The 55,844-nt window shown below is 68.2% G+C and carries 54 protein-coding genes; 15 read left to right on the top strand and 39 right to left on the bottom strand.

Features of this window, described 5'->3' with window-relative positions; genetic code table 11:
- Window positions 1-354 precede the first annotated feature (354 nt).
- The 8 genes from rpoH to BTH_RS14480 all read left to right on the top strand — a co-directional run bounded on the left by rpoH (window position 355) and on the right by BTH_RS14480 (window position 8,444).
- Window positions 355-1,290: an RNA polymerase sigma factor RpoH gene (gene rpoH / locus BTH_RS14510; RefSeq protein ID WP_009893111.1), complete on the top strand. Its 936-nt coding sequence runs from the start codon at window positions 355-357 to the stop codon at window positions 1,288-1,290.
- Window positions 1,291-1,625: 335 nt separating this feature from the next.
- Complete coding sequence (gene cydP, locus BTH_RS14505) at window positions 1,626-1,910, top strand: cytochrome oxidase putative small subunit CydP (RefSeq protein ID WP_009893112.1); 285 nt, start codon at window positions 1,626-1,628, stop codon at window positions 1,908-1,910.
- Entirely contained in the window at window positions 1,900-3,495 is a 1,596-nt protein-coding gene (locus tag BTH_RS14500; RefSeq protein ID WP_009893113.1) for a cytochrome ubiquinol oxidase subunit I, read from the top strand. The genes cydP and BTH_RS14500 overlap by 11 nt, the downstream gene beginning before the upstream one ends.
- Window positions 3,496-3,532: 37 nt before the next feature.
- Window positions 3,533-4,669, top strand: coding sequence for a cytochrome d ubiquinol oxidase subunit II (gene cydB, locus BTH_RS14495; protein WP_009893114.1), 1,137 nt, complete (start codon window positions 3,533-3,535; stop codon window positions 4,667-4,669).
- Window positions 4,670-4,749: 80 nt separating this feature from the next.
- Window positions 4,750-4,848, top strand: a complete 99-nt coding sequence (gene cydX, locus BTH_RS14490) for a cytochrome bd-I oxidase subunit CydX (RefSeq protein WP_009893115.1) — start codon at window positions 4,750-4,752, stop codon at window positions 4,846-4,848.
- A 60-nt stretch (window positions 4,849-4,908) separates the two neighbouring features.
- Window positions 4,909-5,355, top strand: coding sequence for a hypothetical protein (locus BTH_RS34505; RefSeq protein WP_154660011.1), 447 nt, complete (start codon window positions 4,909-4,911; stop codon window positions 5,353-5,355).
- Between the two features lie 84 nt (window positions 5,356-5,439).
- On the top strand, window positions 5,440-5,847 hold the full coding sequence (locus BTH_RS33595; RefSeq protein WP_127446428.1) for a hypothetical protein: 408 nt from the start codon (window positions 5,440-5,442) through the stop codon (window positions 5,845-5,847).
- Window positions 5,848-5,933: 86 nt separating this feature from the next.
- Window positions 5,934-8,444 carry a family 20 glycosylhydrolase gene (locus tag BTH_RS14480; RefSeq protein WP_011401775.1) on the top strand — a complete coding sequence of 837 codons (2,511 nt, stop codon included), beginning with the start codon at window positions 5,934-5,936 and terminating at the stop codon, window positions 8,442-8,444.
- A 355-nt stretch (window positions 8,445-8,799) separates the two neighbouring features.
- Here BTH_RS14480 and nagE read toward each other — a convergent pair whose 3' ends face one another.
- From nagE to BTH_RS14410, 14 genes are all read right to left on the bottom strand, one after another.
- Window positions 8,800-10,569, bottom strand: a complete 1,770-nt coding sequence (gene nagE, locus BTH_RS14470) for an N-acetylglucosamine-specific PTS transporter subunit IIBC (RefSeq protein WP_009908429.1) — start codon at window positions 10,567-10,569, stop codon at window positions 8,800-8,802.
- Between the two features lie 105 nt (window positions 10,570-10,674).
- Entirely contained in the window at window positions 10,675-13,251 is a 2,577-nt protein-coding gene (gene ptsP, locus BTH_RS14465; RefSeq protein WP_025369618.1) for a phosphoenolpyruvate--protein phosphotransferase, read from the bottom strand.
- A gap of 57 nt (window positions 13,252-13,308) precedes the next feature.
- Complete coding sequence (locus BTH_RS14460; protein ID WP_009893119.1) at window positions 13,309-14,316, bottom strand: SIS domain-containing protein; 1,008 nt, start codon at window positions 14,314-14,316, stop codon at window positions 13,309-13,311.
- Window positions 14,309-15,412, bottom strand: coding sequence for an N-acetylglucosamine-6-phosphate deacetylase (nagA, locus tag BTH_RS14455; RefSeq protein ID WP_009893121.1), 1,104 nt, complete (start codon window positions 15,410-15,412; stop codon window positions 14,309-14,311). Before nagA ends, BTH_RS14460 begins: the two co-directional genes overlap by 8 nt.
- A gap of 99 nt (window positions 15,413-15,511) precedes the next feature.
- Window positions 15,512-16,246 carry a GntR family transcriptional regulator gene (locus tag BTH_RS14450; RefSeq protein ID WP_009893122.1) on the bottom strand — a complete coding sequence of 245 codons (735 nt, stop codon included), beginning with the start codon at window positions 16,244-16,246 and terminating at the stop codon, window positions 15,512-15,514.
- A 295-nt stretch (window positions 16,247-16,541) separates the two neighbouring features.
- Entirely contained in the window at window positions 16,542-19,760 is a 3,219-nt protein-coding gene (locus BTH_RS14445) for an error-prone DNA polymerase (RefSeq protein ID WP_009893124.1), read from the bottom strand.
- 5 nt (window positions 19,761-19,765) lie between these two features.
- Window positions 19,766-21,241 carry a Y-family DNA polymerase gene (locus BTH_RS14440; RefSeq protein WP_009893125.1) on the bottom strand — a complete coding sequence of 492 codons (1,476 nt, stop codon included), beginning with the start codon at window positions 21,239-21,241 and terminating at the stop codon, window positions 19,766-19,768.
- On the bottom strand, window positions 21,174-21,884 hold the full coding sequence (imuA, locus tag BTH_RS14435) for a translesion DNA synthesis-associated protein ImuA (RefSeq protein WP_009893127.1): 711 nt from the start codon (window positions 21,882-21,884) through the stop codon (window positions 21,174-21,176). Before imuA ends, BTH_RS14440 begins: the two co-directional genes overlap by 68 nt.
- Before the next feature lie 254 nt (window positions 21,885-22,138).
- Window positions 22,139-22,933, bottom strand: coding sequence for an ABC transporter ATP-binding protein (locus BTH_RS14430; RefSeq protein ID WP_009893128.1), 795 nt, complete (start codon window positions 22,931-22,933; stop codon window positions 22,139-22,141).
- Window positions 22,934-23,830, bottom strand: coding sequence for an ABC transporter permease (locus BTH_RS14425; RefSeq protein WP_009893130.1), 897 nt, complete (start codon window positions 23,828-23,830; stop codon window positions 22,934-22,936). It abuts the gene before it with no gap.
- 258 nt (window positions 23,831-24,088) lie between these two features.
- The gene (locus BTH_RS14420) at window positions 24,089-25,060 is read right to left on the bottom strand and encodes an ABC transporter substrate-binding protein (protein ID WP_009893131.1); all 972 of its coding nucleotides are present in this window, start codon (window positions 25,058-25,060) and stop codon (window positions 24,089-24,091) included.
- A 249-nt stretch (window positions 25,061-25,309) separates the two neighbouring features.
- The gene (locus BTH_RS14415; protein ID WP_009893132.1) at window positions 25,310-26,128 is read right to left on the bottom strand and encodes a MetQ/NlpA family ABC transporter substrate-binding protein; all 819 of its coding nucleotides are present in this window, start codon (window positions 26,126-26,128) and stop codon (window positions 25,310-25,312) included.
- Window positions 26,129-26,281 (bottom strand): hypothetical protein, encoded by a 153-nt coding sequence (locus BTH_RS30995; protein ID WP_009902676.1) that lies wholly within the window; start codon window positions 26,279-26,281, stop codon window positions 26,129-26,131.
- Window positions 26,278-27,921, bottom strand: a complete 1,644-nt coding sequence (locus BTH_RS14410; RefSeq protein ID WP_025404064.1) for a methyl-accepting chemotaxis protein — start codon at window positions 27,919-27,921, stop codon at window positions 26,278-26,280. Before BTH_RS14410 ends, BTH_RS30995 begins: the two co-directional genes overlap by 4 nt.
- Window positions 27,922-28,109: 188 nt before the next feature.
- Between BTH_RS14410 and BTH_RS14405 the strand changes: the two genes are divergently transcribed.
- Complete coding sequence (locus BTH_RS14405; RefSeq protein WP_009893137.1) at window positions 28,110-28,400, top strand: YciI family protein; 291 nt, start codon at window positions 28,110-28,112, stop codon at window positions 28,398-28,400.
- Window positions 28,401-28,481: 81 nt separating this feature from the next.
- On the opposite strand, the gene BTH_RS14400 is transcribed toward BTH_RS14405, so the two are convergent.
- The 5 genes from BTH_RS14400 to BTH_RS14380 all read right to left on the bottom strand — a co-directional run bounded on the left by BTH_RS14400 (window position 28,482) and on the right by BTH_RS14380 (window position 32,606).
- The gene (locus tag BTH_RS14400; RefSeq protein ID WP_009893139.1) at window positions 28,482-29,099 is read right to left on the bottom strand and encodes an SCO family protein; all 618 of its coding nucleotides are present in this window, start codon (window positions 29,097-29,099) and stop codon (window positions 28,482-28,484) included.
- A gap of 19 nt (window positions 29,100-29,118) precedes the next feature.
- Window positions 29,119-30,021 carry a heme o synthase gene (gene cyoE / locus BTH_RS14395; protein WP_009893141.1) on the bottom strand — a complete coding sequence of 301 codons (903 nt, stop codon included), beginning with the start codon at window positions 30,019-30,021 and terminating at the stop codon, window positions 29,119-29,121.
- Window positions 30,022-30,033: 12 nt separating this feature from the next.
- The gene (locus BTH_RS14390; RefSeq protein ID WP_009893143.1) at window positions 30,034-31,143 is read right to left on the bottom strand and encodes a COX15/CtaA family protein; all 1,110 of its coding nucleotides are present in this window, start codon (window positions 31,141-31,143) and stop codon (window positions 30,034-30,036) included.
- A gap of 43 nt (window positions 31,144-31,186) precedes the next feature.
- Window positions 31,187-31,828, bottom strand: a complete 642-nt coding sequence (locus BTH_RS14385; RefSeq protein WP_025369622.1) for an SCO family protein — start codon at window positions 31,826-31,828, stop codon at window positions 31,187-31,189.
- A gap of 64 nt (window positions 31,829-31,892) precedes the next feature.
- Window positions 31,893-32,606: an SURF1 family protein gene (locus BTH_RS14380; protein WP_009893146.1), complete on the bottom strand. Its 714-nt coding sequence runs from the start codon at window positions 32,604-32,606 to the stop codon at window positions 31,893-31,895.
- Between the two features lie 87 nt (window positions 32,607-32,693).
- Here BTH_RS14380 and BTH_RS14375 point away from each other — a divergent pair, with 87 nt between their 5' ends.
- A complete protein-coding gene (locus tag BTH_RS14375) occupies window positions 32,694-32,903 on the top strand; it encodes a twin transmembrane helix small protein (protein WP_004200193.1) in 210 nt (69 codons plus the stop codon).
- Window positions 32,904-33,064: 161 nt separating this feature from the next.
- Here BTH_RS14375 and BTH_RS14370 read toward each other — a convergent pair whose 3' ends face one another.
- The 8 genes from BTH_RS14370 to BTH_RS14335 form a co-directional block, all read right to left on the bottom strand.
- On the bottom strand, window positions 33,065-33,922 hold the full coding sequence (locus BTH_RS14370) for a cytochrome c oxidase subunit 3 (protein ID WP_009893148.1): 858 nt from the start codon (window positions 33,920-33,922) through the stop codon (window positions 33,065-33,067).
- Between the two features lie 133 nt (window positions 33,923-34,055).
- Complete coding sequence (locus tag BTH_RS14365) at window positions 34,056-34,259, bottom strand: DUF2970 domain-containing protein (protein WP_009893150.1); 204 nt, start codon at window positions 34,257-34,259, stop codon at window positions 34,056-34,058.
- Between the two features lie 16 nt (window positions 34,260-34,275).
- On the bottom strand, window positions 34,276-34,881 hold the full coding sequence (locus BTH_RS14360; protein WP_009893152.1) for a cytochrome c oxidase assembly protein: 606 nt from the start codon (window positions 34,879-34,881) through the stop codon (window positions 34,276-34,278).
- A 21-nt stretch (window positions 34,882-34,902) separates the two neighbouring features.
- Window positions 34,903-35,043 carry a cytochrome oxidase small assembly protein gene (locus BTH_RS14355; RefSeq protein WP_009908417.1) on the bottom strand — a complete coding sequence of 47 codons (141 nt, stop codon included), beginning with the start codon at window positions 35,041-35,043 and terminating at the stop codon, window positions 34,903-34,905.
- Between the two features lie 68 nt (window positions 35,044-35,111).
- Window positions 35,112-36,719 (bottom strand): cytochrome c oxidase subunit I, encoded by a 1,608-nt coding sequence (gene ctaD, locus BTH_RS14350; protein ID WP_009893155.1) that lies wholly within the window; start codon window positions 36,717-36,719, stop codon window positions 35,112-35,114.
- 43 nt (window positions 36,720-36,762) lie between these two features.
- A complete protein-coding gene (gene coxB / locus BTH_RS14345) occupies window positions 36,763-38,340 on the bottom strand; it encodes a cytochrome c oxidase subunit II (protein ID WP_011401767.1) in 1,578 nt (525 codons plus the stop codon).
- A 49-nt stretch (window positions 38,341-38,389) separates the two neighbouring features.
- On the bottom strand, window positions 38,390-38,866 hold the full coding sequence (locus BTH_RS14340) for a DUF2244 domain-containing protein (protein ID WP_009893159.1): 477 nt from the start codon (window positions 38,864-38,866) through the stop codon (window positions 38,390-38,392).
- 235 nt (window positions 38,867-39,101) lie between these two features.
- Complete coding sequence (locus BTH_RS14335; RefSeq protein ID WP_025988551.1) at window positions 39,102-40,067, bottom strand: methyltransferase domain-containing protein; 966 nt, start codon at window positions 40,065-40,067, stop codon at window positions 39,102-39,104.
- Between the two features lie 83 nt (window positions 40,068-40,150).
- Between BTH_RS14335 and BTH_RS14330 the strand changes: the two genes are divergently transcribed.
- Together BTH_RS14330 and trmL are read left to right on the top strand one after the other, a co-directional pair.
- The gene (locus BTH_RS14330) at window positions 40,151-40,918 is read left to right on the top strand and encodes a ComF family protein (RefSeq protein ID WP_009893161.1); all 768 of its coding nucleotides are present in this window, start codon (window positions 40,151-40,153) and stop codon (window positions 40,916-40,918) included.
- Window positions 40,919-40,969: 51 nt separating this feature from the next.
- Window positions 40,970-41,440 (top strand): tRNA (uridine(34)/cytosine(34)/5-carboxymethylaminomethyluridine(34)-2'-O)-methyltransferase TrmL, encoded by a 471-nt coding sequence (gene trmL / locus BTH_RS14325; RefSeq protein ID WP_009893162.1) that lies wholly within the window; start codon window positions 40,970-40,972, stop codon window positions 41,438-41,440.
- Between the two features lie 12 nt (window positions 41,441-41,452).
- Here trmL and BTH_RS14320 read toward each other — a convergent pair whose 3' ends face one another.
- The 5 genes from BTH_RS14320 to BTH_RS14300 form a co-directional block, all read right to left on the bottom strand.
- A complete protein-coding gene (locus BTH_RS14320) occupies window positions 41,453-41,986 on the bottom strand; it encodes an O-acetyl-ADP-ribose deacetylase (RefSeq protein ID WP_011401764.1) in 534 nt (177 codons plus the stop codon).
- 143 nt (window positions 41,987-42,129) lie between these two features.
- On the bottom strand, window positions 42,130-43,128 hold the full coding sequence (locus BTH_RS14315) for an NAD(P)H-dependent glycerol-3-phosphate dehydrogenase (protein ID WP_009893164.1): 999 nt from the start codon (window positions 43,126-43,128) through the stop codon (window positions 42,130-42,132).
- Between the two features lie 25 nt (window positions 43,129-43,153).
- Window positions 43,154-43,627: a protein-export chaperone SecB gene (gene secB / locus BTH_RS14310; protein WP_009893165.1), complete on the bottom strand. Its 474-nt coding sequence runs from the start codon at window positions 43,625-43,627 to the stop codon at window positions 43,154-43,156.
- 117 nt (window positions 43,628-43,744) lie between these two features.
- The gene (gene grxC / locus BTH_RS14305) at window positions 43,745-44,005 is read right to left on the bottom strand and encodes a glutaredoxin 3 (protein ID WP_009893167.1); all 261 of its coding nucleotides are present in this window, start codon (window positions 44,003-44,005) and stop codon (window positions 43,745-43,747) included.
- Between the two features lie 11 nt (window positions 44,006-44,016).
- Window positions 44,017-44,424 carry a rhodanese-like domain-containing protein gene (locus BTH_RS14300; RefSeq protein WP_006024417.1) on the bottom strand — a complete coding sequence of 136 codons (408 nt, stop codon included), beginning with the start codon at window positions 44,422-44,424 and terminating at the stop codon, window positions 44,017-44,019.
- Between the two features lie 133 nt (window positions 44,425-44,557).
- Between BTH_RS14300 and gpmA the strand changes: the two genes are divergently transcribed.
- The 3 genes from gpmA (at window position 44,558) to BTH_RS14285 (ending at window position 47,924) form a co-directional block, all read left to right on the top strand.
- Window positions 44,558-45,310, top strand: coding sequence for a 2,3-diphosphoglycerate-dependent phosphoglycerate mutase (gene gpmA / locus BTH_RS14295; RefSeq protein WP_009893170.1), 753 nt, complete (start codon window positions 44,558-44,560; stop codon window positions 45,308-45,310).
- Window positions 45,311-45,491: 181 nt separating this feature from the next.
- Window positions 45,492-47,057, top strand: a complete 1,566-nt coding sequence (locus BTH_RS14290) for a S41 family peptidase (RefSeq protein ID WP_011401761.1) — start codon at window positions 45,492-45,494, stop codon at window positions 47,055-47,057.
- 108 nt (window positions 47,058-47,165) lie between these two features.
- Entirely contained in the window at window positions 47,166-47,924 is a 759-nt protein-coding gene (locus tag BTH_RS14285; RefSeq protein ID WP_009893172.1) for a HesA/MoeB/ThiF family protein, read from the top strand.
- Window positions 47,925-48,074: 150 nt separating this feature from the next.
- Here BTH_RS14285 and ptsP (BTH_RS14280) read toward each other — a convergent pair whose 3' ends face one another.
- From ptsP (BTH_RS14280) to BTH_RS14250, 7 genes are all read right to left on the bottom strand, one after another.
- Entirely contained in the window at window positions 48,075-49,865 is a 1,791-nt protein-coding gene (gene ptsP, locus BTH_RS14280) for a phosphoenolpyruvate--protein phosphotransferase (protein WP_009893174.1), read from the bottom strand.
- A 178-nt stretch (window positions 49,866-50,043) separates the two neighbouring features.
- The gene (locus BTH_RS14275) at window positions 50,044-50,313 is read right to left on the bottom strand and encodes an HPr family phosphocarrier protein (RefSeq protein ID WP_009893175.1); all 270 of its coding nucleotides are present in this window, start codon (window positions 50,311-50,313) and stop codon (window positions 50,044-50,046) included.
- A gap of 76 nt (window positions 50,314-50,389) precedes the next feature.
- Complete coding sequence (locus BTH_RS14270; protein ID WP_009893176.1) at window positions 50,390-50,863, bottom strand: PTS sugar transporter subunit IIA; 474 nt, start codon at window positions 50,861-50,863, stop codon at window positions 50,390-50,392.
- A 169-nt stretch (window positions 50,864-51,032) separates the two neighbouring features.
- Window positions 51,033-51,989 (bottom strand): glutathione synthase, encoded by a 957-nt coding sequence (gene gshB / locus BTH_RS14265; protein ID WP_009893178.1) that lies wholly within the window; start codon window positions 51,987-51,989, stop codon window positions 51,033-51,035.
- Window positions 51,990-52,016: 27 nt separating this feature from the next.
- On the bottom strand, window positions 52,017-53,306 hold the full coding sequence (gene gshA / locus BTH_RS14260) for a glutamate--cysteine ligase (RefSeq protein ID WP_009893179.1): 1,290 nt from the start codon (window positions 53,304-53,306) through the stop codon (window positions 52,017-52,019).
- A 329-nt stretch (window positions 53,307-53,635) separates the two neighbouring features.
- Window positions 53,636-55,111, bottom strand: coding sequence for an ammonium transporter (locus tag BTH_RS14255; RefSeq protein WP_009893180.1), 1,476 nt, complete (start codon window positions 55,109-55,111; stop codon window positions 53,636-53,638).
- Between the two features lie 32 nt (window positions 55,112-55,143).
- Complete coding sequence (locus BTH_RS14250) at window positions 55,144-55,482, bottom strand: P-II family nitrogen regulator (protein ID WP_004198020.1); 339 nt, start codon at window positions 55,480-55,482, stop codon at window positions 55,144-55,146.
- Window positions 55,483-55,844 lie beyond the last annotated feature (362 nt).

Raw genomic sequence — 55,844 nt, 5'->3', positions numbered from 1 at the left:
CAACTTCTCTGGTTGAATAGAGCCTCGGCGCAATCGACACGCCGAGCTCGAGCGAACAGCATCTTATGGTAAAGGACTTTTCCGATCGGCATCGTTCGACGAAATGGTTTTCTTCCGAATTGACAAGAATCAGTATCCTTTACCCGAAATGTCCGTAAAACAAGCACTTACGGAGCCGCAGCCGAAAATGGGGCGCACTGATGGCTATCGAATGCCAAAAATCGATAGCAAGATGGGAACTCCCGTGCCCCTGTTCCTTCTAAGGATTAGCACTCCAGTAGACGGAGTGCTAAGATTCATCGAGGAATCGCCCCGGCAAAGGGGCTCGTCCCTGGTTCCAAAGGAGTTTTCTACGTGAGCAACGCATTGACCCTTCCGAACACGCTGCGCCCGGCGTCCGCTAAGGCCGCATCGGCAGGCTCGCTGGCGCTCGCATCCCACTCGATGCTGCCGGGCCAGTTGGGCAACATCGACGCCTATATCCAGGCCGTCAACCGGATTCCGCTGCTGACGGCGGAGGAAGAGCGTCAATACGCGACCGAATACCGCGAGCAAAACAGTCTCGACGCCGCACGCCGGCTCGTGCTGTCGCACCTGCGGCTCGTGGTGTCGATCGCACGCAACTATCTCGGCTACGGCCTGCCGCACGGCGACCTGATCCAGGAAGGCAATATCGGCCTGATGAAGGCGGTCAAGCGTTTCGATCCCGCTCAGAACGTGCGCCTCGTGTCGTACGCGATCCACTGGATCAAGGCCGAGATTCACGAGTACATCCTGCGCAACTGGCGCATGGTCAAGGTGGCGACGACGAAGGCGCAGCGCAAGCTGTTCTTCAACCTGCGCAGCCACAAGAAGGGCACGCAGGCGTTCACGCCGGAGGAAATCGACGGCCTCGCGCAGGAACTGAACGTCAAGCGCGAGGAAGTGGCCGAGATGGAAACCCGTCTGTCGGGCGGCGACATCGCGCTCGAAGGCCAGATCGACGATGGCGAGGAGTCGTATGCGCCGATCGCGTATCTCGCCGATTCGCACAACGAGCCGACCGCGGTGCTCGCCGCGCGGCAGCGCGACATGTTGCAGACGGACGGCATCGCGCGCGCGCTCGACTCGCTCGACGCGCGCAGCCGCCGGATCATCGAAGCGCGCTGGCTGAACGTCGACGACGACGGCTCGGGCGGCTCGACGCTGCACGATCTCGCGGCCGAGTTCGGCGTGTCGGCGGAGCGCATCCGCCAAATCGAGGCAAGCGCGATGAAGAAGATGCGCACGGCGCTCGCCGCGTACGCATAACGCTCGAACGGACGGCCCGTCCGGGCCGCGCCGAGGCGAAACAGCCCGCTGTCGCAAGACAGCGGGCTTTTTTTCGCCCCGCACGGCCGCGCACACCGCTCGCATGCTTGATCAACGTTATGAAAAATTTCATCCGACGTATCGCGAATCACGCAGGTCTTGAGCAAACGCAAGGTTTCGCGATCGCTTCGCGACGGTGTGCCGCAGCGCAGCACTAAGGGTTTTTCCGGGAGGCCTCCTACAATTGGGAGGACCGGCCAGCACATGCCGCACGCATGCGAGCGAGCGACGAGGCCGGCGCCCAGTTTTGCGCCCATCGCGTTATCCCGGACATCATGGCTTTGACTTTCATCAACAAGAAGGCGTCGCCCGACGGCACGCCGCCCGCCCGTCCGGCGGGCTGGCGCGATCGGGTCGCCGCCTGGGCTCGCGGCCCCACTCTCGCGCGCGACATCTCGATCGTGCTGGCGTTCAAGCTCGTGCTGCTCGTCGCGCTCAAATACGCATTCTTCAACCATCCGCAGGCGGAGCACATGTCGTTGCCGCCTGCCGTCGTCGCCGCGCAGCTGCTGTCGACGACGCCATCCGCACCCACTCAGGGAGACCGCCATGATAAGTAGCGAAGTCGTCGATCTGTCGCGTCTGCAGTTCGGCATCACAGCGCTCTACCATTTCCTGTTTGTTCCGCTCACGCTCGGCATGTCCTGGCTGCTCGTCATCATGGAAGCCGTCTACGTGATGACGGGCAAGCAGGTCTACAAGGACATGACCCAGTTCTGGGGCAAGCTCTTCGGAATCAACTTCGCGATGGGCGTGACGACGGGCATCACGCTCGAATTCCAGTTCGGCACGAACTGGTCGTACTACTCGCACTACGTCGGCGACATCTTCGGCGTGCCGCTCGCCGTCGAGGGGCTGATGGCGTTCTTCCTGGAATCGACGTTCGTCGGCCTGTTCTTCTTCGGCTGGAACCGTCTGACGAAGGTGCAGCACTTGATCGTCACGTTCCTCGTCGCGCTCGGCTCGAACCTGTCCGCGCTGTGGATCCTCGTCGCGAACGGCTGGATGAACAATCCGGTCGGCGCCGAGTTCAACTACCAGACGATGCGCATGGAGCTCTCGAACCTGTTCGACGTGCTCTTCAACCCGGTCGCTCAGGTGAAGTTCGTGCACACGGTGTCGGCGGGCTACGTGACGGCGTCGATGTTCGTGCTCGGCGTGTCCGCATGGTACCTGCTGAAAAAGCGCGACACCGACTTCGCGCTGCGCTCGTTCGCGGTCGCCGCGGGCTTCGGCCTCGCGTCGACGCTCTGCGTGATCGTGCTCGGCGACGAATCGGGCTACACGACGGGCGAGGTGCAGAAGATGAAGCTCGCCGCGATCGAATCCGAATGGGAAACGCAGCCCGCGCCCGCGTCGTTCACGCTGATCGGCCTGCCGAACCAGGCCGAGGAACGCACCGATTACGCGATCAAGATCCCGTACGCGCTCGGCCTCATCGCGACGCGCTCGATCAGCGAGCCGGTGATCGGCCTGCGTGAGCTCGCGAAGCGCAGCGAAGCGCACATCCAGAGCGGGATGATCGCGTACGGCGCGCTGCAGAAGCTGAAGGCGGGCGACACGAGCGCCGAGACGAAGGCAACGTTCGATCAGCACAAGCAGTATCTCGGCTACGGCCTGATGCTCAAGCAGTTCACGCAGAACGTGACCGACGCGACGCCGGATCAGATCAAGGCCGCGGCGAAGCAGACGATCCCGCCTGTCGCGCCCGTGTTCTTCTCGTTCCGGATCATGGTGTTCCTCGGCTTCCTGTTCCTCGCGACCTTCATCGCCGCGTTCTGGTTGTGCGCGCGCCGTCAGTTGCTGCAGGACAACCGCCGCTGGTTCCTGCGCTACGCGGTGTGGGCGATTCCGCTGCCGTGGCTCGCCGCCGAGTTCGGCTGGGTCGTCGCCGAAGTGGGCCGCCAGCCGTGGACGATCGCGGGCATCCTGCCGACGCACCTGTCCGCGTCGAGCCTCACGGCGACCGATCTGTACCTGAGCCTCGCGGGCTTCATCGTGTTCTACACGGCGCTGTTCATCATCGAGATCACGCTGATGTTCAAGTACGCGCGGCTCGGCCCGTCGTCGCTGCACACCGGCCGCTATCACCACGAACAGGCGGGGAGGCCGCTCGAGAAGACCGTCGCCGGCACCGTCGCGTGACGCCCCCGGCACCCTCGAATTCGCACAAGGAATCGCCATGGACTATGCAACTCTGAAAGTGATCTGGTGGCTGCTCGTCGGGATACTGCTCATCGGCTTCGCGCTGACGGACGGCTTCGACATGGGCGCGGCCGCGCTCCTGCCGTTCCTCGGCAAGACCGACGACGAGCGCCGCATCATCGTCAACACGGTCGGCGCGACCTGGGAGGGCAACCAGGTCTGGCTCATCACCGCGGGCGGCGCGATGTTCGCCGCGTGGCCGCTCGTTTATGCGGCGTCGTTTTCGGGCTTCTACTTCGCGATGCTGCTCGTGCTGTTCGCGCTGTTCTTCCGGCCCGTCGGCTTCGACTACCGCAGCAAGCGCGACGATCCGCGCTGGCGCACGAGCTGGGACTGGGCGCTCTTCGTCGGCGGCTTCGTGCCCGCGCTCGTGTTCGGCGTCGCATTCGGCAACCTGCTGCAGGGCGTGCCGTTCGCGTTCGACACCGACCTGCGCGTCACCTATCACGGCAGCTTCTGGGCGCTGCTCAATCCGTTCGCGCTGCTCTGCGGGCTCGTGAGCCTCACGATGCTCGTCGCGCACGGCGCCGCATTCGTCAAGATGAAGACCGACGGTGCGATCGCGAAGCGCGCGTCGATCGCGCTGCGCGTGTCGTCGCTCGTCGCCGTTGTGCTGTTCGTGCTCGCGGGCGCGCTGATCGCGTCGTTCGTCGGCGGCTTCCAGATCACGCAGGCGGCCCCCGTCGACACCGTCGCGAATCCGCTCCTCAAGCAGGTCTCCGCCGCGCCGGGCCTCTGGCTCGTGAACTACGGGCTGTATCCGTGGATGATCGCCGCGCCCGCCGTCGGCATCGCGGGCGGCGTGCTCGCGATGCTGCTCGCCGGCTCGAAGCGCGAGAAGACCGCGTTCATCTGCACGGGCCTGATGATCATCGGCGTGATCCTGACGGCGGGCTTCTCGATGTTCCCGTTCATCATGCCTTCGTCGCTCGATCCGAAGAGCAGCCTGACGGTCTGGGATTCGACATCGAGCCGGTTGACGCTCGAGGTGATGCTCGTCGCGGTGATCGTGTTCCTGCCGATCATCCTGCTCTACACGAGCTGGGTGTATCGCGTGCTGCGCGGCAAGGTAACGCCGAGCGTGCTGGAGGAAAACCGGCACTCGATGTACTGATGTCCGGCCGGCCCCCGCGTGCGACACACCGCGCGGCCGGCCTTTCGCAAGATTCTCGCAAGTTTCGAAGGAGTCGGATCATGTGGTACTTCAGCTGGGTTCTCGGCATCGGCGTCGCGCTCGCGTTCGGCATCATCAATGCGATGTGGCTCGAGGCGCGGCAAAAGCGAGACGCGTAGCCGCCGCGCATCGTGTGTCGCGCGCCGTGCCGGGACGACTCGGCGGCGCACGGCGCACGAATGCGCGCACTCGCCGCCCGTTCGCCCCGGACGCGGCGCGCGCGAAGCGATGCCGCCCGCTACGGCCCCCGCCGCTTCGCGGGGGCTTTTGTTTTTCCGACGCGCGCCGCGCGCGCCGCCGCGCCGTTGCCCGCCGTCATCGGCGGTGCGCTCCGGCAAACGGCCGTCTCTCCCCCGCATGACGATCGCGTCGGCACGATTCGGCAGAATCAGCGTAAGTCGCTCACGACGGCTTTTCCCATCGATCCGACACGCGCCGCCTCCCGCGACGGCGGCGGCTTCCATCCGCCGCCGCCGTCGCGCGCCGCGCATCGTGCGCGACATCGCGGCTTCGCCTGCGCCGGCTCCGTCCGGCCGCCGCGTCCGCACCTTCGCCGCGCCCCTGCTCGCCACGCGGCTCAACCCAGCCTTGTTGAACGCTCAAATGCCAATTCGATTCCAGATTGATACCACTTGAACACCAATCGAAGGTTTCATAAGATCTTTCACACACGGCCGCACCAAGGCCGAATCCACATCGGTGGAGGAGACATGAACGCCCCGCGTTTGGCTTGCCCGGCCGGCCTCGTCGCTTCCGCTTCAGTCGGCGCGCGCCGCGTCCGCTCGCGTCGCGCGGTAACGCTCGGCGCCGGATGCCCGAGCACGGCCGGCTCCTCGCGCTCGACGCGCCACGCGGTGCCGCTCGCCGTTTCGGCCGCCACCCCGCTCGATATCCCGACCGACATCCCGCTCGATGCGTTGCACGATGTCCCGCCCGAAGCGGCCGGCGTCGTCGGCGCCAACCCCACTGCGCTGGCGTGGCTGCACGGCGCTCATGAACATATCCGCGCCCGCGCGACGCCGCCCCGACCGGCACGATCGCCCGGAACCCGACCCGTGACGCGCCATCGCGCGGGCGGCCCCGCTTCACCCCTCCTTTTCCGCGCGCGCGGCCTCTGAGCCTTCCCCGCAGCTTCCTTGAAAGACCCGATCGCAGCGACGTATTTCCACGGCGTCGTATCGCCGTTTTTTTACCAAGGAATCCCATGAACCGAATCTCGCATTCCCTGTGCGCCGCGCTATTGGCCGCCGCGGCGCTGTTGCCCGCGACTTCGCGCGCGCAACCGCCCGCGCGCGCCACGGCCGGCCCGGCCGCGCCCGCGACAGCCGTCCCCGTTCGGCCCGCTTCCGCGCCCGCCACGCCCACCGAGCTTGCCGCGCTGCTCGCCAACGGCCTCGCGGTGCGCGTCGCCGTCGACAACAATCACGCGGCGTCGGCCGGCGTGCCGTGCGCCGATCTCGGCGCGGACTGGGCGAGTTGCGCGACGGGCCGCCTGATCCTGCAGAACCGCGGCCACCCGACCCTCACCGACGGCGGCTGGAAGCTCTATCTGCACAGCATCCGCCGGCTGCTCAGGATCGACCGCCCCGGCTTCACGCTGCGTCATCTGACAGGCGATCTGTACGAGCTGACGCCGCAACCCGGCACGGTGAGGCTCGCGCAGGGCGAGCGGATCGAGCTGCCGTTCGTCGCCGAATACTGGCTGCGCCGATACAGTGACGTGATTCCGCGCCCGTACGTCGTCGTCGACGGCGCGGCGCCCGCGGTGCTGCGCTACGACGATACCGACGACGAGCTGCGCTACGTCGAAAAGCTGCCCGCCGACGCGCAGAACAATTCGCCCGGCAATGCGCCGCCCGCCGCCGCGCAGCCGGTCGCGAACCGCGCGCTGCCGAGCGTGAAGCGGCAGCGCGCGCTGTCCGGCGCGCTCGATCTGCGCGGCGTCGAGCTGACGCTGCCGGAGTTGTCGTTCGCACAGGTCGCCGCGCTGCGCGAACGGGCGAGCGCGCTCGGACTCGACGGCGCGCGCACGCCCGTGTGGGGCATCGTCGCGCCGCGCCGGCTGCCCGCCGACATCGCGGTGCCGGGCGGCTACCGGCTCGCGATCGGCCCGCGCGGCGCGTTCGTCGAGGGCTACGATCGCGCGGGCCTCTATTACGGCGTGCAGACGCTCTTCTCGCTCGTGCCGGCGGGCGGCGCCACGGTGCCCGCGATGCTGATCGAAGACGCGCCGCGCTTCGCGCATCGCGGCATGCACGTCGACCTCGCGCGCAACTTCAAGCCGCCGGCGACGCTGCGCCGCCTGATCGACCAGATGAGCGCGTACAAGCTCAACCGGCTGCATCTGCACCTGTCCGACGACGAAGGCTGGCGCATCGAGATTCCCGGCCTGCCGGAGCTGACCGACGTCGGCGCGCGCCGCTGCCACGATCCGAGCGAGACGCGCTGCCTGCTGCCGCAGCTCGGCTCGGGGCCCGACAATCGCTCGGGCGGCGGCTACCTGACGCGCGACGATTACGTCGCGCTGCTGCGCTACGCGGCCGATCGCTTCGTCGAAGTGATCCCCGAGATCGACATGCCCGCGCACTCGCGCGCGGCGGTCGTATCGATGGAGGCGCGCTATCGCCGCCTGCACGCGGCGGGGCGCGAGCGCGAAGCGAACGCGTATCGGCTGCTCGATCCGCAGGACACCTCGAATCTGCTGACCGTGCAGTTCTACGACCGGCGCAGCGATCTGAACCCGTGCATGCCGGGCGCGCTGAACTTCGCGTCGAAGGTGATCCGCGAGATCGCCGCGATGCATGCGGACGCGCAGGCGCCGCTGCGGATCTGGCATTTCGGCGGCGACGAGGCGAAGAACATCCTGCTCGGCGCGGGTTTCCAGCCGCTCGACGGCGCCGATCCCGGCAAGGGCCGCGTCGATCTCGCCGCGCAGGACAAGCCGTGGGCGCGCTCGCCCGCCTGTACGGCGCTGCTTCGGCGCGGCGAGATCAAATCGATCGACGAGTTGCCGACGCGCTTCGCGAAGCAGGTCAGCGCCGTCGTCAACGCGAACGGGATCGGCACGATGGCCGCGTGGCAGGACGGCATCAAGCACGCGAGCGGGCCGCAGGAGTTCAGCACGCGGCACGTGATGGTGTCGCTGTGGGACACGATCTTCTGGGGCGCATCCGACAGCGCGCGCGACCTGAGCGCGAAGGGTTACCGGACGGTGCTTGCGTTGCCCGACTACCTGTACTTCGATTTCCCGTACACGCGCAACCCGCGCGAGCGCGGCTACTACTGGGGATCGCAGGCGACGGACGAGTACAAGGTGTTTTCGCTCGCGCCGGAAAACCTGCCGCAAAACGCCGAGGTGTTCGGCGACCGCGACGGCAATCCGTTCGAGGTGGCGAGCGCCGGCGCGGCTCCGCGCATCGAGGGCATTCAGGGCCAGGCGTGGGGCGAAGTGATGCGCAACGGGCAACTGCTCGAATACATGGTGTATCCGCGCCTGCTCGCGCTCGCCGAACGCGCGTGGCACAAGGCCGATTGGGAGCTGCCGTACGCGGCGGGCGTGCGCTACAAGCTCGGCGACACGCACCATGTCGATATGGCCGCGCTCGAGCGCGACTGGGCGGGCTTCGCGACGGTGCTCAAGCAGCGCGAGCTGCCGAAGCTCGAGCGCGCGGGCATCGGCTATCGCCAGCCGACGTTCACGCTGACGGGCGAATGACGGGCAGCCGGACGATGCGCGGCTTGCGCGTCGCCCGGCTCGCCGGTTGGCTGCGGCTTGCATGGCTGCGTCGAACCGCATGTCGCGAAACCGCGCTCTCGCGACGCGCGAACTGCGTTCGGCGTGGCCGCGTTTCATGGTCACGCACGGGTTCGAATGCGGGAGCGCGCGACGGCTCGCGCCGGGAGTTTTCTTCACCGTTCGCCGTTCGCCGTTCGATATTCGACGCACAAGCACAGCACGCGCCCATCGCCGCGCCCAAGAAAAAACGGCTTGCGATATTCGCAAGCCGTTTTCCATGCCGGCCGATCGAAGCCGAGCCCGCATCGCGGATTCGGCCGGCCGCGTCGCCGCGTCAGGCGGGCTGAGCCGCCGCGCCGCCGTCCGGCGAAGGCAGGCGCGCCGCGAGCTGCTGCGCATAGCGCGGCGCCGACGGACCGCAAACGATGTGGAACGTATCGCCCGCGACCCACGCGACGTCGAGCGTCGCGAGGCGCTGGCGATCAACCGCCGACGGATCGCGCACGACGACGCGCAGACGCGTCGCCGCGACCGCGTCGAGCGACGCGACGTTCGTCGCGCCGCCGAACACCGCGAGCCAGCGCGTCGGTTCCGGATCGAGCGGGCCCGCCTGCGCGCCCGCGGCCGTTGCCGTCGCGGCAACCGGCGCGGCAGGCGCAGCCGTCGCCGAGGATGACGCCGCGCCGCTGCCGAGCGTCGCGCGAATCTCGTCGGCGATGAGGTCCGCCTCCGGCCCGATGATCACCTGCACGCTGCTGCCGCCGCGCTTGAGCACGCCGCGCGCGCCGATCGTGCGCAGATCCGCTTCGGACACCTTCTCGGGATCGACGACGGAAAGACGCAGCCGCGTCGTGCACGCGTCCACCACCGACAGGTTCGCCGCGCCGCCGAGCGCCGCGATGTAGCGCTGCGCGCGCGGCACCGATGCGCCCGCCGTCGGCGCGACGAAGCCGCCCGATGCGAACGACTGCGCCTGCGCGTCCGCGCCCGCGGGCTCGCGGCCCGGCGTCGCCATGTTGAACTTGCGGATGAAGAAGCGGAACAGGCCGTAGTAGGCGAGACCGTACGCGAGGCCGAGCGGGATCGCGATCCAGCCCTTCGTCGAAAGCCCGTAGTTCAGCACGTAGTCGATCGCGCCCGCCGAGAACGTGAAGCCGAGCTTCACGCCGAGCAGTTGGCAGATCGCGAGCGAGAGGCCCGTGAGCACCGCGTGGATCACGTAGAGCAGCGGCGCGAGGAACATGAAGCTGAACTCGATCGGCTCGGTCACGCCCGTCAGGAACGACGTGAGCGCCATCGAGAACAGCAGGCCGCCGACGATCGCGCGGCGCTCCTTGGGCGCCTCGTGAAACATCGCGAGACACGCGGCCGGCAGGCCGAACATCATGATCGGGAAGAAGCCCGCCATGAAGCTGCCCGCGCTCGGATCGCCCGCGAAGAAGCGATGCAGATCGCCCGTCACCGCCGCGCCGCCCGCCGCCGGCGTGAACGTGCCGAACACGAACCAGACGAGCGAGTTGATGATGTGGTGCAGCCCGGTGACGAGCAGCAGACGGTTCAGGAACCCGTAGACGAACGTGCCGATCGCGCCCGCCGTCAGCAGCCACTGGCCGACCGCGTCGATCGCGTGCTGCACCGGCTGCCATACGTAGCCGAACACGATCCCGAGCACGACGCACGCGAGCCCCGTGATGATCGGCACGAAGCGCTTGCCGCCGAAGAACGCGAGGTAGTCGGGCAGCTTGATGTCCTTGTAGCGGTTGTACAGCAGCCCCGCGACGACGCCCGCGATGATCCCGGACAGCACGCCCATGTTCAGCTTCGGATCGATGTCCTTCATGATCGCGACTTCGATCAGATAGCCGATCGCGCCCGCGAGCGCCGCCACGCCGTTGTTGTCCTTCGCGAAGCCCACCGCGACGCCGATCGCGAACAGCAGCGGCAGGTTGTCGAAGATCGCGCCGCCCGCGTCGGCGATCATCTTGATGTTGAGCACGTCCTGCTGACCGAGGCGCAGCAGGATGCCCGCCACCGGCAGCACCGCGATCGGCAGCATCAGCGCCCTGCCGAGGCTCTGTATTTTCAGAAACGGATTCCCGTCCATTCGATCCTCCAGTCCTTTATCGTGTCTCGTCGTTGAATAATTGATCAGCTCTGTTGATTGAAACGCGTCTGAAACGCGCGCGATTCGCCGGACGGCGGACGTGCGTCAGTCCGCCGGCCAGATCTCGCGGCTTGCTGCCCTCACCGCCTGCGCCGATTCGAGCGCGAGCAGGTCTTGCGCGCGCTGGCGGCACAGCTGGTAATCGAGACGGCGCACCTGCGCCTTGATGCCCGGCACCGACACCGGGTCCACCGACAATTCCGTCACGCCGAGGCCGACGAGCACCGGCACCGCAACCGGATCGCCGCCGAGCGCGCCGCACACGCCCACCCACTTGCCGTGCTTCTCGGCGCCGCGCACGGTCGCGTCGACGAGCCGCAGCACGGCCGGATGCAGGCCGTCCGCCTGTGCGGCGAGATCGGCCTGGCAGCGGTCCATCGCGAGCGTGTACTGCGTGAGGTCGTTCGTGCCGATCGACAGGAAATCCGCGTGCTTCGCGAGCTGATCCGCGAGGAGCGCGGCCGACGGCACCTCGATCATCACGCCGACTTCGATCGGATCGGCGCGGCCGAGCGCGCGCGCGAAGGCGTCGATGCGCTCGCGGATGCGCACGAGCTCGCCGACGTCCGTCACCATCGGCAGCAGGATTCGCACCGAGCCGTACGGCTTCACCGAAAGGAGGCCCTGCAACTGATCGTCGAGCAGGTCCGGGCGCACCTGCGCGAGACGGATCCCGCGCAGGCCGAGCGCGGGGTTCGGCTCGGGCGGCAGCGTCAGGTAATCGACTTCCTTGTCCGCGCCGACGTCGAGCGTGCGGATGATCGCGGTGCGGCCTTGCAGCGCGTCGACGATCGATTGATAGCTCTGCTGATGCTCGGACGTCGTCGGCGCCGCCTGCCGGTGGATGAACATCAGCTCGGTGCGCAGCAGGCCGACCGCGTCGGCGCCGTTGTCGACCGCGACGCGCGCGTCGTCGAGCGTCGCGATGTTCGCGGCGACCTCGATCTTGTGGCCGTCGCGCGTGACCGCCGCTTCGCCCGACATCCGCCGGTTCGCCTCGCGCACGCCGGCAAGGCGCTGCCGCTCGTGGCGCGCGCGCTCGACGTCGAGCGCGGTCGGCGCGTATTCGAGGCGGCCCGCGCTCGCGTCGACGACGACCTGCGTGCGCTGCGGAATCGCATACAGCGCATCGCCCACCGCGACGAGCGACGGAATGCCGAGCTGGCGCGCGATGATCGCCGCATGCGAAGTCGCGCCGCCGCGCGCCATCACGAGCGCCGTCACGCGCTCGCGATCGAGCGACGCGAGATCGGACGGCGTGAACTCCTCCGCCGCGAGCACCGCTTCGGCCGGCAGCTCCCGCGCAGTCGCGCTCGCATAGCCGAGCGCGCGCAGCACGCGCTTGTCGATGTCGCGCAGATCGGCCGCGCGCTCGGCGAGCAGCGCGTCGTCGACGCCGGCGAGCACGGCCGTCTGCGCACGGATCGTCTCGCGCCACGCGTAGCCCGCGCTCTTGCCGAGGCTGATCAGGTCGCGCGCGGCGTCGACGAGCGACGGGTCCTCGAGCAGCACGCGGTGCACGGCGAAGATGCCCGCTTCGCCGATCGCGCCGCGCTGCGACGCTTCGCGCACCGTCGTCTCGAGCTCCGCGTCGACCGCGGCGAGCGCGCGGTCGAGCAGCCGGCTCTCGGCGGCGGGCGTGCCGCTCGCGAGCTCGGGCGGCGCGATGTCCGTCTCGTCCCAGCGCACGAGCGCGCCTACGGCGATGCCGGGCGCCGCACACACGCCCGCGAGCGTGTTCGGATCGAGCGGCGCGCGCCCGACGGCGGCGGCGACGGGCGCGGGCGACACGACGCGCGCCGGCTTCTCCTCGGCTTCGCCGTGCGCTTCGCGCAGCAGTTCGTGCGCGACGAGCTCGACCGCCTTCGCGGCGTCGCGGCCCGTCGCGACGATCTCGATCGTCGCGTGCTCGCCCGCGCCGAGGCCGAGCAGCCCGACGACGCTTTGCAGCGCCGCCTTGCGCCCTCCGAAATGCACGTCGACGTGCGCGTCGAGCCCGCGCGCCGCCTCGCGCGCGCGCGCGGCCGGTCGCGCGTGCAGGCCGCCCGGCTGCGTGAGCGTGATCGACTTGCGCGCTTCGGCGCCCGCGTCTGCGCGGCCCGCCGCCGAACCCGCGCTTGCCGCCGCGCCCGCCGCCGCCCCGCGCGCGCGCAGCGTGAGCAGCGGCGTCTCGCCCGCCTTCGCGACGCCCGCGCCCGCGCGCTCGACGACTTCGAACGCATCCGAATTCGCGATCGCGATCACCGATACGAGGCTGTGCGCGGCGCGCGCGATCGTGTCCTGATCGAACTCGATCAGCAGATCGCCCGGCGCCACGCGCGCGCCTTCGGCGATCTTCGCCGAGAAGCCGAGCCCGTTCAGCTCGACCGTGTCGATGCCGATGTGCAGCAGGATCTCGGCGCCGCCGTCGGCCGCGATCGTCACCGCGTGGCCCGTGCGCGCGACGTGCGACACGACGCCCCCGCACGGCGCGAGAAGCCGGCCCTCGAGCGGATCGATGCCGATGCCGTCGCCGAACATGCCGCCCGAGAACACGGGATCGGGCACGTCGGCGAGCGGCACGACGGGCCCCGTCAGCGGAGCGACCAGCACGATCTGGTCGTGGGATGCTTGTTGCTTCAACTGTGACTCCTCGGCACGTCTCATGGCTGTCTCGTCTCGTCGGTGATCGTCAGATCGTCAGTGTGTTTCGGTGACTTTGTGCAGATGGCGCGGCGCATCGGGATCGCGGCCGCGCGCGCGCGCGAGCCCGGCCGCCATCACGTAGAACGACAGGATCGCGGCAATCGGATCGAGCGCCGCGTGCGCGGTGCGCGCGAGCGGCAGCGTCGCATCGGGCGTGCCCGCCGGCGCGGCGAGCAGCACGCGCGCGCCGCGCGCGCGCATGTCGCGCGCGAGCTGCAGCAGGCCTTCCTGTTCCGGCCCGGGCGGCGCGAACACGAGGAGCGGATAGTCGCGGTCGATGAGCTCCATCGGGCCGTGCCGCACTTCGGCGCTCGAGAACGCCTCGGCCTGGATGCCCGACGTCTCCTTCAGCTTGAGCGCCGCTTCCTGCGCGATCGCGAGGCCGAGCCCGCGGCCGATCACGATCATCCGTTCGACGCCGCGCAGCTCGTCAACCGCGCTCGACCAGTCGAACCGGCCTGCCTGCTCGAGCGCGTCGGGCAGGCTGCGCAGCGCGGACACGAGCGCGGCGTCGCGCTGCCAGAACGCGACGAGCTGCGCGGCGAGCGACAGCATCGCGATATAGCTCTTCGTCGCGGCGACCGACAACTCGGGGCCGGCGAGCAGCGGCAGTTGATGCTCGCACGCGTCGGCGAGCGGCGACGGCAGCACGTTGACGGCGGCGACCGTCAGCGCCCCCGCTTCGCGCAGCGCGGCCATCGTGTTGACGAGATCCGGGCTCTTGCCCGACTGCGAGAACGCGAGCGCGAGCTGGCCCTGCACTTTGAGAGGCGCCTGCTGCAGCGTCGCGACCGACATCGGCAGCGACGCGACGGGCACGCCGAGGCGGCTCATCGTCAGGCTCGCGAAGTAGCTCGCCGCGTGATCGGAGCTGCCGCGCGCGACGGTCAGCGCGACCTGCGGCGCGTGCTCGGCGAGATGGCGCGCGAGCGCCTCGACGCGGCGCGTGTCCGCGAGCTGCGCGGCGACGACGCGCGCCGACTCGCGCGCCTCGTTAAGCATATTCGACAATCGATTCTCCTTCGACGAAGGTTGCGGTCAGATTCAGTTCGCGGTCGAACACGGCGAGATCGGCCCACGCGCCGCGCGCGATGCGCCCGCGATCGGCGAGCCCGAGGTAATCGGCCGCGTAGCGCGACATCCGGTTCGACACGTCGGCGATCGGCAGGCCGAGCGACACGAGATTGCGCAGCGCCTGATCCATCGTCAGCGTGCTGCCGGCGAGCGTGCCGTCGGCGAGCCGCACGCCGCCCAGGCACTTCGTCACGCGCTGGCTGCCGAGCCGGTATTCGCCGTCGGGCATGCCGGTGGCCGACGTGCTGTCGGTCACGACGTACAGGCGAGGGATCGCGCGCAGCGCGGCGCGGATCGCGCCTGGATGCACGTGCAGCAGGTCGGGGATGATCTCCGCGTACTCGGCGTGCGCGAGCGCCGCGCCGACGATGCCGGGATTGCGGTGATGCAGCGGCGACATCGCATTGAACAGGTGCGTGAAGCCGCATGCGCCGTGCTTGAGCGCGGCGACCGCGTCGTCGTAAGTGCCGAGCGAATGGCCGAGCTGCACGCGCACGCCGCGCGCGGCCATCTCGGAGATGATCTCGATGTGTCCGGAAATCTCCGGCGCGAGCGTGACGACGCGGATCGGCGCGATCGACAGGTACTTCAGCACCTCGTCGAGCACCGCGGACACCGCCGCGTCCGGCTGCGCGCCGAGCTTGCCGGGATTGATGTACGGGCCTTCGAGATGCACGCCGAGCACGCGCGAGCCGCCCGGCGTGCGCGTGCGCGCGACGCCGCCCAGATCCGAGACGACGCGCATCAGCTCGTCGCGCGGCGCGGTCATCGTCGTCGCGAGCAGGCTCGTCGTGCCGTAGCGCGCGTGCGTGCGCGCGATCGTCTCGATCGCGTCGCCGCCTTCCATCACGTCCGCGCCGCCCGCGCCATGCACGTGCAGATCGATGAAGCCGGGCAGGATGTAGGGCGCGTCGTTCTTCGACGGGTCCGTCGCGTCGCCCGACAGCGCCGTGATCCGGCCGTTCTCGAATTCGAGCGTGCCGTGAATCCAGCCGTCGGCGGTCAGTATGTTTCCGGTCAGCATGACGTTCTCTGATATCTGGTGATGCGTATGGGGTCGGTACTGCTTGCTGCTTGCGAGAGGGCTTGCAGTCGCCCGGGCTGCCGCGGACAGTCTGTCGTGTCAGCGTTTCAGCTCGGCGACGAAATCGTAGTAATCGTCGCGGCAATACGTTTCGGTCGCTTCGATCGCCCGCCGATCGGCGCCGTAACCGATCCGCGTGATGACGAGGAGCGCCGCACCCGGCGCGAGGCCGAGCCACTGTGCGACATCGGCCGACGCGCGCGTCGCGCGAAAGCGCTGCGACGCGCGCACCACGTCGAGACCGCGCGACTGCAGGTAGCTGTACAGCGACCCTTCTAGCGCCTGCGGCTCGGGCACGCAGGTCGCGGGCAGCGTCGAGCGCTCGTACGCCATCACGACGCCGTCCGCGCGCCGCAGCCGTTCGAGGCGCGCGACCGTCGCGCCGGGCGACAGGCTAAAGCGCGCGAGCTCGTCGCGGCTCGCCGCGCGCAGGCTGCGCGCGAGCCACACCGAATCGGGCGCGAAGCCGCGCTGGCGCATCTTCGCGGTGAACCCGACGAGCCGCGACAGCGGGTCGGCCACGCGCGGCGTGATGAAGCTGCCCGCGCCGCGCACGCGCCGGATGAGCCCCTGCTCGACGAGGAGCGCGAGCGCGCGGCGCGCGGTGATGCGCGACACGCCCGCCGCCGCCGACAAGCCGCGCTCGGACGGCAGCGCTTCGCCGGCGCGCCAGGCGCCGCCGTGAATCGCGCCCGCGAGATTGCGTGCGAGCTGCAGGTAGAGCGGGGTGTCGCTGCGCGCATCGGGCGCCAGCGCCGACCAGCCGATGTCCATAGGTCTCCGGGGGCGAAAACGGGAGGGCGTCGTCCGAAAAGCGAGGCCATTATATAACCAAAATAATACCAGTCAATTTGATCGAAATCGGAATGCCGGATCGCCGAAAAGTGTTGTCGGCCAAGGGATTCGGCGAATCAAAGCCCTTTATTTACAGCATGTTGCGAGATAGGTATTTACCCGCACGCAGAAGGTCGGCCAATGGGCGCGAGTATTGGAGCGCGCCGGATTCCGGCTGAACAGATACCGAAATAGAACCAGTGTTGCGCACTGGTATGCATCGATTCGCGGCGGCTCAATGGAATTCGCGGCTCTCGGTCCGCAAGCCCGCGATCAGCGGCGTCAGATCCTCGAGATATTGCGCGACGAGATGCCGGACGTCGCTCTCGCACTGCCAGACGCCCGACACCGCGAGCAGCCGCGAATCGAGCGTCTCGCGCCGCTGCCGCTCGAGCAGCTCCGGCCGGACGATCACGTTCACGCAACCCGTCTCGTCCTCGAGCGTGACGAACAGCACGCCCTTCGCCGTGCCGGGCATCTGCCGCGCGGTCACGAGGCCGCACGCGCGCGCAAGCTGGCCGTTGCGGCGATCGCGCAGCGCCGCGGCGGACGACAGCCGCCGCGCGTCGAGCGCGGGCCGCAGCAGCGCGACCGGATGCCGGTTCAGCGTGAGGCCGATCGTGTGATAGTCGGCGAACACATCGTCGGCCTCGGTGGGCGCGCCGAGCGCCGGCTTCACCGCTTCGTCGATCGGTGCGCCAGCGAGCAGATCGCGCTGCGGCACGGCGGCGACCGCCTGCCACAGCGCGTCGCGGCGGTTGCCGGCAAGCGTCGCGAACGCGTTCGCGGCGGCGAGCGCCTCGAGATCGCGGCGTTCGAGGCGCGCGCGGCGCGCGAGTTCGTCGACGCTCGCGAACGGCCCCGCCGCGCGCGCGGCCTCGATGCGCCGCGCGGCCTCCTCGCTCATCCCGCGCACGAGCGACAGGCCGAGCCGCACCGCCGGCCGGCCGTCGGGCGGCGCCTCGCCGGGCCGCGCTTCGAGCGACGCTTCCCAGTCGCTCTTCGTCGCATCGATCGGCAGCACCGTCACGCCGTGGCGCTTCGCGTCCTGCACGAGTTGCGCGGGCGGATAGAAGCCCATCGGCTGGCTGTTCAGAAGCGCGGCGAGAAAGATCGCCGGCTCGTGGCACTTGAGCCAGCTGCTCGCATAAGCGAGCTTCGCGAAGCTCGCCGCATGGCTTTCCGGGAAACCATACTCGCCGAAGCCCTTGATCTGCTCGAAGATCTGCTCGGCGAATTCGCGCGAATAGCCGCGCTCGAGCATCCCGTCGACGATCCGCCGGTGATATTTGCCGAGATCGCCCTTGCGTTTCCACGCGGCCATGGCCCGGCGCAGCGCATCGGCCTCCCCGGGCGTGAAACCCGCCGCGACGATTGCGATCTGCATCACCTGCTCCTGGAAGATCGGAATCCCGAGCGTGCGCTCGAGCACGCGCTCGAGCGCCTCGCTCGGATAGGTGATCTCGCCCTCCACCTCGCCGGCGGCGATCCGGCGCCGCTCCAGGTACGGATGCACCGCGCCGCCCTGGATCGGTCCTGGCCGGACGATCGACACCTGGACCACCAGATCGTAGTAGCCGCGCGGCCGCAGACGCGGCAGCATCGACATCTGCGCGCGCGACTCGATCTGGAACACGCCGACCGTATCCGCGCGGCAGATCATGTCGTAGGTCGCCTTGTCGTCCTGCGGAATGTGCTCCAGCCGGAACGGCCTGCCGTCCGGCAGCGGCGGGCCGCGCCACGCGGTGATCATGTCGAACGCGCGATGCAGCGCGGACAGCATGCCGAGCGCGAGCACGTCGACCTTCATCAACCCGAGCGCTTCCAGATCGTCCTTGTCCCACTGGATCACGCGCCGCCCTTCCATCGCCGCGTTCTCGACCGGCACGAGCCGCGTGAGCTTGCCGCGGCTCACCACGAAGCCGCCCGAATGCTGCGACAGGTGGCGCGGAAAGTTCAGCAGCCGCGCGGCGAGCTTGGCCCAGGTCCGGATCAGCGGAACATCCGGATCGAGCCCGACCGACGCGAAGCGCGCGAGCAGAGCGCGGCTGCCGTCGAACCAGCGATGCTCCTTCGCGACCCGCTCGACGAGCATCGGATCGACGCCGAGCGCCTTGCCGGTCTCGCGCAGCGCGCCGCGCGGGCGATAGGTCGACACGGCCGCCGCGAGCGCCGCGCGGTCGTGGCCGTACTTGCCGTAGAGATACTGGATGACCTCCTCGCGCCGCTGGTGCTCGAAGTCGACGTCGATGTCGGGCGGCTCGCCGCGCTCGCGGCTGATGAAACGCTCGAACAGCAGCGTGCTCTGCTGCGGATTCACCTCCGTGACGCCGAGGCAATAGCAGACGACCGAGTTCGCCGCCGAGCCGCGCCCCTGGCACAGGATGTCCTTGCTGCGCGCGTATTCGACGATGTCGTAGACCGTCAGGAAATACGGCTCGTATTTCAGGTCGGCGATCAGCGCGAGCTCGAACCCGATTCTTTGCCTCACCGCTTCCGGCACGCCGTCGGGATAGCGCCTGCGCGCGCCCGCCCACGTTTCCTGCGCCAGATAGCTGGTCGGCGTATGTCCTGCGGGGACGATTTCATGCGGATATTCGTAACGTAGTTCGTCGAGCGAGAAATGGCACGCGTCGAGCATCCGGCACGTCTGCGCGAGCGCATCGGCCGGGAACAACTGCGCGATCCGCTGTCGCGTGCGCAAGTGCTGCTCCGCGTTCGGCGCGAGCGCATGGCCGCATTCGCCGATCGGCATCCCGAGCCTGATCGCCGTCATCGTGTCCTGCAACGGCTTGCACGAACGAGTGTGCATCGTCACGTCGCCGAGCGCGACGATGCGCATCCCGCGCCGCTCGCCCGCCGCCCGAACCTGCTCGCGATGCGCGCCGTCGAGCGCGCGCTGCAACTGCACGAGCCCGAGCCGCGCGCGCTCGCCGAACAGCGCGCCGAACCACGCGAGCTGCGCGTCGAGCACGTCGGCGCGCGCCGGATACGTCGGCACGAGGATCGCGAAGCAGTCGGGCACGCCGCGCAGATGGATGAATTCCGGCGGCGGCGCGGCAAGCATGCGCGGCGTGAGCCGGTAGGTGCCTTTGGGCGCGTTCATTCGCCGCCACGAGATCAGCTCGGACAGGTTCCCGTAGCCCTCGCGGTTCTGCGCGAGCAGCACGAGGCCGAACGCGCCGGGGCCCGGATCGTGGCCCGGCGCGACGTCGTCCGGCGTCACGTCGAAGTACGCGCCGACGACGAGCGGCAGTTCGTGCCCCTTCGCCGCGACGTGCATGCGCGGCGCACCGGCGAGCGAGCATTCGTCGGTGATCGCGATGCCGCGATAGCCGTGTTTCTTCGCACGTTCGACAAGCTCTTCCGCCGACGACGCGCCGTGCAGGAACGAGAAATTCGACCGGCAGAACAGCTCCGCGTAGTCGGGCAGGATTCCGGATGCCGCGTCCATGCCGCTCACCCGAACAGGCCGTGCAGGAACCAGCATCGCCCCGCCGCGCGGCTGCCGCGCTCCTGGTAGACCCAGTAGCACGCGCCGTCGTCGTCCTGCGCGATGCGATAGTCGCGCTCGACGAACTGGCCGTCGAACCAGCCGGCCTCGATCCGCTCGATCGACGACACGAACCTGAGCGGCGTGCGGTAGAACGGCCGGTTTTCGCGCATCGCGAGCGGCTGCGGCTCCTCGAGGAGCCACGCGGGACGCGGCGGCGCCGCGCCCGGCGCGGGCGGCTTGCCCGCCGGCGCGTCGAACGGCAGCCAGCGGTTCGCCGCCTCGGGCCGGTGATCGGCGACGGGCGCCGCGCGCAGCACGTTGTCCGCGCCGAGCCGCGCGCTCAGGAGTTCGACGAGCCGCGCGCGCGCCTCACGAGTGCCGCCCGGCTCGGGAAACAGGTCGTCGGCAGGCGGCGCGACCGATTCGACGCGCGTCGCCGTCAGGCGCACCGCGATCACCGCGGCGGGCAGCGCGACGCGCGCGAGCCGTTCGCCGAGAACGCGCATGAAGTGCGTCTCGTCGCGCGCGGGCTCGGCGAACGCGAGTTCGAGCGGCGTCGGCGGCACCGCCTGGCGCCCCCGCTCGTGCTCGAACGCGAACGTCATCGCCGACAGCGACAACTGCCGCGCGGCGAGCCAGCCGCACAGCTGCACGACGAGCCGCCGCGCGACGAACAGCACGGCTTGCGCATATTCGACGCGCTCCGGCAATTCGAGCCGCGCGTCGAACACGGGCGGCACCGGCATCCAGGCGAGCGGCTCCACGGCGTCCCCGTATGCGCGGTCGAGCGCGGCGACGAGCGCGGGACCGCAGCGGCGCGTGAGCCCCGCGCGCGGCAGGCGGCGCAGATCGGCGAGCGTGCGGCAGCCGAGGCCGTCGAACCAGCCGGCGTACGGGCGCGCGTCGGGCAGCAGCTCGCACGGCAGCGCATCAAGCACGCGCGCGAGCGACGCCGCCTGCACGATCCGCCGCCGCGCGCCCGGCCCGCCCGGCGCGCGCGCGAGCAGCCACGAACCGCGCCCCGTCGGCGCGGCGGCAACGCGCGCCGCATAGCCGAGCGCGACGAGCGTCGCCCGCACCTGCCGGCACAGCGACGGCAGGCCGCCGAACAGCCGCAGGCTCGCGCCGACATCGATGACGAGCGTCGCTTCGTCGTCGAGCGCGACGCACGGCGAGAAGCGCAGCAGCGCGAGCGCGACCGCGCGCAGCGCGTCGGCCTCGCGAGCCGGATCGCGCTCGACGAGCCGCGTGCCGGGCGCGAGCGTCAGCACGCCGCCGCGCTTCATGCCGGCGCGCACGCCGCACGCGCGCGCGGCCGAATCGGCGATCAGCACGACGCCCTGCTCGAGCACCGCGCAGCCGTTGCCGCCGTCAGGCGACGGCGGCGCGCACACGTCGAGCGGCAGGCGCGGCAAATGGATGCCGAGCAAGACGCGCATAGCGGCTCTCCACGATGGGCGACGGCAATTCGAGCGAAAGCGGCTCGCCGCGCGCCGGCCCGCGGCGCTTGACGATCTCGACCGACACGCCGCCCGGCGACGGATGCAGCGCGAGGCGCAGCACCGCGGGCGACGGCTGCTGCGCGGCGGCGAGCGGCCTGAACATCACGAACAGCGTGTCGCCCGCGCGGGCGGCGGCGAGATGCAGGCGGCGCAGCGCGTCGGCGCGCGCGCTCTGATGCCACAGCAGGAGCGCGCCGCAGCAGCCGGTCTTGAGCGCCTGCTCGGCCGCCCACAGCGCGTTCGCGTCGCTGCCCGCGCGCAGCCACAGCAGCGCGTCGAGCGGCACGCCAAGGCCGGCGAGCGCGCACGCGTGCGGCGGCTGCGGCGGCGCGACGAACGCGAGCGGCCGCCGCGCGCTGCCCGCCGCCGCGAGCGCGGGCGCGAGCACGCGCATCTCGCCGCAGCCCGCGTGCGGCACGAGCAGCTCGACGAGCCCGCCGACCGGCCAGCCGCCCCCCGGCAACTCGACCGACAGCGCCGCATAGCCGGTATCGACCGTGCGCGGGCCGCCGCGCGCGAGCTGCGAGCCTCGCCAGAGCGACGGGTGCAGCGACTCGAGGGAAAGAGAGGAAGCGGACATCGCATTGCCGATAACTGTACGTTTATACAGTATATGGCAACGCGTCCGCCGCGCACAGCAGCCGATGTGAAACCGGCTTTTCGGCAGAGGATAGGCAGAAAACGGATCGGAACCCGGGATGGATCGGCGGCAATGCGTTCTCGGCCGCATCGCTTCCTCGGCCATCGCAGAGCGTCTCCGGGCGGTCACCGAAAACCGCCCATGCCGGCGGGTCGCGGCGGCCGATCATGCGCAGCCGCCGCCGGAATCGCCCGTCAGCCGAGCAGCAGCGCGTCGTCGTCGAGCTTCTCGTGCCGCGTCTTCTCGAACAGTTGCAGCAGATCGGGCACGTCGAGCCCGCGACGCTCGTCGCCGGACACGTCGAGCACCACCTGCCCCTGATGCAGCATCACCGTGCGGTCGCCGTAATCGAGCGCCTGCCGCATGCTGTGCGTGACCATCATCGTCGTCAGCTTGCCTTCATCGACGATCCGCGCGGTCAGCTCCAGCACGAACGCGGCCGTCTTCGGATCGAGCGCGGCCGTGTGCTCGTCGAGCAGCAGAATGCGCGACGGCCGCAGCGACGCCATCAGCAGGCTCACCGCCTGCCGCTGGCCGCCCGACAGCAGGCCGATTCGATCGGCGAGCCGGTTCTCGAGCCCGAGATTCAGGAGCCGCAGCTTGTCGCGGAACAGCTCGCGCGACGCGCGGTTCAGCGCGGGCAGAAAGCCGCGCCGCGCGCCGCGCGCCATCGCGAGCGACATGTTCTCCTCGATCGTCAGCGCTTCGCAGGTGCCCGCCATCGGGTCCTGGAACACGCGCGCGACGAGCGGCGCGCGATCCCACGCCGGCTTGCGCGTGACGTCGACGCCGTCGATCGCGATCCGCCCCGAATCGACCGGCTGATCGCCGCTCACCGAGTTCAGGAACGTCGATTTCCCGGCGCCGTTCGAGCCGATCACCGTGACGAACTGGCCGTCCGGAATGTCGAGCGACAGCCCGCGCAGCGCACGCGTCTCGATCGGCGTGCCGGGATTGAACGTGAGCTTCAGGTCTTGTGCAGAGAGCATTTACGCGCCTCCCGTCTTGCGGCCGAACAGCTTCTTGCGCGTCGCGGGCAGCACGAGCGCGACCGTGACGAGCACGGCCGTCACGAGGTTCAAGTCCTGCGCCTTCAGGCCGATGAAGTCGCTGTTGAGCGCGAGCGCGATGAAGAAACGATAGAGAATCGCGCCGAGCACGACGGCGAGCGTCGTGAGGAAGAGCCGCCGCGCGGGCAGCAGCGTCTCGCCGATGATCACGGCGGCGAGCCCGATCACGATCGTGCCGATCCCCATCGAGATGTCCGAGCCGCCCTGCGTCTGCGCAAAGAGCGCGCCCGCGAGCGCGACGAGCGCATTCGACAGCGCCATCCCGGCGAGCGTCGCTCGGCCGGTCGCGATGCCCTGCGCGCGCGCCATTCGCGGATTCGCGCCCGTCGCGCGCATCGCGAGTCCGAGCTGCGACGAGAAGAACCAGTCGAGGCCGAGCTTCGCGATCACGACGACGACCGCAAGCAGCGCCGGCCGCAGCACGTAATCGGGCATCCAGTCGGGCTGCAGCACCGTGAAGAGCGTCGGCTCGGTGATGAGCGGCACGTTCGGCCGGCCCATGATCCGCAGGTTGACCGAATAGAGCGCGATCATCATCAGGATGCTCGCGAGCAGATCCATGATTTTCAGCCGCACGTTCAGCCAGCCTGTGACGAAGCCCGCGCACGCGCCCGCGGCGATCGCGGCGAGCGTCGACGTGAACGGATCGTAGCCCGCGGCGATCAGCGTCGCGGCGACGGCGCCGCCGAGCGGAAAGCTGCCGTCGACGGTCAGGTCCGGAAAATTGAGGATGCGAAACGAGATCAGCACCCCGAGGGCGACGAGGCTGAAGATGAGGCCGATCTCCAGCGCGCCGAGAAGAGAAAAAAGGGACATGGTTGGGGAAGTCCTGTTGCAGCGTACCGCGCGTGGCACAGAGGCGAGAGGCGTCGCGCGGCGGGCGCGGCGGCCGGGCCGGGCTTGACTCGCCCCGGGCGCGCGCGGCGCCTGTCGCGCCACGCGTCGCGGAGCGCCGAAGCCAAACACGGCCAAGCGTGTCGGCGCCCGGCCTACCGGCGCCCGGCGCCCGGCGAGACCGGCCCGCGGCCCGCCGAACGAGCCGCTCGCCCGATGCGCCGTCCGCCTGCGCCTGCGTTACTTGATGACCGTCTTCGCCTCTTTGACGAGATCGGGCGAAAGCGTCACGCCCTGCTTCGCGGCCGCATCGGTGTTCACGAACAACTCGAGATTGCTGCTCGTCTGCGATGCGATCGCACCCGGCTTCTCGCCCTTCAGTATCCTCGCGACGATCTTGCCCGTCTGCCGGCCGAGGTCGCCGTAATTGATGCCGAGCGCCGCGATGCCGCCGCGCTTCACGCTGTCGGTGTCGCCCGCGACGAGCGGAATCTTCGCCTCGTTCGCGACCTTCACGAGCGATTCGTATGCGGACACGACGTTGTTGTCGGTGTTCGTGTAGATCACGTCCACCTTGCCGATCAGGCTCTTCGCGGCGGGCGCGATGTCGACGGTGCGCGGCGCGGCCGCTTCCTTGAGCGTCATCCCCTGCTTCGCGAGGATCTCCTTCAGCGCCGTCACGACGACGACCGAGTTCGCCTCGCCCGGGTTGTAGACCATCCCGACCGTCTTCGCCTTCGGCACCACGCGCTTGATGAGCGCGACCTGCCGGTCGAGCGGCAGCTTGTCGGACACGCCCGTCACGTTGGTGCCCGTCGGCCCCCAGCCCTTGACGAGTTGCGCGGCGACGGGATCGGTCACGCCCGAATAGACGACGGGCACGCTCTTCGTCGACGCGACGACGGCCTGCGCGGCGGGCGTCGCGATCGCGACGATCACGTCCGGACGGTCGCCGATGAACTTGCGCGCGATCTGCGCGGCGGTGCCGGTATTACCCTGCGCGCTCTGATATTCCCACTTGAGCTTGTCGTCGCCGTAGCCTTCGGCCTTCAGTTCCGCGCGCACGCCGTCGCGGATCGCGTCGAGCGCCGGATGATCGACGATCGACAGCACCTTGACGGTCTGCGCGTACGCAGCGCCGGCGCCCAGCATCGCGAATGCCGCGACGCCCGCCGCAATCGAATGAGCGGCCACGATCTTGAATCGCTTCATTTGTCTGTCTCCCCCGGTTCTGAATGGTGGTCGGGCCGCGCTCCCCGGAACGTGCGCGGCCCGCGCGGCCGCGCCGGAACGGGCGCGGCGGCAAGCGTCTGAGGATACCATTTCCCCAGACTATTCAATATTTCGGGACAGTACCGAGAGCGCCGCGCCGGCGATCCGCCCGATGCGCGGCCGAAAACAAAAAGGCCCGCGCGATGCGCGGGCCTTCCCTCCTGCGATTCGAGCCGAACCGGGCGGCGCTCAGAACGACGCGACCATCGAGCCCTTGAACTGCTTCGCGATGAACTCCTTCACTTCCGGCGACTGGTACGCCTTCACGAGCTTCCTCACCCACGGCTGATCCTTGTCCTTCGCGCGGACCGCGATCAGGTTCGCGTACGGGCTCGTCAGCGATTCGAGCGCGATCGCGTCCTTGGTCGGCTGCAGGTTCGCGGCGAGCGCGTAGTTCGTGTTGATCACGGCCGCGTCGACGTCCGACAGCACGCGCGGCAATTGCGCGGCGTCGAGCTCGGTCAGCTTCAGCTTCTTCGGATTCTCGGCGACGTCGAGCACGGTCGCGTTGTTGCCGCCCGTGCCGGCGCCCGCCTTCAGCTTGATCACGCCCTGCGTCTGCAGCAGCAGCAGCGCGCGGTTCTCGTTCGACGGATCGTTCGGCAGCGCGACCTTCGCGCCCGCCGGCAGATCCTTCAGCGACTTGAACTTCTTCGAATAGACGCCGATCGGCGAGATGTACGTGAGGCCCGCGCTCACGATCTTGTATCCGCGCTGCTTCACCTGGCTGTCGAGGTACGGCTGATGCTGGAAGCTGTTCGCGTCGAGGTCGCCCGCGTCGAGCGCCGCGTTCGGCTGCACGTAGTCGTTGAACTCGATGACCTTCACGTTGAGGCCCTGCTTTTCCTTCGCGACCTTCTGGACGACTTGCCAGACCTGCGCGTCGGGGCCAGCGACCGTGCCCACCTTGATCACCTTGTCCTGCGCTTGCGCGCCGACGGAAACGGAAAGGGCGGCGGCGCCGGCCGCGACCGCGGAGACAACTTTCAGGAGAGTGCGACGCTTCATCTATTTCTCGCTTGCTTGCAGAACCATCCAGGCTCGATAAAGGGGGCGCGACGGCCTGACCGGCCGGGCCGCGCTGACGAAAGCGCAGATGGTGTCACAAGATCGCAAGGCTGTGAAATACATCCCGCTCATATAGGTATGGGAATGCGTCATGCGAGCGCCGGCTCGACGCGCCCGGACGAAGCGGCCGCATTCGGGCCGCCGCTCGCCGCCGCGCCCGCCGCCGTACCGCCGTCAGCCGCGCCGTCGCCGACCTGGAACGCGCTCACCGATTCGCGCAGCCGCGCCGCCTGCTCCTGGAGCGACGACGCGGCGGCGGCCGCCTCCTCGACGAGCGCCGCGTTCTGCTGCGTCATTTCGTCCATCTGCGTGACCGCGCGGCCGACTTGCGAGATCCCGCTCGACTGCTCCTCGGACGCGGCCGCGATCTCGCCCATGATGTCGGTCACGCGCCGCACCGCCTGCAGGATCTCGGTCATCGTCTCGCCCGCCTGGCCGACGAGCGCCGAGCCGTTGTTCACGCGCTCCACCGACGCGTCGATCAGTTGCTTGATCTCCTTCGCCGCCGTCGCGCTGCGCTGCGCGAGCGAGCGCACCTCGCCCGCGACGACCGCGAAGCCGCGGCCCTGCTCGCCCGCGCGCGCCGCCTCGACGGCCGCGTTCAGCGCGAGGATGTTGGTCTGGAACGCGATGCCGTCGATCACGCCGATGATGTCGGCAATCTTCTGCGAGCTGTCGTTGATCTCGCCCATCGTGCCGATCACGCGGCTCACGACATCGTTGCCCTTCAACGCGATCTCGGACGCGTTGTTCGCGAGCCCGCTCGCCTGCCGCGCGTTCTCGGCGTTCTGCTTGACGGTGGCCGTCAGCTCTTCCATGCTCGCCGCGGTCTCCTCGAGCGACGCGGCCTGCTGCTCGGTGCGCTGCGACAGATCGTGGTTGCCCGACGCGATCTCGTGGCTCGCGGCCGCGATCGATTCGGCCGCCCGGCGGATGCCGCCGATCGTCGACTGCAGGCGGCCCTGCATGTCGCGCATCGCGGCCATCATGCTCGTCCTGTCGCCCGCGCGCACCGCGACGGGCCGCGTCAGGTCGCCCGCCGCGATCCGCGCGGCGAGCGACGCCGCTTCGTCCGGCTCGCCGCCCAGGCTCGCGCGCACGTTGCGGATGATGACGAGCATCGCCGCCGTGATCACGAGGCCGATCACGAACACCACCGCGAGGTGGCTGACGAGCGTCTCGTAGTAGACGGTATCGATGTCCTTCAGGAACACGCCGCTCGAGATGTTCCAGTCCCAAGGCGCGAAGCGCGTCACGTAGCTGATCTTCGGCACCGCGGTCTCGCTGTGCGGCAGCCGCCCGCGATATTCGGCGAAGCCGTGCCCGCTCTCCTTCGCCGCGTTCAGGATCGTGACGAAAAGCCGCTTGCCGTCCGGATCGAGATAATCGCCGACCTGCGTGCCGACGAGCTTGGGCAGCGTCGGATGCATCAGCACGACGGGCTTCGAGTCCATCACGAACAAGTAGCCGGAATCACCGTAGCGCATCGCCGCGAGGCGCTCGAGCGCTTCGCGGCGCGCATCCTCGTCGCTCATCTTGCCGCTCTGCGCGAGCGCGTAGTACGCCTTCACGACGCCCGCCGCCGAATCGACGAGATTCGCCATGCCTTCCTTGCGCTCGGCGAGCATCGTCGTGCGCGTCTCGAACGCGCTCCACGCGCCTACCCCCAGCAATCCGACCCATACGAGCGCAAGCGCCAGCCACAGCTTGCGATTCAAGCTCATTCTGTTCATCGTGTGTGCGTTCCCGTGTCGTGTTCGTCGCGCGCCGTCCGCGCCGCGGCCCCGGCCGCGAACGATCGCTGTCGCTATTTACGGCACGCCAGCTTACAACTTGAATGGAAACGCGACGGCGACGTCTGTGCTACAAGAGCGGCTTGGCTGCGGCACGGCGTCGCGGCCCGCATTCCGACGAGGCCTCCATGTACGTGATCGACATCCGCTACACCGCGCCGCTCGAGCGCATCGACGACGCGCTCGAACGCCACCGCGCGTATCTGCAACGCCATTTCGACGCCGGCGTGTTCGTCGCGTGCGGGCCGAAGGTGCCGCGTGACGGCGGCGTGATCCTCGCGGTGCGCATCGAGCGCGACCGGCTCGATGCGATCCTCGAGACCGATCCGTTCGTCACCGAGGGGCTCGTCACGTACACGGTGACCGAATTCAAGACGACGCGCATCGCGCCGGGCGTCAATCTGCCGGCGCTGCCGTAATGAAAAACACCCCGAAGGCCGGACAAACGTCCGGCGCTTCGGGGTGCGTGTCGCAACGGCGCGCGGCCGCGCGCGGCGGCGTCAGTCGAGCAGCAGCTTCAGATCGTGAACCCACGGCCCCGGCCCCTGGCCGTCGCGCACGAACAGGCGCAGCTTGCCGCTCGGGTCGAACACGTAGCTCGCGGCGGTGTGGTCCATCGTATAGCTGCCGGGCGTCTTGCCCGGCACCTTCGCGTAGTAGACGCGGAAGTCCTTCGTCACCTTCTTCAGTTGCGCTTCGTCGGCGGGCCGCAGGCCGACGAACGTCGGATTGAACGCGGGCACGTACTGGCCGAGGATCGCCGCGGTGTCGCGCTCCGGATCGACGGTGACGAACAGCACCTGCACGCGCTTGCCGTCCGGGCCGAGCTGCTGCAGCGCCTGCGACAGCTCCGCCATCGTCGTCGGGCACACGTCCGGGCAGTGCGTATAGCCGAAGAACACGACGACCGCCTTGCCCTTGAATTCGCCGAGCGTGCGGATCTTGCCCGTCGTGTCCGGCAGCGCGAAGTCGCTCGCGAACTGCGAGTTGCCGGTGATGTCGAGATTCTGGAACGCCGGCTGCCGGTTGCAGCCCGCAATCAGCATCGCGCCCGCGAGTGCGCAGGCGAACAGCCAGCCGCGCTGCGCGCGGCGGCGTGCAAACAGGGTTTTGATCATCGGAATCGAACCGTTGGAGTTACATCCCGATCACGGGACGTGCGTAGTGGTCAACCAAAAGCGCAGCGAACAGCAGCGACAGATAGACGATCGAATAGCGGAACGCGCGGCGCGCGAGCGCATCCGAGTAATCGCGATAGATCTTCCACGCGTACGCGAGGAAGATCGCGCCGAGCAGCACCGCGCTCGTCAGGTAGACGGCCCCGCTCATCCCGGAGATGAACGGCATCATCGTGACGGCGAACAGGATCACCGTGTACAGCAGGATGTGCAGCCGCGTGAACTGCTCGCCGTGCGTGACGGGCAGCATCGGCAGGCCGGCGTTCTCGTAGTCCTTGCGGCGATAGAGCGCGAGCACCCAGAAATGCGGCGGCGTCCACACGAAGATGATCAACACGAGAATCCATGCATCGCCCGGCACCGCGCCCGTGACGGCCGCCCAGCCGAGCGCGGGCGGCATCGCGCCCGACGCGCCGCCGATCACGATGTTCTGCGGCGTCATCGGCTTGAGCAGCAGCGTGTAGATCACCGCGTAGCCGACGAACGTCGCGATCGTCAGCCACATCGTCAGCGGATTCGTGAACGTGTAGAGCGTCCACGCGCCGAGCCCGCCCAGCACGGTCGAGAACGCGAGGATCTGCAAGGTCGTGATCTCGCCGCGCGCGGACGGACGCCACGCGGTGCGCCGCATCATCGCGTCGATCTTCTGCTCGACGAGGCAATTGATCGCGAACGCGGAGCCCGCGAGCAGCCCGATGCCGACCGTGCCGCCGAGCAGCACTTTCCACGGCACCATGCCCGGCGTCGCGAGGAACATCCCGATCACCGCGCAGAATACGGCGAGCTGCGTGACGCGAGGCTTCGTCAGCGCCAGATACTGGGAGAGGCGGCTACCGGGCGTATGGGAAAGTGTCGTGTCCATGTACGGTCAACGTCACGCGGGCGCGGCGTCGTGCGCGGGTTGCGCGACGCGGCCGGGACGGCTTGAAAGGATGCGAAAGTTTAGCATGACGACGAGGAGCAACAGGATCGCGGCGCCCCCGTTGTGCGCGACGGCGACGGGCAATGGCCATTGCAGCACGATATTCGTCAACCCCGTGACGAACTGCAGCACGACGACAGCCAGCACGCCGTTCGCCGGCCGCCGCAGCGACGCGAAGCGGCGCATCTTCAGCGCGAACGCGATCAGATACGCGACGACCACGAACGCGAACGTCCGGTGCGTCCAGTGGATCGCGACGAGCGCGTCCTGCGTGATCGCCTCGCCGTCGTTCGTCATCCCGAGCGCGCGCCACAAATGGAAGCCGTTGCGGAAATCCATCGGCGGAATCCACGCGCCGTTGCAGGTCGGGAAATCGGTGCAGGCGAGCACCGCGTAGTTGGTGCTGACCCAGCCGCCAAGCGCGATCTGCGCGACGAGCAGCACGAGCGCCGCGAGCGCCGCCGCGCGGTAGCGGCCCGCGTCGGGCTCGTGCGCGGGCAGCGGCGTCTGCCGCGCGGCGAGCCAGCCGAGCGTGCCGAGCAGCGTCAGGCCGAGCAGCAGGTGGATCGTGACGATCACCGGCTGCAGCTTCATCGTCACGGTCCACGCGCCGAACGCGCCCTGCACGAGAATGAGCAGCAACAGGCTCGTCGGCCACCACGGCGATACGTGAAGCGGCTTGCGGCGCAGCCGCGCGGCCCAAGCGATCACCGTCTGCGCGATGATCAGCACGCCGATCGCCATCGCGAAATAGCGGTGGATCATCTCGATCCATGCCTTCGTCATGCTGACGGGGCCGGTGGGCATTGCCTGATGGGCGGCCGTGATCGCCGCGTGCGCGATGAACGGCGACGACGTGCCGTAGCACCCCGGCCAGTCCGGGCAGCCGAGGCCGGAATCGGTCAGGCGCGTGAAGCCGCCGAACATCACGAGATCGAGCGTGAGGAACGTCGTGATCCAGACGAGCTTGCGGAACTTGTCGTCGTCCGCCTTCACCCACACGTACGACAGCGGCAGCAGCGCGATGCAGAGGCCGATCAGGCCGAGTTGCAGTAGATACATCCGAGTTTCTCTCTTACCCTTTATCGCCGGTCGCAGCCGGCGCTCAACCGATGCTCGACCACTTCAGGAGCTTCGTCACATCCTGCTTGATCTTGCTCGGATCGGGATTCTTCGGGAAACGCATCATCAGGTTGCCGTTCGGGTCGACGAGATACAGGTGATCGGTCACCTGCGTACCCGCGTCGGCGGGCAGCCATGCGGCGACCGCGGCCGGATCGGCGCGCAGCTTGAGCGTGTCCGGATAGGCGTCGGCGATGGCCGCCGGCACGTTCGCCGCGTCGCTCTTGAGCCACACCATCGTGATCCGGTGCCGCTCGCCCGCCTGCGTCGCGCGCACCTGGCGCATGAAGTAGAGCTTCTTCGCGCACGCGTCGCCGCACGCGCCGCTGTCCTCCATCACGAACAGCCATACGCCGCGCAACGATGCGAGCGGCATCGTCTTGCCCGTTTCGTCGACGACGCTCAGATCGGACGGAATCGGCCGCTGCGGCTCGATCAGCGTGCCGTAGTTGGTCGTGCCGCCGCGCGGCTTGATCACGTAATACGTGAGATACGACGCGATCACGGGCGCGGCGCACACGAGCGCGAGCGCGAGCAGCACCCAGCGGCCGCGCTTCCATGAACCGCGCTGCGCGGGTGCCGCTTGCTGGCCGCGTTGCGGCTGCGTCGGTCGGGAAGATTGCATCACCAAAAAGACCTCTTGAAACGATGGACGTCGCGCGGCGCCGCGCGACTCGCCTGCGCCGCGCTCACGCGTCGCCGGATTGCTTTTTCGCCGCGCGCCGCGCGGCATACAGACCGAAGCCGGCGGCGGCCGCCGCCATGCCCCACCACTGGAACATGTAACCGTAATTGCGCTCGACGCCCGTCGTCGGCGCGGGCCAGTCGCGCACGAGCTTGTCGCCGTCGTCGCTCGTCTGCTGAATCACGAACGGCTGCAGCGGCAGCCCTGTTTCCTGCGCATACGCTGCGGCGTCGAGATTCTGACGGATCTTCTGGCGCGCGGCCGACCCGCCCTCGCCGAGCTCGAACGCGCGAGACGCGTTGCCGCGCGCAATGCCCTCGACCGTCACGTCGCCCGCGGGCGTCTCGAACGGCTCGATCGCGGTGCGATCGGCGTAATTGCGCGGCAGCCAGCCGCGGTTCACGAGCACGTAGCCGCCGTTCGCGAGCTTCATCGGCATCACGACGTAGAAGCCCGGCTGGTCGTTATACGGCCGGTTGTCGAGGAACACCGCGAGCTCCGGCATGAAGCGCCCCGTGGCGCGCACGCGATGGAACTCGATGTCCTTCAGCGCGACGGACTCGCGCGGCACGTCGACGGGGTTTGCGCGCTCGTAGCGCGTGATCTGCGCGTCGAGCGCCTCCTTCTGATGCGCGCGGTCGCGCTGCCAGAAACCGAGCCGCACCGTGATCGCGATCACCGCGAGAATCAGCAGCGCAGGCAGCCAGCGAATTCTCATCGCGCCGCTCCCCGGGCGCGACGATCGCCCGACCGAAGTGCGATAATGGTCCTTTCTTCCTCCAACTGCCGGTTACCGGTTAGCTTCATGCACATTCTCGTTCCGATCGCCTTCGTACTCATCATCGCCAGCATGGTGTCGGCGCTGTATTTCATGATGCACGACCGAGGCCATACGAAGCGGATGGTCTGGTCGCTCGCGATGCGGGTCGGGCTGTCGATCTCGCTGTTCCTGTTCATCCTGTTCGCGAACTGGATGGGCTGGATCCATTCGACCGGCATTCCGATCGGCCGCTGATGCGGCATAACGCCGCACGAGAGCCGCCCCTTCAAGCAAAAGCGCCGCCCGACGAAGTCGGGGCGGCGCACCGGTCGGCCTGCGGCCCTTTCGGCGCGCATCGCTGCGCCGACGGAGCCAAGCAAACGGCCCGCGCATCGCTGCGCGGGCCGTTTTCGTTGTTACAGCCAGTAGACGACGACGTACAGGCCGAGCCAGACGACGTCGACGAAGTGCCAATACCACGCGGCGCCTTCGAATGCGAAGTGGTGATCCGGCTTGAAGTGACCGCGGATCATCCGCACCAGCACCACCGCGAGCATCGTGCCGCCCAGGAACACGTGGAAGCCGTGGAAGCCCGTCAGCAGGAAGAACGTCGAGCCGTACACGCCGGAGCCGAGCGTCAGGTTCAGCTCGTTGTACGCGTGGAAGTATTCGAAGCCCTGCAGGAACAGGAAGCAGACGCCGAACACGAGCGTCGCGGCAAGCCACGCGATCGCCTTCTTGCGGTGATCGTCGCGCAGCGCGTGATGCGACACCGTCAGCGTCGCGCCCGACGACAGCAGCAACGCGGTGTTGAGGGTCGGGATCGGCCACGGGCCCATCGTCTTGAAATGGCCGACGAGCGCGCCCGGGCCTTCGTTCGGCCACACGGCGGAAAAGTCCGGCCAGATCAGCTTGTAGTCGAGGCTGCCGAGCTGGTGCATCGCGATTTCGCGCGCATAGAACAGCGCGCCGAAGAACGCGCCGAAGAACATCACTTCGGAGAAGATGAACCAGCTCATGCTCCAGCGGTACGACTTGTCGACCCGCTTGCCGTACATCCCGCCTTCCGACTCGGCGATCGCGTCGCCGAACCAGTGATACAGCACGAACAGCAGCCACAGCAGACCGACGAGCGCCGTGTAAGGCGCCCACGGCTCGCCGTTCACCCACAGCGCGAACGAGCCGAGCATGATCAGCAGGCCGATGGCCGCGCTGATCGGGTGCTGCGACGGGTGCGGCACGAAATAGTACGGGCTCTCGTTTTGACCGGTCATGCTTGATTCTCCACTTCAGTCCAATTTGTTCCGGAACGATCCGGCTTATTTCTGCGGCGGTGCGCGCGGCGCCGCCTCGCTTTGTTTCCGCTCGCGAACGCGCACGGCGGCGCGCCCGCTCGATTCCGCCCCGCTACCCGACGACCGCGTGCACGATCAGGATCAGCACGCCGACGAACACGGCCGCCCCGATCAGCGCGGCGATCAGCACGTGCAGCGGGTTCAGTTGCGTCGCGTCCGCTTCGAGATCGCGCCGCTTGCGTACGCCGAAGAACGACCACATCACCGCCTTGATCGTCTGGACGAACGTGCTCTTGTTGCCCGTTCCGCTCACCACCGTCGCCTCCTCAATGTCACGCGGCGGGCTTCGCCGCGGCGCCGCCCGCCTGCCCCGCCGCGCCCTTCACCGCTGGCGCGGGCGTGTTCAGCTCGAAGAACGTGTACGACAGCGTGATCGTCTTCACGTCCTTCGGCAGCTTCGGATCGATCACGAATACGACCGGCATGTCGCGCGTCTCGTTCGCCGCGAGCGTCTGTTGCGTGAAGCAGAAGCACTCGATCTTCTTGAAGAACTCGGTGGCCTGCTTCGGCGCGTAGCTCGGGATCGCCTGCGCGACCACCGTCCTGCCCTGCCCGTTCGTCACTTCGTACACGACCGTCGTCAACTCGCCCGGATGCACGTCGATGCTGCTGCGCTGCGGTTTGAAGCCGAGCGGCCCGCGTGCGTTCGCGTCGAGCTCGATCGACACCGTCCGGGTGTAATCGATCTGCGTGTTCTTCGCCTCCCGCTCGCTGACGTCGCGCTGCAGCAGGTTATTGATGCCGGTGACCTGGCAGATCGCGCGGTACATCGGCACCAGCGCGAAGCCGAAACCGAACATCAGTCCCGCCACGACGATGAGCTTCACGAGCATCGACCGGTTGAACGCGCGATCGACGTTCGCGTCGGACTTCGACATCTGGACTTCCTCAATACTGCGTCAGGACGTGGACGCAATCCACTGCCGGACGACGGCACCCACAAAGAAAACGGCGACGACGATGAGCAGGATCAAGAGCAGCCGCTTGTTGCCCGCGCGAATCTCGGCGGACGTTCGTCTTTTTTGTGAATTCCGGGTCATGCGAATTTTTTCGTTCCGGTTTGCGCCGCCCGCGTCGTGCGACACGGGCGGCGAACGCCGTCAAACCATTATTCGACCGTCGGCGGATGCTCGAACGTGTGGAACGGAGCCGGGCTCGGCACCGTCCACTCGAGGCCCGTCGCGCCGTCCCACGGCTTGTCGGATGCGCGCTCGAGCTCGCCGCCGCCGCGATACGCGGGCAGCACGATCGCGAACAGGAAGTACACCTGCGCGAGGCCGAAGCCGAATGCGCCGATCGTCGCGAGCTGGTTGAAATCGGTGAACTGCGCCGGGTAGTCCGCATAGCGGCGCGGCATGCCCGCGAGACCGACGAAGTGCATCGGGAAGAACGTGATGTTGAAGAAGATCATCGACGCCCAGAAGTGGATCTTCCCGCGCGTCTCGTTGTACATCCAGCCGGTCCACTTCGGCGCCCAGTAATACCACCCGGCGAAGAGCGCGAACAGCGAGCCCGCGACGAGCACGTAGTGGAAGTGGGCGACGACGAAGTACGTGCCGTGGTACTGGATGTCGAGCGGCGCCATCGCGAGCATCAGGCCCGTGAAGCCGCCCATCGTGAACACGAACAGGAAGCCGATCGCGAACAGCATCGGCGTCTCGAACGTGAGCGAGCCGCGCCACATCGTCGCGAGCCAGTTGAACACCTTCACGCCCGTCGGCACCGCGATCAGCATCGTCGCGTACATGAAGAACAGCTGGCCCGTCACCGGCATGCCGGTGACGAACATGTGGTGCGCCCAGACCATGAACGACAGGATCGCGATCGACGCCGTCGCGTACACCATCGAGCTGTAGCCGAACAGGGGCTTGCGCGAGAACGCCGGGATCACCTGCGACACGATCCCGAACGCCGGCAGAATCATGATGTACACCTCGGGGTGGCCGAAGAACCAGAAGATGTGCTGGTACATCACCGGATCGCCGCCGCCCGCCGCGTTGAAGAACGACGTGCCGAAGTGGCGGTCGAACAGCACCATCGTGATCGCGCCCGCCAGAACCGGCATCACGGCGATCAGCAGATAGGCCGTGATCAGCCACGTCCACGCGAACATCGGCATCTTCATCAGCGTCATGCCCGGCGCGCGCATGTTCAGGATCGTCACGACGATGTTGATCCCGCCCATGATCGACGACGCGCCCATGATGTGCACCGCGAAGATCGCGAAGTCCATGCCCGGACCCATCTGCGTCGACAGCGGCGCGTACAGCGTCCAGCCGGCGGCCGTCGCGCCGCCCGGCGCGAAGAACGAGCCGACAAGCAGCACCGCAGCCACCGGCAGCAGCCAGAAGCTGAAGTTGTTCATCCGCGCGAACGCCATGTCCGACGCGCCGATCTGCAGCGGGATCATCCAGTTCGCGAAGCCGACGAAGGCCGGCATGATCGCGCCGAACACCATGATGAGGCCGTGCATCGTCGTGAGCTGATTGAAGAACTCGGGCCGCATGATCTGCAGGCCCGGCTCGAACAGCTCGGCGCGAATCGCGAGCGCCATCACGCCGCCCGACAGGAACATGATGAACGAGAACAGCAGGTACAGCGTACCGATATCCTTGTGGTTGGTGGCGAACAGCCAGCGCCGCCAGCCGTGCGGGGTTTCGTGCGCGTGGTCGTCGTGCGCGTGGCCCGCGGCTACGTCGTGCCCGATGCTAGACATGAGAATCTCCTAATGCGAATACGTCGACAAACACAGCGACACGTCAAGCCGCCGGGCCGATCTCGACCCGCCGGGCTTCCTTCGCGTCCGCCCCGCCCGTGATCGTTTCCGGCTTCTTCAGAATGATGCGGTCCTCTGCAACGCCGGCCGTCTTCAGCGCATCGCGCACGATCTGCGCGCGGCGCTTGGCCAGTGCGGCGTTCGCGTCGGCCGAGCCCGTCTTGTCGGTGAAGCCCGACAACGCGAGCTTCGCGTCCGGATGCGCCTTCACGTATTCGGCCGCCGCGGCGATCGCGTCCTTCGCGTCCGCCGGCAGCTCGCTCTTGCCCGTCTCGAAATAGATTGCCGCCGGCAGCGTCCGTGCCTGCGTCTGCGCGGCCGCGCCCGAGGCATCCGCCGCCGGCGCCGCCGCGCCGCCGTCCGCCTGCTGCGCGTCAGCCGGCAGCTTGCCGTTGCGCGCGTCGGCCACCTGCTTCGGCTGCAGCGAATCGCCCTTGTGATTGCCCCACGAGTTGCGCTCGTACGTGATCACCGACGCGATGTCGAGATCCGACAGCGACGCCCACGACGGCATCGCGCCCTTGCCCTTGAGCACCTGCTCGAGGTGGCCCGCGATCGGGCCGTTGACGATCTTGCCGCCGTCGAGCGCGGGGAACGCGCCGACGCCCTTGCCGTTCGGCTGGTGGCACACCGCGCAGTTCGCCTTGTAGACTTCCTCGCCGTGCGCCATCAGTTCGGCGCGCGTATATACCTTGTTCGGATCGACCGCGCCCGCGGCGAGCTTCGCCTTCTGCGCGCTCACCCACTTCGCGTAGTCGTCGTCCGACAGCACCTCGACGACGACCGGCATGTACGCGTGCTCCTTGCCGCAGAGCTCCGTGCAGAAGCCGCGGTAGGTGCCGACCTTATCGGCCTTGAACCAGGTATCGCGCACGAAGCCCGGAATCGCGTCCTGCTTCACGCCGAACGCGGGCACGTACCACGAGTGGACGACGTCGTTCGCGGTCGTGATCACGCGGATCTTCTTGTTGACCGGCACGACGAGCGGGTGATCGACTTCCTGCAGATAGGTGTCGCTGATCGGCTGCTGGCCGTTCACTTCGGCGCGCGGCGTCGACAGCGTGGACAGGAAGCTGATGCCTTCGCCCGGGCCCTTCACGTAGTCGTAGCCCCACTTCCACTGGTAGCCGGTGACCTTGACCGTGAGATCGGCGTTCGTCGTGTCCTTCATCGCGACGACGGCCTTCGTGGCGGGCAGCGCCATCAGCACGACGATGATGAACGGCACGATCGTCCAGATGATTTCGACGGTGGTGCTTTCGTGGAAATTGGCGGCCTTGTGGCCTTTCGACTTACGGTGCGCGAAGATCGAATAGAACATCACGCCGAACACGCCGACGAAGATCACCGTGCAGAGGATCAGCATCATCGTGTGAAGGTCGTAGAGCTCCTCGGCGATCTTCGTCACGGGCTGCTGGAGATTGATCTCGTTGACGCGGGGGCCGCCCGGGCTGTCGCCCACCGCCAGAGCGGCGCCGGACAAGAGCAAACCGCTGCATGCCAGCACGCCCGTGAGGGCTCGCTTGATTGTTTTCATAGCTTCCTTACCCAAAATTTCCATTCAAACCCTCCCCCGTCGCAGGCCGCCCGCGTCACGCCCGCCGCCTCGTTCAGCCGCAGCGCGAAAGCGAGGCGCGCAGCTCGCGCGCGAACTGCGCGCGCCGGTATTGCGCGAGGTGCTGCCCGACCACGACGGACTCTCCGCGCGACACCAGCTTGATGGGATCGCGCGGCGACGCACCCGGCTCGACCCGCACCCAGCGCGGATTCAATTCGATCTGCGTCAGCCGCTCCGCGCTCATCCGCTCGATGACGAGCCGGTGAGGAAACAGCCGGATGCGTTCGTAATCGACTGCATGGCGCGCGTAGATGGCAAACGCGACGCCCACCGCCAGCAACTCGATCCCGGTGAAAGGCAGCACGAGCCACGCTCCGCGCCACAGCAACAGGACCGCGATCAACAGCGAAAACGCCGCGAGCGACACATAGAACGCCACGAACTGGCGCGGAGACACCGAACAGTTGCGCTTCATCAGCCAGTCCGCGAGGACCGGCTCGGCGTCGTGCAACCCGTTCGCTGCTTCCATCGCTGCCTCTCGCGAATGGCGTTTGATGCTTGCCCGCATCGGGCCGGCCGCCCTGTATTGTGAGGACCCCCAGGACGACAAACTGTCGCATTATAGGCGGGTTCAAAGTCATCCACAAGCAAACGGCCATCGCCCGGCGAGCCAAGCGCGACAAGCTTCCCGGCCGTTTTAGGAGGCTTTTCCCAGCGTTCCTCGGCCGTTAATTTCCGGCATAACGAAACCCCTCTTTACCGCGTCACGAACGCTTCGGCCGCCCTTTGCCGATGTCCTGCACGCGCACGATGCTGAAGCCCTCCGCCGTCATGCGCGGCGCCGCCTTCCATGCATGCCCATAGATCACTTCGTACGTGAGCGGAATCGTTCCGTCGTCGCGCCGGCGCGCCTCGAGCGCATCGTGCAGCGCCGCGTGCAGGCGGCGCGACGCATGGCCCGACGCTTCGCGCTCGAACGGATACGCGCCGAGACGGCGCACGTCGGCGAGCAGCGAACCGGCGGACTTGTACGTGACGGTCAGCGTCTCCTGGTCCATCACCGGAATCTCGAAGCCGCTCTCGACAAGCATGTCGCCGAGGTCGTGCATGTCGACGAAGTCAATCACGCGCGCGACGGCGCGTGTGTCGCCCGTCGCGGCGGCCGCGTCCGCGCACGCGGCGCGCAACTCGCGCAGCGTGTCGGGGCCGAGCGTGCTGAACATCAGCAGCCCGTCGACACGCAGCACGCGGTGCCATTCGGGAAACACGAGATCGGGACGCGCGTGCCAATGCAGAGCGAAGTTGGACCAGAGCAGATCGAACGCATCGCTCGCGAACGGCAAAGCGGAGAAGTCGGCTTGCGCGACGCGCGGCCCGCGGTGGCCGAGCGCCTTCGTGAGCGTCGCGGGCAGGAACCGGCGCCAGCTCGTCTCGACCGTGTCGCGCGCAGCCGCGCGCGCGAGCATCCCGCCCGACGCGTCGACGCCGAACACGGGCGCCTCGGGAAAGCGCGCGCGCAACAGCGGCAGGTCGTCGCCCGTGCCGCAGCCCGCATCGAGCACGCCCGACGGATTCACCTTGATGTAGTCGAGACGCTCGCGCATCCGCTGCGCGATCTCGCGCGGCAGGAACGACACGGCGTCGAACGCGGCGGCGCGGCGGTCGAAGATCCGCCGCAAGCGCCGCGGATCGTAGGCCGGACGGCCGGTTTTTGCGGAAGCTGGGGACATGTCGGGCACACTGGCGAAGAGCCCGAAGTATACTCGCTCGCTTCGCGCCATTCAGCGAAGCGGCCCTCCGCAGGAGCCCGGCAATGACGAATCCGGCCATATTGCGCCGCAACATACGCGCGGCGGCGGCGCGCGTGGGCATTGTCCTGGCACGCTTTTCCGCTGCCGCGTTGCCGAACCGCTGCGCACTGTGCGGCAATTTGTCACATAGGACGATTTGCGACTGTTGCGACGACGCCTATTGGAATGAGGCGCGGCTGCGCTGTCCGCGCTGCGCGCTGCCGCTGCCCGGCGCGCGCGGGGCGATGCGCTACCGCTGCGGCGCATGCGCGAGGATGCCGCCGCGGTTCGACGCGACGCTCGCGCTCGCCGACTATCGCGCGCCGCTCGACAGCCTCGCGCTCGACCTGAAGTTTCGCGCACGGCTCGCGCTTGGCCGCGAATTCGGCGAGCGCCTCGCGCGGCTCGCGACGGACGCGCTCGACGGCGCGCCGCCGCTCGACGTGATCGCGCCCGTGCCGCTCGCGCGGCGCCGGCTCGCCGAACGCGGCTACAACCAGGCGTGGGCGATCGCGCGGCCGCTCGCACGCGCGCTGAAGGTGCGCGCCGACGCGACGCTCATCGCGCGCGTGGCCGACACCGCGCCGCAGTCGCGGCTTGCGCTCGACGCGCGGCGCGCGAACGTCGCGGCGGCGTTCGACGTCGCGCGCCCGGTCGCGGGGTGGCATATCGGCGTCGTCGACGATGTGATGACGTCGGGCGCGACGCTCGATGCGCTCGCGCGCAAACTGAAGGATGCGGGCGCGCGGCGCGTGACGAATTTTGTCGCGCTGCGCACCGCGAAGGATTGACGGCGCACTCGCCACACGCGTTCACACGCACTTCACCCATCGAATCCAAACATGTTCAACGTCGTTCTCGTCGAGCCCGAAATTCCGCCGAACACCGGCAACGTGATCAGGCTGTGCGCCAACACGGGCGCGCGACTGCATTTGATCGAGCCGCTCGGCTTTCCGCTCGACGACGCGAAGATGCGGCGCGCGGGGCTCGACTATCACGAATACGCGCAAATGCACGTGCATCGCGACTGGGACGCGTTCGTCGCCGCCGAAGCGCCCGATCCCGCGCGGACGTTCGCGTTCACCACGCGCGGCTCGGGCCGCTTCCACGATCGCGCGTTCGAGCCGGGCGACTGGTTCGTGTTCGGTTCGGAGACGCGCGGGCTCACGCCAGCGCTCGTCGAGCGCTTCGCGCCCGAGCAGCGCGTGCGGCTGCCGATGCGGCCCGGCAATCGCAGCCTCAATCTGTCGAACACGGTCGCGGTCGTCGTGTTCGAGGCGTGGCGGCAGGCGGGGTTCGAAGGCGGGGCTTGAACGGACGCGCACTCAAACACGCGCGAGCGCCGCGCGATAAAGATCGAGCATCTCGTCGGAAAAGCACGCGAATACGACGCGCTCGAATCGTGCATCGGCCAGTTCGCCCGCGAGCGCGCCGGTCACGGTACGCACCGCGATCGCGGTCGCGTCGCCTGGCGGAAAGCGATACGCGCCGCAACTGATCGCCGGAAACGCGATCGACGTGCAGCCGGCGCCGGCCGCGACTTCGAGCGAGCGCCGGTAGCACGACGCGAGCAGCTCGGCCTCGCCGCGCTTGCCGCCGTGCCAGACCGGGCCGACCGTGTGGATCACGTATTTCGCAGGCAAGCGATAGCCTCGCGTGAGCTTCGCGTCGCCCGTCGCGCAGCCGCCGAGCGTCGCGCATTCCTTCACGAGCTCGGGCCCCGCCGCGCGGTGGATCGCGCCGTCGACGCCGCCGCCGCCCAGCAGCGACGCATTGGCCGCATTGACGATCGCATCGAGCGCGAGCGTCGTGATGTCGACGACGCGCGCTTCGACCGACGTCGAACCGATGTTCGGCATGATGCCCTCCACCGAGTTGATCGCGATGCGCACAGCGTACGCTCACGCGCCGCCGGTCGCACTGAACGCGCGAACGCGGGCGCGCCGCGCAGCGCGCCCGCGTTCGTTCGATTCGGATTGGATTCGATCCGGCTCGACGGACCCTATTCGGCCTTCGCGTCCCGCCGCAGCAGGCCGCTCACCGCGTCGCGCGGCGCGACGCCGTCGAACAGCACCGCGCATACCGCCTCGGTGATCGGCATGTCGACGCCGCGCTCGCGCGCGATCGACAGCACCGCGCGCGCGCACCGCACGCCTTCGGCCACGTGGCCGAGCGCGGCCAGAATGTCGTCGAGCGAGCGGCCGGCCGCGAGCTGCAGGCCGACGGTCCGGTTGCGCGACAGATCGCCCGTCGCCGTGAGGATCAGGTCGCCCAGGCCCGTGAGGCCCGTGAACGTCTCCGCGCGGCCGCCGAGCGCGACGCCCAGACGCGACATCTCCGCGAGCCCGCGCGTAACGAGCGCCGCGCGCGCGTTGAGGCCGAGGCCCAAGCCGTCGGCGATGCCCGTCGCGATCGCAAGCACGTTCTTCACCGCGCCGCCGACCTCGACGCCGACGACGTCGTCGCCCGTATAGATGCGCATCGCGCCGTGATGGAACGCGGCGAGCGTGCGCCCGCGGCATGCGGCCGACGCGCTCGCAACCGTCAGCGCGACGGGCAGCCCCTGCGCGACTTCGCGCGCGAAGCTCGGGCCCGACAGCACGCCGTAGCTCGCGTGATCCGGCAGTTCCTCGGCGACCATCTGATGCGGCAGCAGCCGCGTGTCGGCCTCGAAGCCCTTGCAGACCCACACGAAGTGGGCGGGCACGCGGCCCGCATCGCGCATCGCGCGGCACAGCGCGCGCAAGCCGGCCACGGGCGCGGCGATCACGCAGAGCGCGTCGTCCGCCTGCGCGTGCGACAGCGCCGCCGTGAGATCGGCCTCGTAGCGCAATGCGGGCGGCAGCGCGACGCCGTCCAGGTAGCGGACGTTCTCGCGCCGCGCGGCAAGCTCGGCGACGAGCGCCGCGTCGCGCGCCCAGAGCAGCGTGTCGTGCCGCGCGGCGAGATGCGCCGCGAGCGCGGTGCCCCACGCGCCGGCGCCGAGAACAGCGACTTTCATGCTCAGCACCGGTCGTCGTTCATACTCAGTTCAGCGTCGTGCCGTTCGGCGCGCCGCCTTGCTGCTGCGCGATCTCGGCCAAGCGCTGCTCGTACAGCGCCTGGAAGTTGATCTCCGCGAGATGGATGGGCGGAAAGCCCGCGCGCGTGATCGAATCGGCGATGTTCGAGCGCAGGTACGGGAACAGGATCGTCGGGCACGCGATGCCGCAAAGCGGATCGATCTGCTCGGCGGGGATGTTGCGGATGTCGAAAATGCCAGCCTGCTTCGCCTCGACGAGAAACGCGACCTTCTCGCGCACCTTCGCGGTGACGGTGCCCGCGACGACGATCTCGTAGACGGTGTCGGCGAGACGCTCGGCCTTCACGTCGACCTCGACTTCAACGGCGGGCATCTCCTGCTCGAGGAAGATCGCGGGCGAATTCGGCTGCTCGAGCGACAGATCCTTCAGGTAAATGCGCTGGATGTTGAAGAACGGTTGGTTTTCGACGTCGGACATGGTGGCTCCCTAAAAATGATTTCGCGGCGGCCGGAACCCTCCGGCACGCCCGGTGCGATCGTGCTTGGACCGCGCGCCGCCCGCAAGACGGCGGCCGCGCGGATGGCTTGCGCCTTGTCAGGCGGCTTCGAGAAGCGGCTTCAGGCCGCCTTCGCGGTCGAGCTTCGACAAATCGTCGTAGCCGCCGACGTGCGTGTCGCCGATATAGATTTGCGGCACGGTGCGGCGGCCGGTGCGCTCCATCATTTCCGCGCGGCGCTCCGGCTCCTTGTCGATCAGCACCTTCTCGACGTGCTCGACGCCGCGCAGCTTGAGGAGCCGCTCGGCCTGCATGCAATACGGGCACACCTGCGTGCTGTACATGACCACTTTGTTCACTTCGCCACTCCTTATTTGACGACCGGCATGCCGGCCTGCTGCCATGCGGCGACGCCGCCCTGCAGCACATGGACGTCCTGGTAGCCCGCTTCCTCGACGATCTTGCGCGCTTTTTGCGACTGCTGACCGTTCTGGCACACGAGCAGCACGGGCGTGGCCTTGTTCTTCGACAACTGGCCGGCCTTCGCCTGCAATTCGCCGAACTCGACGGAGCGCGCGGACGGCAGGTGACCCGCGCCGTACTCGGCCGCCGGCCGCAGATCGACGACGACCGCGTTGCGGCGGTTGATCAGTTGGGTCGCCTCCGCGGCGGACAGGCCGCCGCCGCCGCGCCGCAGCGCGGGCCACGCGAGCAGGCCGCCGGAAACCACCAGGATCGCGATGAGCGCGAGGTTCGTGTAATCGGTGAAGAACGTCACGGAAAATCCGCCGAAAAAGAGAAATCGGAAAGGGCAATCCCGCCATTATAAAATAACCGTCTGACGCGATGTCGCCCCAGAGCCGGGTCCGCATCCGTGCTTACCGCTTCCTCACCACCGACCGCAAGCATCTATGTACAAGCTCGTTCTCATCCGCCACGGCGAATCGACCTGGAACAAGGAAAACCGCTTCACCGGCTGGGTCGACGTCGACCTGACCGAACAAGGCAACAGCGAAGCCCGGCAGGCCGGGCTGCTCCTGAAGGAAGCCGGCTACACGTTCGATATCGCATACACGTCGGTGCTCAAGCGCGCGATCCGCACGCTCTGGCACGTTCAGGACCAGATGGATCTGATGTACGTGCCCGTCGTCCATTCGTGGCGGCTGAACGAGCGTCATTACGGCGCGCTGTCGGGCCTGAACAAGGCTGAGACGGCCGCGAAGTACGGCGACGAGCAGGTGCTCGTCTGGCGCCGCAGCTACGACACGCCGCCGCCCGCGCTCGAGCCGACCGACGAGCGCGCGCCATACGGCGATCCGCGCTACGCGAAGGTGCCGCGCGAGCAACTCCCGCTCACCGAGTGCCTGAAGGACACGGTCGCGCGCGTGCTGCCGCTGTGGAACGAATCGATCGCGCCCGCGGTGAAGGCCGGCAAGCAGGTGCTGATCGCCGCGCACGGCAACTCGATCCGCGCGCTGGTCAAGTATCTCGACGGCATTTCGGACGCGGACATCGTCGGCCTGAACATTCCGAACGGCGTGCCGCTCGTCTACGAGCTCGACGCGAACCTCACGCCCATCCGGCACTACTACCTCGGCGACCCGGAAGCGATCGCGAAGGCGCAGGCCGCCGTCGCGCAGCAGGGCAAGGCGTCCGCGGCGTAATCCGCCCCGCCGCCCCGCGCGCCGCGCGAACCTGTTTCGCGCGGCGCTGTCTGAACCTAGCCGGCGCTCCCCGTTTCGTCCCGATCCACAAGGCGTCCGGACGAACAGTTATACTTGACCGTCCTGTGACCGTCCCGTTGCTCCCGCGACAGCCACGCGCTTTCCGACCGCACCAGACTCTATGCGTATGAAATTGAAGAACATCGGCCTGATTGCCGCGGGCCTCGCGACTGGCGTCTTCGCGACGCTGCAAATCTCCGCGTCGGCCCAGCAGGCCGTCACGACGGCCGCCGCGCCGCTGCCGCTCGATCAACTGCGGCTCTTCGCGGAAGTGTTCGGGCAGATCAAGCGCGAATACGTCGAGCCCGTCGACGACAAGAAGCTCTTGACCGCAGCGATCAAGGGCATGGTATCGAGCCTCGACCCGCATTCGTCGTATCTCGACAAGACCGATTACCAGGAACTGCAGGAGCAGACGAAGGGCCGCTTCGCCGGCCTCGGCATCGAGATCTCGCAGGAAGACGGCCTCGTCAAGGTGATCTCGCCGATCGAGGACACGCCCGCGTTTCGCGCCGGCATCCGTCCGGGCGACCTGATCACCCGCATCAACGATCGCCCTGTGCGCGGCATGACGCTCGACAAGGCCGTCAAGCAGATGCGCGGCGAGCCCGGCACGAAGGTCACGTTGACGATCTTCCGCAAGAGCGACGACCGCACGTTCCCCGTCACGGTCACCCGCGCGGTGATCCGCGTGCAGAGCGTGAAGATGAAGCTGCTCGATCCGGGCTACGCGTACATCCGCATCACGAGCTTCCAGGAGCGCACGACGCCCGATCTCGCCGCGAAGCTGCAGGACATCGCGCGCCAGCAGCCGAAGCTGAAGGGCCTGATCCTCGATCTGCGCAACAACGGCGGCGGCCTGCTGCAAAGCGCCGTCGGCGTCGCGGGCGCGTTCCTGCCGCCGGATTCCGTCGTCGTGTCGACGAACGGCCAGATCCCCGATTCGAAGCAGGTCTACCGCGACAACTACGAGAACTACCGCCTGCCGTCGTTCGACTCCGATCCGCTGAAGAACCTGCCCGCCGTCTTCAAGACGGTGCCGATGGTCGTGCTGACGAACGCTTATTCGGCGTCGGCCTCGGAAATCGTTGCGGGCGCGCTGCAGGATTCGCACCGCGCGCTGATCATGGGCAAGGCGACGTTCGGCAAGGGCTCGGTGCAGACGGTGCGTCCGATGACGGCCGATTCCGCGCTGCGCCTGACGACCGCGTACTACTACACGCCGAGCGGCCGCTCGATCCAGAACAAGGGCATCCTGCCCGACATTCCGGTCGATCAGTACGCGGACGGCGATCCGGACGACGTGCTCGTCACGCGCGAGGTCGACTACACGAACCACCTCGCGAACACGCAGGACCCGAACGAGAAGAAGGAGCTCGAGGAACGCGAGCAGCGCCGGATGGAGCAGTTGCGCCTTCTCGAAGAGCAGAACGACAAGAAGACGCCCGAGCAACGTCAGAAGGATCGCGAACGCAAGCCGGTCGAGTTCGGCAGCGCCGACGATTTCATGATGCAGCAGGCACTCAACAAGCTCGAAGGCAAGCCGGTCGTGCAGTCGAAGATGATCGCCGCCGACAGCACCGCGAAGAGCCCTGCCGCCAAGGCGAGCGCCGCCCCGGCGCCGAAGGGCGCGGCTGCGAAGCCTGCGTCGGCTGCGAAGCCCGCGTCGGCGCCGCAACCGCAGTAAGCGCACGGCGCCACGCACGGGCCATCGCGGCACGCCGCCGCGATGGCCCGTTTTCTTTGCGCGCCTAGAATAATATTCGAGACTGTTTTACCGCCTTGCGGCCCCACGATGAACGACGAACAACTCCTCCGCTATTCCCGCCACATCCTCGTCGACGAAATCGGCATCGAGGCGCAGCAGCGCTTTCTCGACGCGCATGCGATCATCGTCGGCGCGGGCGGGCTCGGGTCGCCGGCGGCGATGTATCTCGCGGCGGCGGGCGTCGGCACGATCACGCTCGCCGACGCCGACACCGTCGATCTCACGAACCTGCAGCGGCAAATCCTGCACGTGAGCGCATCGGTCGGCCGCAAGAAGGTCGAGTCGGGGCGCGACGCGCTCGCGCAGCTCAATCCCGACGTGAAGGTGAATGCGCTCGCCGAGCGCGTCGACGATGCGTGGCTGAATGCGCACGTGCCGCACGCAAGCGTCGTGCTCGACTGCACCGACAACTTCGCGACGCGCCACGCGATCAACCGCGCGTGTGTCGCGCATCGGGTGCCGCTCGTGTCAGGCGCGGCGCTGCGCTTCGACGGGCAGATCAGCACGTTCGACTTCCGCGACCCCGGCTCGCCATGCTACGCGTGCGTGTTCCCGGAAGATCAGCCGTTCGAGGAAGTCGCGTGCTCGACGATGGGCGTGTTCGCGCCGACCGTCGGCATCATCGGCGCAATGCAGGCGGCCGAGGCGCTGCGGGTGATCGGCGGCATTGGCACGACGCTCGTCGGCCGGCTGATGATGCTGGATTCGCTGCGGATGGAGTGGAGCACGATGAAAATCGCGCGGCAGCCGGATTGCCCGGTGTGCGGCTCGGGCGGCACGCATTGAGCGGCGCGGCTCGCGGCCGCGTGTAATCGTCTGCGTTGACGGCGCCGTTAGCGCAAAAATCTGGCGCGCGATCGCGCGTGCCCCATACCCGGCTCCTGCCGCCCCGGATTCCGCAGACGGCACGCGCGCCCATACGCGCGCCCCGCCCGATCACGCGGCGACGTCCGCCTTCGGCTCCGCGCTCGCGAGCCGCTTGAGCGCCGCCTGCACTTCTTCCGGCTCGAACGCCGCGAGCACGTCCGCGGTCGGCTTCTCGAGCGCCTTCAAATGTGCGCGCAGGATCTCCTGCTTGACGACGAGCAACTGGCTCGGATGCATCGAGAACTCGGTGAGCCCCATGCCCAGCAACAGGCGCGTCAGCGCCGGGTCGCCCGCCATCTCGCCGCACACCGACGCCGGCACGCCCGCGCGCTTCGCTTCGCGCAGCGTGAACGCGATCAGATGCAGCACCGCCGGATGCAGCGGATCGTACAGATGCGCGACCGCGTTGTCCGCGCGGTCGATCGCGAGCGTGTACTGGATCAGGTCGTTCGTGCCGATCGACAGGAAATCGATGCGCTTCAGGAACAGCGGCAGCGCGATCGCCGCGGCCGGAATCTCGATCATCGCGCCAACCCGCACGTTCGGATCGTATGCGAGCCCCGCCGCGTCGAGCTGGCGCTTCGCCTCGTTGATAAGGTCGAGCGTCTGGTCGATCTCCTGCGCGTGCGCGAGCATCGGCACCAGGATCTTCACCTGGCCGAACGCCGACGCGCGCAGGATCGCGCGCAACTGCGTGAGGAACATCTGCGGCTCCGACAGGCTCCAGCGGATCGCGCGCAGGCCGAGCGCCGGGTTCGGCGCGGTCTCGTAGCCTTCGTCGTGCGCGTCGAGCGGCTTGTCCGCGCCGACGTCGATCGTGCGGATCGTGACCGGCATCCCGTGCATCAGCTCGACCGCGCGCTTGTACGCGGCGAACTGCTCCTCCTCCTCCGGCATCCGCTCCTTGCTCATGAACAGGAACTCGGTGCGGAACAGGCCGACGCCGACCGCGCCCGCGTCGACGGCCGCCTTCGCGTCGTCAGGCAGTTCGATGTTCGCGAGCAGGTCGATCTTCGTGCCGCAGAGCGTCTGCGCGGGCGAGAACTTCAGGCGCTGCAGCTTGCGCTGCTCGAGCGCCTTCTCCGATTGCCGGTACGAGTATTCCTCGAGCACGATCGGCGCGGGATCGACGATCACGATGCCCTGATCGCCGTCGACGATGATGAGATCGTCCTGACGAATCAGCGCGCTCGCGTGCTGGACGCCGACCGCGGCCGGAATCCCGAGGCTGCGCGCGACGATCGCCGTGTGCGACGTGCGCCCGCCCAGATCGGTGACGAACGCCTGGAACGACTGCGTCTTGAACTGCATCATGTCGGCGGGCGCGATGTCATGCGCGACGACGATCATCTCGTCGCGGCCGTTGCCCGCCGCGCGGTCGAGCGCCTGCGCGGCGGACGGCGCGCCCGCGAGCGCCTTCAGCACCCGTTCGACGACCTGCTCGATGTCCGCGCGCCGCTCGCGCAGGTACTCGTCCTCGATGTCGTCGAAGTGGCCGGCGAGCACGTCGAGCTGCTCGGTCAGCGCCCATTCGACGTTGTAGCGGCGCGTGCGGATCAGGTCGATGGTTTCCTGCACGAGCATCGCGTCGCCGAGGATCATCGCGTGCACGTCGATGAATGCGGCGACTTCGGTCGGGGTATCGTCGCTCAGATCGGCGCGCAGCGCGTCGAGTTCGCGCCGGACCGCGTCGAGCGCCGCGCGAAAGCGTTCGATCTCGGCCTCGATGCGCTCGGCCTCGATCAGGTAATGGGCGACGTCGAGCGCCGCCGGCGCGATCAGATACGCTCGTCCGATCGCGATGCCTCTTGAAACGGGAATGCCATGCAGCGTGAAGGACACGCGCACCTCCTTGATCACGTAAATCGCGGCGCACCGCTGCGATGCGCTTATGACCCCGATCGTCGATTATAAATTCCGCATACCCCGCGTGACTGCGTGCGGCGCAGCATCGCGGCGCGCAGTCGCGGGACGAAAAAAATGCCGCGACGTTGCGCGGCATTCTCGCTGGATGGCTGAGCGGCCTGCCGCCGCGGCATCACTGCCCTTCGCCGAATTTGTCGGCGATCAATTTGAGGAGCGCGTCCATCGCTTCCTGCTCGTCCGGCCCTTCGGTCTCGATCGTCACCATGCTGCCGATGCCCGCCGCCAGCATCATGACGCCCATGATGCTCTTCGCGTTGATCCGGCGGCCGTTGCGCGTCATCCAGACTTCCGACTGGAAATTGCCCGCGAGCTGCGTGAGCTTGGCAGACGCGCGCGCATGGAGCCCCAATTTGTTCACGATGGTCGTTTCTTGTTGAAGCATGGTGTTCCGATGAGGTCAAAACGGGCTGCGGCCGGCGTGCCGGCCGCGCGGGGGTAATGCGAATCGGTGCGCGGGCTCAATGCGGTTGCGTCTGCGCCTTCGGCTCCGGCGGAATCGGCGCGCACTCGCCGCAGCCGAGCGCGCTCGGGCGCGGCGGCGGCGTGCCCGCCGCGATCTCGTGGATGCCCTTCGTCGAGCCGGCGAGCGCCTTGTCGACAAGCGTATCGAGCGGCGTCGTCCGGTAGCAGACGGCGCGCACGAGCATCGGCAGATTGACGCCCGCGAGCACCCGCACGCCGTCGACCTTCGCGAGCTGCCCCGCGATATTCGCGGGCGTCGCGCCATACATGTCGGTCAGCACGAGCGCGCCGTTTTCTTCCTTCAGGCGCGCGAGCTCCGCGTGCGCGAACGCCATCACCTGGGCCGGATCGTTGTCCGCCTGCACGTCGATGCAACCGATGCGCGCGGGCACGCCGCCGTAGATATGCGCGATGCAGTCCCGCAAAGCGGTAGCGAGCGGCGCGTGCGCGATGATGAGAATGCCTGCCATGTCAGCCTTGCAACGTGTTCGGCCCGACCGCCGGGCCTGACGCACGGAAAAACCGTGCCGGGCGAGCGGGCATTGTAGCAGGCCAGTCGAGCCCGTCCGGCCGAGCCGCGCCCGGCCGAACCGGTCGGGCGACGGGGGCCTGCGCAGCCGCCGCCCGGCCGTGCGCGCATCAGCCGACCGCGCGCTCCAATGCGTCGACGAACATGCCGGCGACGTCGAATCCAGTCTGCTCCATGATTTCGCGAAAGCAAGTCGGGCTCGTGACGTTCACCTCGGTCAGCCAGTCGCCGATCACGTCGAGGCCGACGAGCAGCAAGCCGCGCGCGGCGAGCACCGGGCCGAGCGTCGCCGCGATCTCGCGGTCGCGCGCGGTGAGCGGCTGCGCGACGCCGACGCCGCCCGCGGCCAGATTGCCGCGCACCTCGTTGCCCTGCGGAATGCGCGCGAGCGAATACGGCACCGGCTCGCCGTCGATCAGCAGAATGCGCTTGTCGCCGGCTTTGATCTCGGGGATGAACTTCTGCACCATCACCGAGCGCGCGCCGTCGTGGCTCAGCATCTCGATGATCGAGCCGAGGTTCATGCCGTCCGCCTTCACGCGGAACACGCCCATCCCGCCCATGCCGTCGAGCGGCTTCAGGATCACGTCGCCGTGCTCGGCGTGGAACGCGCGCAGCCGCGCCGCGTCGCGCGTGACGAGCGACGGCGCGACGAACTGCGCGAACTCGCCGATCGCGAGCTTCTCCGAATGGTCGCGAATCGTCTGCGGCTTGTTGAACACGCGCGCGCCCGCGCGCTCGGCGAGCTCGAGCAGCCACGTTGACGTCACGTATTCCATGTCGAACGGCGGATCCTTGCGCATCAGGATCGCGCCAAACGACGGCAGCGCGCGCGACTCGCGCGGCCCCGCCTCGTACCAGCGATCGCGGTGAAGATCGGCCGTGTCGCCGGCGATCGCGACGCGCCGCACGTCGGCCTCGACGCCCGCGCCCGTCCATGCAAGCTGGTTCGGCTCGCACGCGTACACCGCGTGCCCGCGCCGCGCGGCCTCGGCCATCATCGCGTAGGTCGAGTCCTTGTAGATCTTGAAGCGCTCGAGCGGGTCGGCGATAAAGAGAATGTCCATGCGAATCCTGATGCTAGAGGGAGCGCGTCACACCTGGATCGCTTCGGGGTCGGTCTTCTCGAGCTCGACCGACGACGCGAGCAGCCCAAGCCGTGCGACGACGCCATACATGTAGAAGCGGTTCGGCGGCGCCGCGCCGGGCTTCGCGTGCGTGTCCGGCAGCGCCGTGTGCTCGAAGCCGAGCGGCACGTAGTGCATGCCGGGCGCATTCAGATTCTGGTCGCGCTCGCGCGCGCCGTGTGTGCGGTAGAACCCGCCCACCACGTAGCGGTCGATCATGTAGACGACAGGCTCGGCCACCTCGTCGCCGATGCGCTCGAACGTGTAGACGCCTTCCTGCACGATCACGTCGCGCACCGGCACGCCCGCCTTCGATTCGGCCATCTGCGCGCGCTCGTGCTTCGTCATCCGGCCGATCTCGGACGCGTCGTGCACCGTCATCACGCCGCGCCCCGCCGTGCCGGCGTCCGCCTTCACGACGACGTACGGCTTCTCGCCGATCCCGTATTCGCGGTACTTGCGCGCGATCTTCTTGAGCACCGCGTCGATCGCTTCGGCAAGCGCCTCGCCGCCGTCGTTCGCGTGCCAGTCGACGCCTTCGACGTGCGAGAAATACGGATTCAGCATCCACGGATCGACGCCCACCATCTTCGCGAACTTCTTCGCGACGTCGTCATAGCAGGAGAAGTGCGTCGACTTTCGGCGCACCGCCCAGCCGGCGTGCAGCGGCGGCAGCAGATACTGCTCGTGCAGGTTTTCCAGCACGCTCGGGATGCCCGCCGACAGATCGTTGTTCAGCAGGATCGAGCAAGGGTCGAAATTCTTCAGGCCGAGGCGGCGCGGCGTGCGCTCGAGCGGCTCGAGCACGATCTTCTGGCCGTCGGCGAGCGTGATCGGCGTGACCTCGACGATGCCCGGATCGAGCGAGCCGAAGCGCACGTTCAGGCCCGCCTGGCGCATGATCGTCGCGAGGCGCGCGACGTTCTCGAGATAGAACGCGTTGCGCGTCGGCAGCTCGGGAATCACGAGCAGATTCTTCGCGTCCGGGCAGATCTTCTCGATCGCGGCCATCGCCGCCTGCACGGCGAGCGGCAGCACTTCGGGCGGCAGATTGTTGAACGCGCCCGGGAACAGGTTCGCGTCGACGGGCGCGAGCTTGAAGCCCGCGTTGCGCAGATCGACCGAACAGTAGAACGGCGGCGTGTGCTCCTGCCATTCGAGCCTGAACCAGCGTTCGATCGCAGGCGTGGCGTCGAGGATCTTCCGCTCGAGCTCGAGCAGCGGGCCGTTTAACGCCGTAACGAGATGGGGAACCATGTGTGACTCGCGGACCGGAGAAAAAAGATTGTAGAGCAATTGCCCGTCGCATTTGGGGATTGTTCCCGGTATCGCAAGGATTTACCGCATGATTGTCTCTATTGACCCGATAGCCCGCGTGGTTATCGCGCGCAGCCGCGCCCGGCGGGCTTTGGGCAAGCGCCGGAGCCCGCCGGCAGACGCACGATCCGCGGCGCCGGCGCGCGGCGCGGCGACGAGAAGCGCGCGAAAAAAACCCGCCTCGAGGGCGGGCCGAAATCGCTGCGCTCATTCTGCGGGCGGCGAAGCGTGCGAGCGCTTCGCCGCCCCCGGTTCGGGGATGGATCCCATTATTCGACGTGCTCGCCATGCAGGATCACGTCGAGGCCTTCTCGTTCTTCTTCTTCCGTCACACGCAGGCCGATCACGAGGTCGATCACCTTCAGCAGCACGAAGCTGACGATGCCGCTGTAGACAAGCGTGATCGCGACGCCCTTTGCCTGCAGCAGCAGGCTGCCGTCGACGCCGCCGATGTCCTTGACCGCGAACACGCCCGTCAGCAGCGCGCCGAGAATGCCGCCCACGCCGTGCACGCCGAACGCGTCGAGCGAATCGTCGTAGCCGAGCTTGTGCTTGAGCCACGTCGCCGACCAGAAGCACACGACGCCCGCCGCGACGCCGATCGTGAGCGCGCCCGCGACGCCGACGAAGCCGGCCGCCGGCGTGATCGCGACGAGACCCGCGACCGCGCCCGACACGATGCCGAGCACCGAAGGCTTACCCTTCGCGATCCACTCGGCGAACATCCAGCCGAGCGCCGCGCACGCGGTGGCGACTTGCGTCGTCAGCATCGCGAAGCCGGCGCGGCCGTCGGCGGCCACCGCGGAGCCCGCGTTGAAGCCGAACCAGCCGACCCACAGCATCGAGCCGCCGATCAGCGTCAGCACGAGGTTGTGCGGCGCCATCGCTTCGCGGCCGTAGCCGACGCGCTTGCCGAGCATGAGGCACGACACGAGGCCCGCGATGCCGGCGTTGATGTGCACGACCGTGCCGCCCGCGAAGTCGAGCACGCCGTCCGACGACAGCCAGCCCGTCGGCTCCCAGACCATGTGCGCGATCGGCACGTAGACGATCAGCGACCAGAGCGTCATGAAGACGAGCATCGCCGAGAACTTCATCCGGTCGGCGAACGCGCCGCAGATGAGGGCCGGCGTGATGATCGCGAACGTCATCTGATAGACGAAGTAGACCGATTCCGGGATCGTCTGCGCGAGGTGGCTGACGGTGAGCGTCGTCGCCTTGTCGCCGTGGATGTAGTTCATCCCGGACAGGAACACGCGCGAGAAGCCGCCGATGAAGCCGTTGCCCGGCGTGAACGCGAGGCTGTAGCCGACCACCGTCCAGAGGACCGTGATCAGCGCGGTGATCGCGAAGCTCTGCATCACGGTCGCGAGCACGTTCTTCTTGCGGACCATGCCACCGTAGAAGAGCGCGAGGCCCGGGATCGTCATGAACAGCACGAGCGCGGTCGACGTGAGCATCCACGCGGTGTCGCCCGAATTGATCTTCGACGAATCGACGGAGAACGGCGCGGTCGGCGCGGTCGGCGCGGCGGGCGCGGCGGCGGCCGAAGCCGGCGCGGCGGCCGAAGCGGCCGCGGAAGCGGCGGCCGGCGCGGACGCGACGGCGGCGCTCGCCGACGTGTCGGAAGCCGTTGCGGCCGATGCGGCGGCGGGTGCCGACGACGCGTCGTCGGCCATCGCGGCGCCGATGCCGCCCGCAAGCAGCGAGCCGGCCATCAACAGGGACATCAGGATCTTGCGCATCTTGGTTTTCCTCTTATCGCTTGTGTCGCTTGTTACAGGGCGTCAGCGCCCGTCTCCCCGGTACGAATCCGAATCACCTGCTCGATCGACGTGACGAAGATCTTGCCGTCGCCGATCTTGCCCGTGCGCGCCGCACGCTCGATCGCCTCGACGGCCTGATCGACGAGGTCGTCCGACACCGCGGCTTCGATCTTCATCTTAGGAAGGAAATCGACGACATATTCGGCCCCCCGGTACAGCTCGGTGTGCCCCTTCTGGCGGCCGAACCCCTTGACCTCCGTCACCGTGATGCCCGAGACGCCGAGCGCCGAGAGCGCCTCGCGCGTCTCATCGAGCTTGAACGGCTTGATGATTGCGGTAATCAGTTTCATGAAGTCCTCTCGCTATGGTGGTTGTCCCATCACTACTGCAATGCATGGCGGAACACCTACAGCAACTCGCATGCCATGTCGGCTCACGCCGGTCTCGACAGGCTTTCACGCAGATTTCCGGCGTCGGCGCGCGCTTGCGCGAACGCAAGCGCGCCTTGGCCGAACGGCCAACGCGGGCCCGGTTTGCTGGCGTGCTGAAAGGAAGGTTGCTAGAGTGCACGCACGTCCGGCGCATCGCGAACGCGGCTTCACGCGATCGAATGCCCGGAAAGCGGGCCTGCGGGCGCACCAATTTCGGTCATGCGCATTTCGTGGGCACGACTGCAACGGCTATTGCACAAATTTTGTGCACCTGGAAGGGG

The organism is Burkholderia thailandensis E264, from assembly GCF_000012365.1.
Taxonomy (GTDB): Bacteria; Pseudomonadota; Gammaproteobacteria; order Burkholderiales; family Burkholderiaceae; genus Burkholderia; species Burkholderia thailandensis.
The sequence above is the reverse complement of the archived record's forward strand: the minus strand, read 5'-3'. Positions and strand labels throughout refer to the sequence as shown.

Excerpts from the sequence above, each read along its gene's own strand:
- trmL (WP_009893162.1), top strand. The coding sequence starts at position 40,970 with ATGTTCAACGTCGTTCTCGTCGAGCCCGAAATTCCGCCGAACACCGGC.
- BTH_RS14340 (WP_009893159.1), bottom strand. The coding sequence starts at position 38,866 with ATGGAAGCAGCGAACGGGTTGCACGACGCCGAGCCGGTCCTCGCGGAC.
- BTH_RS14460 (WP_009893119.1), bottom strand. The coding sequence starts at position 14,316 with ATGCTTAACGAGGCGCGCGAGTCGGCGCGCGTCGTCGCCGCGCAGCTC.
- BTH_RS14250 (WP_004198020.1), bottom strand. The coding sequence starts at position 55,482 with ATGAAACTGATTACCGCAATCATCAAGCCGTTCAAGCTCGATGAGACG.
- BTH_RS33595 (WP_127446428.1), top strand. The coding sequence starts at position 5,440 with ATGAACGCCCCGCGTTTGGCTTGCCCGGCCGGCCTCGTCGCTTCCGCT.
- BTH_RS14360 (WP_009893152.1), bottom strand. The coding sequence starts at position 34,881 with ATGTCGAAGTCCGACGCGAACGTCGATCGCGCGTTCAACCGGTCGATG.
- BTH_RS14420 (WP_009893131.1), bottom strand. The coding sequence starts at position 25,060 with ATGAAGCGATTCAAGATCGTGGCCGCTCATTCGATTGCGGCGGGCGTC.
- BTH_RS14440 (WP_009893125.1), bottom strand. The coding sequence starts at position 21,241 with ATGCGCGTCTTGCTCGGCATCCATTTGCCGCGCCTGCCGCTCGACGTG.
- imuA (WP_009893127.1), bottom strand. The coding sequence starts at position 21,884 with ATGTCCGCTTCCTCTCTTTCCCTCGAGTCGCTGCACCCGTCGCTCTGG.
- BTH_RS14405 (WP_009893137.1), top strand. The coding sequence starts at position 28,110 with ATGTACGTGATCGACATCCGCTACACCGCGCCGCTCGAGCGCATCGAC.
- BTH_RS14285 (WP_009893172.1), top strand. The coding sequence starts at position 47,166 with ATGAACGACGAACAACTCCTCCGCTATTCCCGCCACATCCTCGTCGAC.
- BTH_RS14500 (WP_009893113.1), top strand. The coding sequence starts at position 1,900 with ATGATAAGTAGCGAAGTCGTCGATCTGTCGCGTCTGCAGTTCGGCATC.
- gshA (WP_009893179.1), bottom strand. The coding sequence starts at position 53,306 with ATGGTTCCCCATCTCGTTACGGCGTTAAACGGCCCGCTGCTCGAGCTC.
- BTH_RS14255 (WP_009893180.1), bottom strand. The coding sequence starts at position 55,111 with ATGCGCAAGATCCTGATGTCCCTGTTGATGGCCGGCTCGCTGCTTGCG.
- BTH_RS14290 (WP_011401761.1), top strand. The coding sequence starts at position 45,492 with ATGCGTATGAAATTGAAGAACATCGGCCTGATTGCCGCGGGCCTCGCG.
- BTH_RS14270 (WP_009893176.1), bottom strand. The coding sequence starts at position 50,863 with ATGGCAGGCATTCTCATCATCGCGCACGCGCCGCTCGCTACCGCTTTG.
- ctaD (WP_009893155.1), bottom strand. The coding sequence starts at position 36,719 with ATGTCTAGCATCGGGCACGACGTAGCCGCGGGCCACGCGCACGACGAC.
- nagE (WP_009908429.1), bottom strand. The coding sequence starts at position 10,569 with ATGGACGGGAATCCGTTTCTGAAAATACAGAGCCTCGGCAGGGCGCTG.
- BTH_RS14430 (WP_009893128.1), bottom strand. The coding sequence starts at position 22,933 with ATGCTCTCTGCACAAGACCTGAAGCTCACGTTCAATCCCGGCACGCCG.
- BTH_RS14375 (WP_004200193.1), top strand. The coding sequence starts at position 32,694 with ATGCACATTCTCGTTCCGATCGCCTTCGTACTCATCATCGCCAGCATG.
- BTH_RS14315 (WP_009893164.1), bottom strand. The coding sequence starts at position 43,128 with ATGAAAGTCGCTGTTCTCGGCGCCGGCGCGTGGGGCACCGCGCTCGCG.
- BTH_RS14425 (WP_009893130.1), bottom strand. The coding sequence starts at position 23,830 with ATGTCCCTTTTTTCTCTTCTCGGCGCGCTGGAGATCGGCCTCATCTTC.
- secB (WP_009893165.1), bottom strand. The coding sequence starts at position 43,627 with ATGTCCGACGTCGAAAACCAACCGTTCTTCAACATCCAGCGCATTTAC.
- BTH_RS14320 (WP_011401764.1), bottom strand. The coding sequence starts at position 41,986 with ATGCCGAACATCGGTTCGACGTCGGTCGAAGCGCGCGTCGTCGACATC.
- BTH_RS14445 (WP_009893124.1), bottom strand. The coding sequence starts at position 19,760 with ATGGACGCGGCATCCGGAATCCTGCCCGACTACGCGGAGCTGTTCTGC.
- cydX (WP_009893115.1), top strand. The coding sequence starts at position 4,750 with ATGTGGTACTTCAGCTGGGTTCTCGGCATCGGCGTCGCGCTCGCGTTC.
- BTH_RS14390 (WP_009893143.1), bottom strand. The coding sequence starts at position 31,143 with ATGTATCTACTGCAACTCGGCCTGATCGGCCTCTGCATCGCGCTGCTG.
- BTH_RS14415 (WP_009893132.1), bottom strand. The coding sequence starts at position 26,128 with ATGAAGCGTCGCACTCTCCTGAAAGTTGTCTCCGCGGTCGCGGCCGGC.
- BTH_RS14450 (WP_009893122.1), bottom strand. The coding sequence starts at position 16,246 with ATGGACATCGGCTGGTCGGCGCTGGCGCCCGATGCGCGCAGCGACACC.
- BTH_RS14480 (WP_011401775.1), top strand. The coding sequence starts at position 5,934 with ATGAACCGAATCTCGCATTCCCTGTGCGCCGCGCTATTGGCCGCCGCG.
- BTH_RS30995 (WP_009902676.1), bottom strand. The coding sequence starts at position 26,281 with ATGACGCATTCCCATACCTATATGAGCGGGATGTATTTCACAGCCTTG.
- BTH_RS14330 (WP_009893161.1), top strand. The coding sequence starts at position 40,151 with ATGACGAATCCGGCCATATTGCGCCGCAACATACGCGCGGCGGCGGCG.
- nagA (WP_009893121.1), bottom strand. The coding sequence starts at position 15,412 with ATGCTGACCGGAAACATACTGACCGCCGACGGCTGGATTCACGGCACG.
- BTH_RS14385 (WP_025369622.1), bottom strand. The coding sequence starts at position 31,828 with ATGCAATCTTCCCGACCGACGCAGCCGCAACGCGGCCAGCAAGCGGCA.
- cyoE (WP_009893141.1), bottom strand. The coding sequence starts at position 30,021 with ATGGACACGACACTTTCCCATACGCCCGGTAGCCGCCTCTCCCAGTAT.
- BTH_RS14355 (WP_009908417.1), bottom strand. The coding sequence starts at position 35,043 with ATGACCCGGAATTCACAAAAAAGACGAACGTCCGCCGAGATTCGCGCG.
- BTH_RS14370 (WP_009893148.1), bottom strand. The coding sequence starts at position 33,922 with ATGACCGGTCAAAACGAGAGCCCGTACTATTTCGTGCCGCACCCGTCG.
- gshB (WP_009893178.1), bottom strand. The coding sequence starts at position 51,989 with ATGGACATTCTCTTTATCGCCGACCCGCTCGAGCGCTTCAAGATCTAC.
- BTH_RS14275 (WP_009893175.1), bottom strand. The coding sequence starts at position 50,313 with ATGCTTCAACAAGAAACGACCATCGTGAACAAATTGGGGCTCCATGCG.
- coxB (WP_011401767.1), bottom strand. The coding sequence starts at position 38,340 with ATGGAAATTTTGGGTAAGGAAGCTATGAAAACAATCAAGCGAGCCCTC.
- gpmA (WP_009893170.1), top strand. The coding sequence starts at position 44,558 with ATGTACAAGCTCGTTCTCATCCGCCACGGCGAATCGACCTGGAACAAG.
- BTH_RS14410 (WP_025404064.1), bottom strand. The coding sequence starts at position 27,921 with ATGAACAGAATGAGCTTGAATCGCAAGCTGTGGCTGGCGCTTGCGCTC.
- BTH_RS14400 (WP_009893139.1), bottom strand. The coding sequence starts at position 29,099 with ATGATCAAAACCCTGTTTGCACGCCGCCGCGCGCAGCGCGGCTGGCTG.
- BTH_RS34505 (WP_154660011.1), top strand. The coding sequence starts at position 4,909 with ATGCGCGCACTCGCCGCCCGTTCGCCCCGGACGCGGCGCGCGCGAAGC.
- cydB (WP_009893114.1), top strand. The coding sequence starts at position 3,533 with ATGGACTATGCAACTCTGAAAGTGATCTGGTGGCTGCTCGTCGGGATA.
- BTH_RS14380 (WP_009893146.1), bottom strand. The coding sequence starts at position 32,606 with ATGAGAATTCGCTGGCTGCCTGCGCTGCTGATTCTCGCGGTGATCGCG.
- cydP (WP_009893112.1), top strand. The coding sequence starts at position 1,626 with ATGGCTTTGACTTTCATCAACAAGAAGGCGTCGCCCGACGGCACGCCG.
- BTH_RS14335 (WP_025988551.1), bottom strand. The coding sequence starts at position 40,067 with ATGTCCCCAGCTTCCGCAAAAACCGGCCGTCCGGCCTACGATCCGCGG.